General features: G+C 36.6%; 51 protein-coding genes, 1 tRNA gene and 1 pseudogene (2 of these 53 running past the window's edge). 27 read left to right on the top strand and 26 right to left on the bottom strand.

The features are described 5' to 3' along the window. From ACY2RT_RS12625 to ACY2RT_RS12610, 4 genes are all read left to right on the top strand, one after another. Positions 1-221, top strand: the final stretch of a protein-coding gene (locus ACY2RT_RS12625) for a helix-turn-helix domain-containing protein (protein WP_490156282.1). Its footprint begins 853 nt before the window's first position; the window shows 221 of its 1,074 coding nt (coding positions 854-1,074); the start codon falls outside the window, past its left edge; it ends in the stop codon at positions 219-221. Between the two features lie 64 nt (positions 222-285). After that, the gene (locus tag ACY2RT_RS12620; RefSeq protein WP_490156281.1) at positions 286-750 is read left to right on the top strand and encodes a PIN domain-containing protein; all 465 of its coding nucleotides are present in this window, start codon (positions 286-288) and stop codon (positions 748-750) included. Next, positions 713-2,095, top strand: a complete 1,383-nt coding sequence (locus tag ACY2RT_RS12615) for a B12-binding domain-containing radical SAM protein (protein WP_490156280.1) — start codon at positions 713-715, stop codon at positions 2,093-2,095. Before ACY2RT_RS12620 ends, ACY2RT_RS12615 begins: the two co-directional genes overlap by 38 nt. Then, positions 2,070-2,681, top strand: coding sequence for a uracil-DNA glycosylase family protein (locus ACY2RT_RS12610; RefSeq protein WP_490156279.1), 612 nt, complete (start codon positions 2,070-2,072; stop codon positions 2,679-2,681). The genes ACY2RT_RS12615 and ACY2RT_RS12610 overlap by 26 nt, the downstream gene beginning before the upstream one ends. A gap of 382 nt (positions 2,682-3,063) precedes the next feature. On the opposite strand, the gene ACY2RT_RS12605 is transcribed toward ACY2RT_RS12610, so the two are convergent. From ACY2RT_RS12605 to ACY2RT_RS12565, 9 genes are all read right to left on the bottom strand, one after another. Beyond that, positions 3,064-4,179: a hypothetical protein gene (locus ACY2RT_RS12605; RefSeq protein WP_490156278.1), complete on the bottom strand. Its 1,116-nt coding sequence runs from the start codon at positions 4,177-4,179 to the stop codon at positions 3,064-3,066. A gap of 2 nt (positions 4,180-4,181) precedes the next feature. Next, the gene (locus tag ACY2RT_RS12600) at positions 4,182-4,838 is read right to left on the bottom strand and encodes an ATPase (RefSeq protein ID WP_490156277.1); all 657 of its coding nucleotides are present in this window, start codon (positions 4,836-4,838) and stop codon (positions 4,182-4,184) included. After that, a complete protein-coding gene (locus ACY2RT_RS12595; RefSeq protein WP_490156276.1) occupies positions 4,822-5,469 on the bottom strand; it encodes a hypothetical protein in 648 nt (215 codons plus the stop codon). Before ACY2RT_RS12595 ends, ACY2RT_RS12600 begins: the two co-directional genes overlap by 17 nt. A 6-nt stretch (positions 5,470-5,475) precedes the next feature. Then, the gene (locus ACY2RT_RS12590; protein ID WP_490156275.1) at positions 5,476-5,757 is read right to left on the bottom strand and encodes a helix-turn-helix domain-containing protein; all 282 of its coding nucleotides are present in this window, start codon (positions 5,755-5,757) and stop codon (positions 5,476-5,478) included. Between the two features lie 259 nt (positions 5,758-6,016). Next, a complete protein-coding gene (locus ACY2RT_RS12585; protein ID WP_490156274.1) occupies positions 6,017-6,886 on the bottom strand; it encodes an RteC domain-containing protein in 870 nt (289 codons plus the stop codon). A 194-nt stretch (positions 6,887-7,080) separates the two neighbouring features. Continuing rightward, the gene (locus ACY2RT_RS12580) at positions 7,081-7,992 is read right to left on the bottom strand and encodes a response regulator transcription factor (RefSeq protein ID WP_490156273.1); all 912 of its coding nucleotides are present in this window, start codon (positions 7,990-7,992) and stop codon (positions 7,081-7,083) included. Positions 7,993-7,997: 5 nt separating this feature from the next. Continuing rightward, positions 7,998-8,486 carry an asparaginase domain-containing protein gene (locus tag ACY2RT_RS12575; RefSeq protein WP_490156272.1) on the bottom strand — a complete coding sequence of 163 codons (489 nt, stop codon included), beginning with the start codon at positions 8,484-8,486 and terminating at the stop codon, positions 7,998-8,000. A gap of 47 nt (positions 8,487-8,533) precedes the next feature. Then, the gene (locus ACY2RT_RS12570; protein ID WP_490156271.1) at positions 8,534-9,772 is read right to left on the bottom strand and encodes a site-specific integrase; all 1,239 of its coding nucleotides are present in this window, start codon (positions 9,770-9,772) and stop codon (positions 8,534-8,536) included. Positions 9,773-10,010: 238 nt separating this feature from the next. Further along, a tRNA-Ser gene (locus ACY2RT_RS12565) sits at positions 10,011-10,095 on the bottom strand. 123 nt (positions 10,096-10,218) lie between these two features. Here ACY2RT_RS12565 and ACY2RT_RS12560 point away from each other — a divergent pair. After that, positions 10,219-10,971 (top strand): sulfite exporter TauE/SafE family protein, encoded by a 753-nt coding sequence (locus ACY2RT_RS12560; protein ID WP_490156270.1) that lies wholly within the window; start codon positions 10,219-10,221, stop codon positions 10,969-10,971. Here the strand turns inward: ACY2RT_RS12560 and ACY2RT_RS12555 are convergent. Then, positions 10,968-11,354, bottom strand: coding sequence for an acyl-CoA thioesterase (locus ACY2RT_RS12555; protein WP_490156269.1), 387 nt, complete (start codon positions 11,352-11,354; stop codon positions 10,968-10,970). The two genes, ACY2RT_RS12560 and ACY2RT_RS12555, sit on opposite strands and share 4 nt — an antisense overlap. Before the next feature lie 92 nt (positions 11,355-11,446). Between ACY2RT_RS12555 and ACY2RT_RS12550 the strand changes: the two genes are divergently transcribed. Both ACY2RT_RS12550 and ACY2RT_RS12545 read left to right on the top strand, forming a co-directional pair. Continuing rightward, a complete protein-coding gene (locus tag ACY2RT_RS12550; RefSeq protein WP_490156268.1) occupies positions 11,447-12,085 on the top strand; it encodes an NAD(P)H-dependent oxidoreductase in 639 nt (212 codons plus the stop codon). Positions 12,086-12,153: 68 nt separating this feature from the next. Next, positions 12,154-13,353 carry a DegT/DnrJ/EryC1/StrS family aminotransferase gene (locus ACY2RT_RS12545; RefSeq protein WP_490156267.1) on the top strand — a complete coding sequence of 400 codons (1,200 nt, stop codon included), beginning with the start codon at positions 12,154-12,156 and terminating at the stop codon, positions 13,351-13,353. On the opposite strand, the gene ribB is transcribed toward ACY2RT_RS12545, so the two are convergent. The 8 genes from ribB to tpx form a co-directional block, all read right to left on the bottom strand. Further along, a complete protein-coding gene (ribB, locus tag ACY2RT_RS12540) occupies positions 13,343-14,470 on the bottom strand; it encodes a 3,4-dihydroxy-2-butanone-4-phosphate synthase (RefSeq protein WP_490156266.1) in 1,128 nt (375 codons plus the stop codon). The genes ACY2RT_RS12545 and ribB overlap by 11 nt on opposite strands. A gap of 52 nt (positions 14,471-14,522) precedes the next feature. Then, a complete protein-coding gene (locus tag ACY2RT_RS12535) occupies positions 14,523-15,974 on the bottom strand; it encodes an LptF/LptG family permease (RefSeq protein WP_490156265.1) in 1,452 nt (483 codons plus the stop codon). A gap of 8 nt (positions 15,975-15,982) precedes the next feature. Then, complete coding sequence (gene lolA1 / locus ACY2RT_RS12530; RefSeq protein ID WP_490156264.1) at positions 15,983-16,624, bottom strand: outer membrane lipoprotein periplasmic chaperone LolA1; 642 nt, start codon at positions 16,622-16,624, stop codon at positions 15,983-15,985. A 1-nt stretch (position 16,625) separates the two neighbouring features. Further along, entirely contained in the window at positions 16,626-19,001 is a 2,376-nt protein-coding gene (locus tag ACY2RT_RS12525; protein WP_490156263.1) for an FtsK/SpoIIIE family DNA translocase, read from the bottom strand. Positions 19,002-19,086: 85 nt separating this feature from the next. Beyond that, positions 19,087-20,070, bottom strand: coding sequence for a hypothetical protein (locus ACY2RT_RS12520; protein ID WP_490156262.1), 984 nt, complete (start codon positions 20,068-20,070; stop codon positions 19,087-19,089). A 2-nt stretch (positions 20,071-20,072) separates the two neighbouring features. Further along, positions 20,073-21,464: a vWA domain-containing protein gene (locus ACY2RT_RS12515; RefSeq protein ID WP_490156261.1), complete on the bottom strand. Its 1,392-nt coding sequence runs from the start codon at positions 21,462-21,464 to the stop codon at positions 20,073-20,075. A gap of 104 nt (positions 21,465-21,568) precedes the next feature. After that, positions 21,569-21,928: a diacylglycerol kinase family protein gene (locus ACY2RT_RS12510; RefSeq protein WP_490156260.1), complete on the bottom strand. Its 360-nt coding sequence runs from the start codon at positions 21,926-21,928 to the stop codon at positions 21,569-21,571. Further along, positions 21,929-22,429 carry a thiol peroxidase gene (gene tpx, locus ACY2RT_RS12505; RefSeq protein ID WP_490156259.1) on the bottom strand — a complete coding sequence of 167 codons (501 nt, stop codon included), beginning with the start codon at positions 22,427-22,429 and terminating at the stop codon, positions 21,929-21,931. Between the two features lie 172 nt (positions 22,430-22,601). On the opposite strand from tpx, the gene ACY2RT_RS12500 reads away from it, so the two are divergent. Next, positions 22,602-24,908: a hypothetical protein gene (locus ACY2RT_RS12500; RefSeq protein WP_490156258.1), complete on the top strand. Its 2,307-nt coding sequence runs from the start codon at positions 22,602-22,604 to the stop codon at positions 24,906-24,908. A 14-nt stretch (positions 24,909-24,922) separates the two neighbouring features. Here ACY2RT_RS12500 and ACY2RT_RS12495 read toward each other — a convergent pair whose 3' ends face one another. The 4 genes from ACY2RT_RS12495 to ACY2RT_RS12480 form a co-directional block, all read right to left on the bottom strand. After that, entirely contained in the window at positions 24,923-25,555 is a 633-nt protein-coding gene (locus ACY2RT_RS12495) for a response regulator (RefSeq protein WP_490156257.1), read from the bottom strand. A 33-nt stretch (positions 25,556-25,588) separates the two neighbouring features. Then, the gene (locus tag ACY2RT_RS12490) at positions 25,589-28,789 is read right to left on the bottom strand and encodes a ligand-binding sensor domain-containing protein (RefSeq protein ID WP_490156256.1); all 3,201 of its coding nucleotides are present in this window, start codon (positions 28,787-28,789) and stop codon (positions 25,589-25,591) included. Between the two features lie 233 nt (positions 28,790-29,022). Beyond that, positions 29,023-29,667, bottom strand: a complete 645-nt coding sequence (locus ACY2RT_RS12485) for a peroxiredoxin (protein ID WP_490156255.1) — start codon at positions 29,665-29,667, stop codon at positions 29,023-29,025. A gap of 110 nt (positions 29,668-29,777) precedes the next feature. Continuing rightward, the gene (locus tag ACY2RT_RS12480) at positions 29,778-31,253 is read right to left on the bottom strand and encodes a Na+/H+ antiporter NhaC family protein (RefSeq protein ID WP_490156254.1); all 1,476 of its coding nucleotides are present in this window, start codon (positions 31,251-31,253) and stop codon (positions 29,778-29,780) included. A gap of 243 nt (positions 31,254-31,496) precedes the next feature. On the opposite strand from ACY2RT_RS12480, the gene ACY2RT_RS12475 reads away from it, so the two are divergent. Beyond that, the gene (locus ACY2RT_RS12475; RefSeq protein WP_490156253.1) at positions 31,497-33,155 is read left to right on the top strand and encodes a phage tail-like protein; all 1,659 of its coding nucleotides are present in this window, start codon (positions 31,497-31,499) and stop codon (positions 33,153-33,155) included. 274 nt (positions 33,156-33,429) lie between these two features. Next, a complete protein-coding gene (locus tag ACY2RT_RS12470; protein WP_490156252.1) occupies positions 33,430-35,217 on the top strand; it encodes a phage tail-like protein in 1,788 nt (595 codons plus the stop codon). Positions 35,218-35,291: 74 nt separating this feature from the next. Here the strand turns inward: ACY2RT_RS12470 and ACY2RT_RS12465 are convergent, their stop codons facing one another. Continuing rightward, the gene (locus ACY2RT_RS12465) at positions 35,292-36,512 is read right to left on the bottom strand and encodes an aminotransferase class I/II-fold pyridoxal phosphate-dependent enzyme (protein ID WP_490156251.1); all 1,221 of its coding nucleotides are present in this window, start codon (positions 36,510-36,512) and stop codon (positions 35,292-35,294) included. Positions 36,513-36,676: 164 nt separating this feature from the next. On the opposite strand from ACY2RT_RS12465, the gene ACY2RT_RS12460 reads away from it, so the two are divergent. Further along, positions 36,677-37,138 (top strand): Lrp/AsnC family transcriptional regulator, encoded by a 462-nt coding sequence (locus tag ACY2RT_RS12460; RefSeq protein ID WP_490156250.1) that lies wholly within the window; start codon positions 36,677-36,679, stop codon positions 37,136-37,138. 112 nt (positions 37,139-37,250) lie between these two features. After that, a complete protein-coding gene (lpdA, locus tag ACY2RT_RS12455; RefSeq protein ID WP_490156249.1) occupies positions 37,251-38,651 on the top strand; it encodes a dihydrolipoyl dehydrogenase in 1,401 nt (466 codons plus the stop codon). Positions 38,652-38,783: 132 nt separating this feature from the next. On the opposite strand, the gene ACY2RT_RS12450 is transcribed toward lpdA, so the two are convergent. Both ACY2RT_RS12450 and ACY2RT_RS12445 read right to left on the bottom strand, forming a co-directional pair. Beyond that, the gene (locus ACY2RT_RS12450; RefSeq protein WP_490156248.1) at positions 38,784-39,437 is read right to left on the bottom strand and encodes a tetratricopeptide repeat protein; all 654 of its coding nucleotides are present in this window, start codon (positions 39,435-39,437) and stop codon (positions 38,784-38,786) included. A 19-nt stretch (positions 39,438-39,456) separates the two neighbouring features. Beyond that, positions 39,457-39,693 (bottom strand): hypothetical protein, encoded by a 237-nt coding sequence (locus ACY2RT_RS12445; RefSeq protein WP_490156247.1) that lies wholly within the window; start codon positions 39,691-39,693, stop codon positions 39,457-39,459. 117 nt (positions 39,694-39,810) lie between these two features. Between ACY2RT_RS12445 and ACY2RT_RS12440 the strand changes: the two genes are divergently transcribed. From ACY2RT_RS12440 to ACY2RT_RS12370, 15 genes and pseudogenes are all read left to right on the top strand, one after another. Beyond that, on the top strand, positions 39,811-41,112 hold the full coding sequence (locus ACY2RT_RS12440) for an anthranilate synthase component I family protein (RefSeq protein WP_490156246.1): 1,302 nt from the start codon (positions 39,811-39,813) through the stop codon (positions 41,110-41,112). A gap of 25 nt (positions 41,113-41,137) precedes the next feature. After that, a complete protein-coding gene (gene tilS, locus ACY2RT_RS12435) occupies positions 41,138-42,448 on the top strand; it encodes a tRNA lysidine(34) synthetase TilS (protein WP_490156245.1) in 1,311 nt (436 codons plus the stop codon). A gap of 7 nt (positions 42,449-42,455) precedes the next feature. Continuing rightward, entirely contained in the window at positions 42,456-44,447 is a 1,992-nt protein-coding gene (locus ACY2RT_RS12430) for a protein-disulfide reductase DsbD family protein (RefSeq protein ID WP_490156244.1), read from the top strand. A gap of 6 nt (positions 44,448-44,453) precedes the next feature. After that, positions 44,454-46,292, top strand: coding sequence for a CocE/NonD family hydrolase (locus ACY2RT_RS12425; RefSeq protein ID WP_490156243.1), 1,839 nt, complete (start codon positions 44,454-44,456; stop codon positions 46,290-46,292). 299 nt (positions 46,293-46,591) lie between these two features. Then, positions 46,592-47,578, top strand: coding sequence for a 6-phosphofructokinase (gene pfkA, locus ACY2RT_RS12420; RefSeq protein WP_490156242.1), 987 nt, complete (start codon positions 46,592-46,594; stop codon positions 47,576-47,578). A gap of 17 nt (positions 47,579-47,595) precedes the next feature. Then, positions 47,596-48,594, top strand: a complete 999-nt coding sequence (gap, locus tag ACY2RT_RS12415) for a type I glyceraldehyde-3-phosphate dehydrogenase (protein ID WP_490156241.1) — start codon at positions 47,596-47,598, stop codon at positions 48,592-48,594. A gap of 2 nt (positions 48,595-48,596) precedes the next feature. Then, on the top strand, positions 48,597-49,457 hold the full coding sequence (locus tag ACY2RT_RS12410; protein ID WP_490156240.1) for an N-acetylglucosamine kinase: 861 nt from the start codon (positions 48,597-48,599) through the stop codon (positions 49,455-49,457). Next, positions 49,454-51,022, top strand: coding sequence for a glucose-6-phosphate isomerase (pgi, locus tag ACY2RT_RS12405; RefSeq protein WP_490156239.1), 1,569 nt, complete (start codon positions 49,454-49,456; stop codon positions 51,020-51,022). Before ACY2RT_RS12410 ends, pgi begins: the two co-directional genes overlap by 4 nt. Before the next feature lie 146 nt (positions 51,023-51,168). Further along, the gene (locus ACY2RT_RS12400) at positions 51,169-53,577 is read left to right on the top strand and encodes a S8 family serine peptidase (RefSeq protein ID WP_490156238.1); all 2,409 of its coding nucleotides are present in this window, start codon (positions 51,169-51,171) and stop codon (positions 53,575-53,577) included. An 87-nt stretch (positions 53,578-53,664) separates the two neighbouring features. After that, positions 53,665-54,084: a hypothetical protein gene (locus ACY2RT_RS12395; protein WP_490156237.1), complete on the top strand. Its 420-nt coding sequence runs from the start codon at positions 53,665-53,667 to the stop codon at positions 54,082-54,084. 1 nt (position 54,085) lies between these two features. Further along, positions 54,086-54,715, top strand: a complete 630-nt coding sequence (locus ACY2RT_RS12390) for a hypothetical protein (protein ID WP_490156236.1) — start codon at positions 54,086-54,088, stop codon at positions 54,713-54,715. After that, positions 54,676-55,476 carry a sensor histidine kinase gene (locus tag ACY2RT_RS12385; RefSeq protein WP_490156235.1) on the top strand — a complete coding sequence of 267 codons (801 nt, stop codon included), beginning with the start codon at positions 54,676-54,678 and terminating at the stop codon, positions 55,474-55,476. Before ACY2RT_RS12390 ends, ACY2RT_RS12385 begins: the two co-directional genes overlap by 40 nt. Continuing rightward, complete coding sequence (locus ACY2RT_RS12380) at positions 55,473-56,150, top strand: response regulator transcription factor (RefSeq protein WP_490156234.1); 678 nt, start codon at positions 55,473-55,475, stop codon at positions 56,148-56,150. Before ACY2RT_RS12385 ends, ACY2RT_RS12380 begins: the two co-directional genes overlap by 4 nt. 81 nt (positions 56,151-56,231) lie before the next feature. Then, positions 56,232-56,945: pseudogene (locus tag ACY2RT_RS12375) on the top strand (magnesium chelatase domain-containing protein); the annotation flags it as partial. 145 nt (positions 56,946-57,090) lie between these two features. Continuing rightward, positions 57,091-57,417, top strand: coding sequence for a hypothetical protein (locus ACY2RT_RS12370; protein WP_490156233.1), 327 nt, complete (start codon positions 57,091-57,093; stop codon positions 57,415-57,417). Positions 57,418-57,575: 158 nt separating this feature from the next. On the opposite strand, the gene ACY2RT_RS12365 is transcribed toward ACY2RT_RS12370, so the two are convergent. Continuing rightward, positions 57,576-57,671 carry the final stretch of a hypothetical protein gene (locus ACY2RT_RS12365; protein ID WP_490156232.1) on the bottom strand. The gene runs 276 nt beyond the window's last position, so the window shows 96 of its 372 coding nt (coding positions 277-372); the start codon falls outside the window, past its right edge; the stop codon is at positions 57,576-57,578.

Raw genomic sequence — 57,671 nt, 5'->3', positions numbered from 1 at the left:
GGATAATCACAGAGAATTATCATAAAAGATGGTCTATATGGCTCAATAAAACTTACGGTGTTAAAAACGAGCCAGGAAATTACATTGGCGTCGAAAAGTCATATCGATTTATGCAATTAATAAACAGAGCGTTATCTGAAGAACAGATTTCAGTAAGTAAAGCCGCAGTATTAACTGGTGAGAATATCCAAGATATAAAAAGAATAGAGCCAGTTGCATAAAAGTAGTAATCAAATATTAGTGAAAGATGCCTGCATCTTAATTGACTTGATGGAATTGAATCTGTTGACACCCTTTCTAACACTCCATTATGATGTTATTACAACGAGTGCTGTTATATCAGAAATTACAGATAAGCACCAAAAGGAAGAATTAGAAAAATGTGTTTATCAAGGTTCAATCACTATAGAAGATAAAGGCACTTTACTTGATGTTATGGCGTTACAGGCTAAGTATAATGGTATTAGTTATGCCGATGCAAGTGTTCTAGAAGTAGCTCTGAGAAAAGAGGTAATGCTGGTGACGGCAGATAAATTATTAAGAAAAGCCGCGATAATTGAGGGGAGTTCGGTGCACGGAACTTTATGGGCAGTAGAAGCGCTTCATTATAATCGAGCAATAACAATAGAAACCGCCGTCAAAAAAATTAAGGAGCTAATGCAAATTAACAGACGTATTTCTTCAGAAATATGTTTTACTACCATTAAAAGAATTGAAGAAGAAGAGACCACATATCATATTAATAAATAGTCCCCTATTTAAAGATTTGAATCTACGTTATGATGAAGATTCATTGCCTCCATTAGGACTTGGTTACATCGCTACGCATTTGAAGGAGAACGATGTTAAAGTCTCTTTGATAGATACTATAGCAAATAGGACACCACTTCAGGAACTTATTGATAATGTTAATAGGTTAGAACCGGATTTTATTGGAGTCAATATTTTTACTACAAATTATGAGCTTGTCAAGGAACTGATAGAGTCGTTATCCATCAGAACGCATATAATCATAGGTGGCTTGTCAACCAAGGAACTATACAAGAATATTTTTAATTGGCAGTCTGATAATGAAATCGATATTGTTACTGGAGATGGTGAATATATAGTATTGGATATAATTAGAAATTGCGTTAACCAATTACCTAAAGATTCAACTAGCAATCGGAGATTTTACCAAGTAGATACTGGTTCGGAGTATTATGTAAAGAGCATTAACAGCTTGAGCCTTGATAGAACTTTCTTTTTCAATGAACCTATCAGACATCCTTTAGGGTTTAACGAAGCTAATATTGTAACCAGCCGAGGATGCATATTTAATTGCGCTTTTTGTGCAGCTGCTTTTTCACAAAACAAGGAGTTTGGAATTAGAGAGCGTTCCGTAGAATCTGTTCAAAAAGAATTAGAAGAAATAAAAAATACCTTCCCAGCTGTAAATTCGATAAGAGTATTGGATGACTTGTTTTTAAAGACCAAGCGGCATATCGATTATGCAATAGACGTTTTTGAACCTTTTGATTTCACTTGGCGTTCTATGGCTCACGTACAAACTTTTAAAAAAGTTCCGCTGGAAGAAATTGTAAGGTTAAAAGAGAGTGGTTGTAAAGAACTTTTCATAGGTATTGAATCAGGTTCTCCAAAAATTTTAAAGTCAATCAATAAAACAAGTAATGTTGATATTATATTAAACAACCTTTCTAATGTATTAAAGGCTGGCATAGCTATAAAAGCATATTTTATATACGGATTTCCTGATGAAACTGAAATAGATATGGAAAAAACCTATGACCTAGCATTTAAATTATCCGAGGTCGCCAAGAAAAATAATACTCACTTTAGAACCTCGGTTTTTCAGTATCGCCCTTATCACGGAACAAATTTATTCGATGCTCTTGTACACGAGGGACATAGGCCTCAAGAAATTACTAACATAGTCCCAGATGATAAATTATCTGGACTAGTTCAAAGGCTGCAATACAATTTTCATAGCGGTAATTACTCAAAAGTTGGTTTGGAAATTTTACATTCCTATATTTGTAAAACAACCAATCTTAACTCTACCGAACTATTTGAAAGTCTGCAAAACATTAATTAACCCTAAAAAGTCAAGCCAGTGTAGGTCTTGCGGACTTTACATCAATCAATTCCCGATAAGTGATAATAAAAACCAAGCAGATGTTTTCTGGGTAGGATTATCTGCTGTTCAAATCGATGATAATGAAGAGCATAAAATTCCGCTATCACCTTCAACAAAATCCGGAAAATTAATCCAGGACGTGGAATTGGCATCAAATGAGAATATCTCTTTTTTTAAAACGAATTTAGTGAAATGCCTACCTCTTAATCAAAAAAAGATTAGGTATCCCGAGCGTATTGAAATGAATAAATGTTATCCAAATTTGGAAACCGAAATCAATACCTACCAACCTAAGATTGTTTTCTTACTTGGAAGATTGGTGGCTGAATTTACTTTAAAAAAGTACGGCATTAAATTAGGAGGATTAGGCTCTGATTTTTCGTATAGAGAATACAAGGTAGGAGAAACAACATTTGTTCCTATTCATCACCCATCTTATATGTTAGTCTATAAAAGAAAATCTATCGATAAATACATCGATGGAATACAGGCTGTAATATCTGCTAATTTGGTTTGCGAGACTGTTTTGGATAAAGTAATCTAAAAAAGAAAACCGCAATTTCTTGCGGTTTTAGTGACAGACCAAGGAGTCGAACCTAGCCACCCTATTGACTTCATATTTTAGAGAAAAACAAACAATCACTTATTGCACAGAATCTGTCGGTATTGATGGTCTGCCATCCAATGAGTGGTAAGAAGTTCTCTAGTGCAGTTAATAAAAACGAAATCACAAGATGAACACTTACTTTGTAAATTAATTCTTTCATACTCTTAATTTTAAACGTGTTAATAAAAATTTCTGACAGAACAACAACAATAATTGTATGAATCTGCAATGAATCCAAAGATTCTATGAAGCCTAGCTTGTTATACAAATTGCAGTAATACGGAAATAAATGTAATACAATTTTAGTCAGTTACATAATCTAAATATCCATCTTCCCCCAAACCACGGGATGCTCGCTAGCTGCCAGAGTTTTGTTAGTAATGCTTTTATAAATAGTCCATTGCGGTCGTTTTACTGGCCAAACCGCTTTGCGGTTAAGACCACTGTCCTTCATTTTTTTGTAAAGTGCCGGTGATAGCAGCATATAGTCTTTTTGCTTTATGTTTACGCCTAAGCGATACGCCCCCAATCTAAAGTAGGTAGCATCATCTCCTTTGTCTATATCCACCTCAAAAGAGAGGTGCTTCGTAATGTCTTTTACATCTGTTTGTTGGATTAATGGTGACAACGAATCGCAATAAGATGGGGCATTGAATGTTCCGGTGATGATGATATTTTTCTTGCCTTCCGTAATCAACTTTTCATAAATACTAGCAATGTTCTTGACTTGACTTTTTCTAATAACATCTGCAGTTTTGACATCAACATCTTGCTTGGCTAAATAAATGCCTAATACCCAAATTTTTTGGGCGCTGGGTGTAGTGATTTCAAATTCTAAAAGATGTTGAAAGGCATCGCTATAACCGCCTATCAGATGCGTTTTTACACTTTGCAGGTGATAGCCATCTCGCAGTAGAATTGCCGTTTCAAATCCTTTCATATCATTGCTTTGTATGACGAAAGACTGGACATAAGGCTTGCATTTCAATTCTGGTAGCACTATCTGATTAAACTCTTCAAGAGAAGAGCGGTCTTCCACTTCGTGTAATAACAAAATATCTGCATTTACATCGGCAATAACCTGGGCTTTATGTTTGGTTGCTAATGGTTTTATCGGTAGTGTCTGTAATGCTATCCAACCGTTCCAGTTGGTGAGGTCACTGGCTTTGGTTTCAACGGAGTGGTGTATGCCTTTCATATATAGCAATCCTGCTTTTCTTCGCATTACGGCATATGGTCTTTGACTTGTTTTTTCAAACCCAATCAAGAATGATAATTCTCGTATACGGTCTTGTTCTGGTACGTTAGTAGTTGGTTTTCGCATAAGCGTATCAAGTTCGGTTATCCAATCGCTCATTGATTTGCTTATGGATTGTTTCACAAGGCTCTTATCTCTATGGAAAAGGTTCTGAATATTGTACGTGGCTATTTTCATAATTACTTTCTTTTATCATTCGCATTTTTGTGGAATGCGATGAGATTGAACAATTGGCGCATACGGCTTCGCACTCGATTTCCATAGAGGTCTTCCAGTTCCTGCGCATTAAGGTTTGTGGTGGCGTGGGTTTTTATGTTGGTTGAGATGAACAGCTCGTAGCGAGAGAGAATGACTTCGCCCATCACATTGCAATCTTTACCGTAATGTCTGCCTATGGGCTCTACACCCAAATCATCAAAACAGAAAAATGAGCCATTACCGTAATCTTCAATGGTTTTATAACCAAGATGGTTGAAGGCAAAGACAATGTTTCGGGATGGAATAAGGCTATACGGTCGCTGGTGCGGAACAAGATGCTTTAATAGTTGCATAAGGCTCGTTTTACCGCAACCCACAGGACCAGAAAGTAAAATACCTTTGTCCAGGTCTATTTCGTTGGCCTCACAGGCTCTTTTATCCTTTACAAAGTAGTTACAGAGCTTCAGAATGATATCACGGTCGTCATCATAAATTTTAAAGTGCTTGCCGAAAAGTAGCTTGCCTTTAGCATCGAGATAGACGAGGATTTTTTGGAAATCGTACTCTACGCTTTTCCCATCAAATGTGCCTATCGAATATTCAATACCACCTTCGGTTATTTTAGAGGGGTTGACCATAATCTTTCACTTTAGTAGTTCTTAAGTTGTCCTTATTTTGAGACAGTTCTTTTTCGTTTTCAATGGCATCTGCTTTTAGTACCCAATTGCCTGCTGACGCTCGCCAATCCACAATTTTTATTTTGCCACGAATTTTCCAGCCTATGGCTTGGTAGTGGTTGTAAAACTTCAAGGCTTCTGTAGCGGACCATTCTTTCGATTTAAAAAAGTCAATGACTTCCATTTCATTTTTTGGTAGCTTAGTTTGTTTACTGTTTTCTATAGTTTGATTATTGTTTGTATTAGATACCTGTGCTTGTTCATCACTTGTTTCATAGTGGTGCACAGCTAGTTTAGAGGTTGTATCAAAAATGAGCATCTTGACCTGGCTGCCTTTAAATGGGTTGTGCGAGGGCAAGTATTTTATGTACTCCCAAGTGTCTAATTGCTGTAAGCAGCGATGGTATGTAGCCTTTGAGCCAATTTTTGAAAGCTGCATTACTTCCTGACGATTGATGTAGAAACAGTCTGCAAAACGGCTGATATTCCAGAATTGAAATAGCGCAACATATAGACTGATGTGCGTAGGGTTGAGCCTTGAATCCTGTATGAATTTCTGGAAAGCGGCGTTGAGATGCTTTATGTAATTCATACATCTTTAATCGATTTTATGTTGAACACGATTTGCAGTCATTACCTTTTGGATTTCATCGGCTTCGTAGTAGATGATGCCACCCATTTTAGTGTAAGGAAGTGTACCATTGATGCGAAGATTTTGAAGTGTGCCCGGACTAATCTGGAGCAAGTCCATCACTTCAGAGGATTTTAGATATTTCTTGAGTCCACTACTGGAATGTTTCTGAAGTAGTTTCTTTATTTCATTGAGTAAATCCAGTTTAAAATCAATGAGGTCGTCTGTGGTAATTATACTTGTTGGCATAATCGAACGTGTTTATTATTAAGCAAATAGCACTTATGGCTAGTTGATGCGTTTTGCATATCGTTCGACAAAATTGGCAGGATTTGACAAGATTTGTTCACCAGTAGCACCCGACTACGGTGAAAATTTAACATCTTGAAATTTGGTGCGATTTGATAGGATTTGCGAGGAATGAGTACGCTTTCGCGAAGGCGGAATCCTAAAAACTGATAGAAAAGCTAAAAAGCAGGAGGTGAACCGGAGTCGGGTTAAAATTTGGCTATTCTTCGGAGTTGTTCATCTGCGTGATAAGACCAGCGGAAAGGTCATCCAAGAATTTTGTACGGCTGATTTTGCGGGACTTAATTTCTGAGTAGATTTTGTAGAAGTCACCTAAATCGAATTGAATTACTTTTTGAAGGGAGGCTACGATTTCTTTAATCTCAACATTGCCATTATTAAGCACGCGATTACTATGAAGTGCATAGATTAATTCTGTCAATCCTGTTTTAGAAGCCGTCCACTTCAAGGGCTTGTGTGTGCTATATCCATTTAAGTTATTTTGTTCTGGTCGAGCTAGTCTTTTCTGAAGATATACAATAAGCTTCTTGTTGGCGCTTACTTTTCCAAGTAGCATATCGCGAGAAGTCGAAAATTCGGGGTCTTGAAAATAAAAATCTGAAGAAGTAATATGATAGAAGTCTAGAAAATTTCTCGTGTAAAATTGTAGGTCAAAATGAGTTAGGCTGTTATCTGCATATTGAACAAAATCAAGATTGTGGGAGAAGAAACGATTCAACTTTTCCATTTTCGCACCGACAAATTTCTCTTGAGTTTTGCGATTCACTTTAGGAAATTGAAGCTCAAAAGAGCGGATTTCTGAATAGTAAATTAAAGGAATTAAGGGTATTTGTTTGGTATGCTTAAAGAAATGGATTTCGTCATCTATTTCCTTGAAGTCATTTTTTTGAATATACTTCTTGAATGCGTTGAGAATATTCCTGGAGAGTATGATGATTTTATTGGCACAATCCAGAATACTAGTACTACTTTGCTCTATGTTAGAAACGTCAGTTTTAAAGCTGTTTATTATTTGTTCGAAATCCAAAACCATCCTATCATCAGTATAGCCAACTGGACTGGAGGTCAATTTAGAAGTTCGTTAAAAGTCGTGTCAATTCAAATCCAAAATCACAGTAGGTTAGGAAAATCTAATTTCCCTTTTTTAGCAAATCAATATACAGTATGGATATTGATACATAAATGTAACTTATTGAGCATAAATTAACAGGAAAACACAGCGTATTTATGTACGGATTAAGTGTTAATGGGGCTTTGGAGGTTCTATTTAGACCCAAAACGCTTTGTGAATTCTGTTCTATTCTTTGTTCCAGTCTTTTTAAAGATGTTAGAAGCGTGTTTTGATACGGTACTTTCAGCTATATATAGGTCCTCGGCGATGCGCCTATAACTGAGCTTACTTAGTATTGAAATAGCGATTTCTATCTCACGTCTCGTTAAATTTCCATTAATGACTTGAGATGCATTAATGCTTTCGGTTTTTCCTTTGTTGAAAAGAAAAACTTCGTACAATTTATTTTTATTTTCTAGAAAGAATAAATGTCTATCTGTCTCAATTATAGTTATTGCATAAAAAGCAATATTCATAACTGTAAACGTTATCCATTGATAATCTCCTATTACAGTGCAAATAGGAAGTAAAGCAATAGCGGTGACACTTATAATGGATAGCTTATTTCTCCTGACTATGAATGGGTTTGGGTTTTTAGGGTGAGATATTCGTTTGTAAAATATACCAAGGAATATGAAAGCAACAGCGGATATTGGAACAGTGTATAATAACCTAGCGGTGTTCAATGATGTTGTGAAGATATATGGAATAAGATATAGGACGAAAAAACCGCCAAACGCAATAATGGTAAGATTTCTAATGGATGAGCGATATGCTAGAACTACAAAATCGTATTCTTTGTATAAATAGTAAACGATATAAACGCATAAGCTTATAGCGACACTATAAGTAATGATGTATTGAATGATTAATGGTCCAGGAAACCTCTCTGTTGGTAAAAATCCCCCAGAGGCATTATAAACAATGAATAGCAGACCAAGGTACAGGAATCTTTTTAAGCTATTTCGATTTAGCTTTCGTGATTGGTAAAAAGTAAACAATACAATGACCGTATCTATTAAAAGATAGAAGAACGTTGTCCAATGTATTTCTGTGCCAAACATTACTATTATTCATCTTTCTGCTCAAATGTGTTGGTTTCTAAATTCTTTGTAACGTTACTCCAATGAAAAATTTTACCATTCATTGCAATATATACGTCCGGCTCTAGAAATTGTAATGAGCTTATTGCATAACCTAGGTTGAATGGGGCATCGGTATTTTTCTCAGAACCTAAAATGAAGGAACCTACCAGTACGATAGTCTTTTTTAGTTTTAGTTTTCCAATATATTTTGCGGTATCTTCCATTGTAAAAGTACCGTGAGTAATCAAAACTTTGGTCGCCTTTGTTTCAGTAATCTTACTAACAAGTAACTCTCTGTCCACTTCAGTAATAGCACGACTATCTTTTTTGAATACGCTTTCAAGAGTATAATCAAAATCTACTTTCGCATCATCAAGAAAGTCATCAAGAGATACCTCAGAAGTTGTAATACCATTGCCATCAACATAATCTAAACCTTCTATGGTACCTCCAGTAGTTAGTATGTATATCATAAATAAACTAAAATTGTGATTAGCTCAATAAAGATAAAGGATATAAGTTATACAGATTTTTGACTATCGATAGACAATTCCAATTTAGCTTTCAGTGCTTTCATATCATCACTTACTTTTCTATCCAGAATCTTCGCATAGTGCTGAGTAGTTCTGAGCGATTTATGACCAAGCATTTTACTTACTGACTCAATAGGGACGCCATTGGATAATGTTACTGTGGTTGCGAAAGTATGTCTGGCCAAATGGAAAGTGAGGTTCTTATTTATTCTACACAGGATAGCAATCTCCTTCAGATAAGCATTCATTTTTTGATTACTCAAAACAGGAAGAATTTTTCCTTTATTATAAACTTCTGGATGTTCTTTATATTTATCTATAATCGCAATTGCAGTAGGAAGTAATGGAATACTACTTCTTGTATTTGTCTTAGACCTTTTCACTTTTATCCATTTTTCACCATCGATACCAATGACAATATCATTAATTGAAAGCTTTTTTACATCTGCATAAGCAAGTCCCGTAAAGCAAGAGAATAAAAAGATATCTTTTACTTGGTCTAGTCTATTTGTGTGTAGTTCCTTTTCGACCATTTTTTGTATTTCTTCTTCAGTTAGGAACTCTCGCTCCACAATTTTGAGCTTCGCTTTCCAATTGAGAAAAGGATTTTTTGTAATCCAATCATTTGCAAGAGCGATATGGATAATTTTTTTAAAGTTAGTCACATACTTAATTGCACTGTTGTGAGCACATTTACGCTCTGTTTTAAGATAGTATTCCAATCCGGTTATAAACTTATTATCGACATCTTTAACTGGAATATCTGATACATTATATTCTAATTTGATATAATTTTCAACGTGTTTTTTGGCAGTCTTATAACGTTCTAAGGTACCAGGAGCATATTCTTTTCCAACTAATCTTGCTATTTTATTATTATGGTTTTGAAAAATTTCTAGCAACATTTTATGCTTAATACCTTTCCCGAGGTAAATACTTTTAATCTTAGCTGCAGAAATAGACTCTTCGCTTTCAGCTAGTCGCTCCTGAATCTTATTCACTCTATTCTTGATAGTATCCATATATCGGTTAAGCTCACGAACATCAGAAGTCGTTCCTTTAACTTTTCCACCTTCAGAGCTCCATCGGACTAGTGGTACTTTTCGCTTAATGCTAAACTCGCTACGTTTACCATTTACAGTAATTCTTAAATAAATAGGAGCATTTCCATTTTTATCAATGTCGTTTCCTCTGGGGTAAAAAAGAGTGGAGAATGTAGATTGCATAGGTGCGTTATTTTATATCTTCTTAAAGATAAGAAAAATAGAAGGATAGTCAAAACATTAAACCCTATATATCAACACTTAACAGTTATTTAGGTGCGTAATTTTATTACCAAAATACCGCACCGAAAACCGCACTTTTTATTTGATATTATATGCTATTAATTGGATATGAAGAAAATTAGAAAAGCCTGTAAACATTATGTTTACAGGCTTTTGGTGGAATTTGATAATTCCTAAGCGGAGAAAGAGGGATTCGAACCCCCGGAGGTGTGACCCTCAACAGTTTTCAAGACTGCCGCATTCGACCACTCTGCCATTTCTCCAGTGTCTCATCAGGTATTCCCTGAATGCGGGTGCAAATATATGATGCTTTTTCAAAAAAAAGAATGTTTTAATTAATTTTATTTAGGTGAATATATAATCATTTTTGTGACTATTTTTGCGCAATGGAAGAATGGTACCATTATGCACTTTTAATTGGAGTTGGTTTTGCCGTTGGGTTTATAAATACCGTTGCAGGAGGAGGTTCATTGCTCTCCTTACCCATATTAATTTTTTTGGGACTGCCACCCAATGTAGCAAACGGAACCAACAGGGTAGCGATCGTTATCCAAACGGCAACAGCAGTCGCCGGATTTAAGAGCAAGGGAGTTTCTACCTTTCCCTTCAATGTTTATCTTGGAATTTCTGCCTTAGTTGGAGCAATCATTGGGGCGAGAATAGCCGTAGATGTTGATGGAGCTTTATTTAACCGAATCTTAGCGATTATAATGATAACAGTTATCCTTATCATTATTTTTAAGCCCAGAACAAACTTAAAACATTTCGAAGAACGGCTCACTGGAAAATATCTCTGGGTAGGGATTATTGCTTTTTTCTTTTTTGGAATCTATGGCGGTTTTATTAATGCAGGTCTAGGGTTTATTATAATCCTGTTCCTTCATTATTTTAACCATATGAGCTTAGTACGTGCCAATGCAACCAAAGTCGCAGTAGTTTTTACTTATATGTTATCTGCGCTGTTGGTCTTTGCACTTAATGATAAAGTGAACTGGAAAGTAGGGTTAGTGTTAGCCATAGGAAATGCCTCCGGAGCCTGGATATCAAGTAGGGTTTCGGTAAGGAAAGGAGATAAATTTATTAAGCTGTTCTTAATAATTATGGTCGCAGTTATGGCTGTGAAACTCTGGTTCTTTTAGAGAATTGCAATAGGCTTTTTATCTTCTCCAACAGCAACAAAAGTAAAATAGCCGGTTACCACTTTTTCACGTTTGTAACTATACATATCTTCCATAAAGATTTCAGTTTTTACCACACAGCTACTACGGCCAACTTTATCTACGCGTGCTATTAACTCCACAATGGTTCCTTGTGGAATGGGGGTGCTAAAATCAATCCTGTCGGTAGACACTGTAACTACTTTTTTTCTGCTGAAACGCGTGGCACAAATAAAGGAAGCTTCGTCCATTAAGTGTAATGTGGTACCGCCAAATAAAGTGTCGTAGTGGTTGGTAGTATTAGGAAAGACCGCTTTAAAGATTCGGGTTTCGCTTCGGTCTTTTAAAATTTCTATATCGGACATAGGTTTTGATTTTTACACAATAGGATTAACTTATCTATTAAAGCACTTTTATCTTTTAAGGATTGCTAAATTTGCAATTCAAAGATAGAGAAATGGCTTCAAAAATAATCAAACAATTACAATGGAGGTATGCAACCAAAAAGTTTGATCCTTCTAAAATACTTTCCGAAGAAAAGCTCAACATTTTAAAAGAGTGTTTTAATTTAACAGCAACTTCATATGGCTTACAACCGTTAAAGATGTTGGTAATAAGTAATTCACAAGTCAAAGAAAAGCTGGTGTCCGTTACTATGGATCAGGAACAAGTGAGGGATGCCTCTCATGTGCTGGTTTTTTGTATTGAAACTCAATTAACCGGTGATTACATTAAAAAGTATTTTGACAGAGTGGAGAAGACCAGAAATACACCTCGCGCTATTCTGGAACCTTTTGAAACATATTTAGTAGATGAGTTTTCCGAAAAACCCTCTGCTACCATAGAGATCTGGATGCAGAAACAAGCCTATCTGGCGATGGGGAATTTACTTACTGTTTGTGCATTAGAAGGAATTGATGCCTGTCCTATTGAAGGCTTTGAACCTAAAAAATATGATGAGCTATTACAACTGGACGCTATAGGCCTTAGGTCGGTATTGGTACTTCCTGTAGGTTATCGCGCCGAAGACGATATGTTTGCCTCCCTGAAAAAAGTACGTCGCGGGGTAGAAGAAGTAGTAATTGAAGTAAGTTAAGTCTTTGCGCAACCATTATCTTTGCCTGTCATCTAGTGACTATAAATAATATGAATAAATAAAATACTATGCCCGGATTTGAAGTTTTTGGCGCTGAAGAACGCAAACAAGTAAGTGATGTTTTAGAAAATGGTGTGTTGATGCGTTATGGTTTCGACGGAATGCGTAACGGTCACTGGAAAGCTAAAGAATTTGAAACTGCATTTGCCAAAAGAATGGGGTCAAAATACTGTCAGCTTGTGTCCAGCGGAACATCTGCCCTGACAGTAGCCTTGGCTGCTGCCGGAATAGGGGCAGGAGATGAAGTGATCATGCCGACATTTACTTTTGTAGCAAGTTTTGAATCTATTATGATGCTGGGGGCAGTTCCTGTTCTGGTGGATATAGATGATACTCTTACATTGGATCCAAATGCTGTAGAAGCAGCCATTACCCCTAAAACGCGCTGTGTGATGCCGGTACATATGTGCGGTTCTATGGCCAATCTACGTGCCTTGAAAACCATATGCGATAACAATGACCTTGTGTTGTTAGAAGATGCCTGTCAGGCTATTGGTGGGACCTATGAAGGTAAACCATTAGGAAGTTATGGCGATTTAGGTTGTTTCTCTTTCGATTTTGTAAAAACGATCACTTGCGGAGAAGGTGGTGGTGTTATTACAAATAATGAAGCCTATTCTGTAAATGCAGATCAGTTTCAAGATCATGGGCATGATCATATTGGGAACGACCGTGGAGCAGAAACACATCCCACATTAGGTTATAATTTCAGAATATCCGAATTGAATGCTGCAGTAGGTGTCGCACAACTGGATAAGCTTGATGGAATTTTAAAACTTCAGAAAAAAAACTATACCATTTTCCGAAAAGCGCTGGAAACTATTGATGGAGTTACGTTTAGAAGAGTCCCTGAAGGAGGTGAAGAGAATTATTCGTTTTTAAATTTCTACCTTCCTGATGAAGAATTAGCAAAAAAGGCACACAAAGCATTATCTGAAGCCGGAGTAGATGCCTGTTTTTATTGGTATACCAATAACTGGCATTATATCAATGGGTGGGAACACCTTCGGAATTTAAAGTCGTTAGGACGTTTACCAGCCGAAATTCAAAACCAGATTCAGGATTTAAATTCGGCAGACTTTTCAAAAAGTGATGCATGGTTGAGCCGTACGATTTCTTCATTGGTAAAAATTGGCTGGACCGAAGCAGAAGTAAACGAACGTGCCGAAGCTATGCGACAAGCAATTTTAGGTGTACTTAATAGTTAATATATTCAGTAATTTCCAATCCGTAACCAATCATTCCCACACGTTTGGTTTGTTCGCTGTTGGATACCAACCGTATTTTGTGAATACCCAGATTATGTAGTATTTGTGCGCCAATTCCAAAATCTTTACTGTCCATGGTAATACGCGGGGCTTTAGCAATTTCACCTTCTTTTTGAGAATCACGCAGTTTTCCCAGGCGCTTCAGTAAATTCAATGATTGACTTTGTTGATTGATAAATACGATTGCTCCTTTTCCTTCTTTGTTGATCACGTTAAACATATCGTCTAACTTTTGCTCAGCATAACTGGTGAGAGTACCTAAAATATCATTATTCACCAGTGTAGCATTTATACGAACCATCACGGGCTCGTCAACAGACCACTCTCCTTTAGTAAGTGCTATATGAATTTGATCGTTGGTGGTTTGTTTGTAGGCACGCAGTCTATAAGTACCAAACTTGGTATTGATAGAAAAGTCCTCTTCTTTTTCAATTAGGGAATCGTGTTCCATACGATAAGCCACAAGGTCTTCAATGGAGATTAATTTTAAATCAAATTTTTTCGCAACTTCTATCAATTGGGGTAAACGCGCCATTGTTCCGTCTTCATTTAAGATCTCAACTAAAATCCCTGCGGGTTGTAGTCCGGCAAGCCTCGCAAGGTCGATAGCTGCTTCTGTATGGCCTGTACGGCGTAATACACCGCCCTCTTTGGCGCGTAATGGAAATATGTGGCCGGGGCGTCCCAGATCGTTTGGTTTGGTATCTTCATTTACCAACGCCTGGATGGTTTTGGCACGATCGTGTACCGAAATTCCTGTGGTACAACCATGACCAATTAGATCTACAGAAACAGTAAATTGTGTATGGTGCAATACCGTATTGTTCTCGACCATCATATTTAGGTCGAGCTCCTTACAACGTTCTTCAGTAAGAGGAGCACAAATAAGTCCGCGACCATTCGAAGCCATGAAGTTGATCATTTCAGGTGTTACCCTTTCGGCAGCAGCTATAAAATCTCCTTCATTTTCACGATTTTCATCGTCTACAACAATAATAATTTTACCATTCTTGATATCTTCTATGGCTTCGGAAATCGTATTGAGTTGTATTGACATATTTTTTTCAGTAGTGATCATAGCAAAAATTGTGTTGCAAAGATATTGAAATCTATAATTCTTTTTCTGAGGCCTCTTCTTTCTTTTTAAATAACCTTGTAATTTTCTGTAAAAAAGAATCAATATCAAAAATGCCCTGATCTGTTGTAGCCCGGTAGGTAAGCCAAATACTCAGCGGAAGCATAATTACCGTACTTAGCCAACTTGCAATGAAAGGGTGCATCGTACCATCTTCTGCACTGTTCTTTGCAAAAATGCCAATAAAATGATAGGTTAAAAATAGTAATACAGCAACCACCATAGGCAGTCCCATTCCTCCTTTTCTAATAATAGCTCCTAATGGAGCTCCTACAAAAAACAGGATAATACACGCAATTGCGAGTACATATTTTTCGTGTAAGGCGATCTCGTGTTTGTTGAGTTGTTTGGTCTTGATCTGGTATTCTCTTTTTTTAGCTTTTATAGATTGCATTGTACCCCTTACATTGGTTAATGCCAGAGAAAGAATCTCACTTTTTTGCTCTGGCTGGTAGACCTCAAAAATATCATCTACTGTGATGATAGTGTCGGGTTTGGTTTTTGCCGGGATATTGAATTTTGAGATTCCGGTACGGAAAAACATTGTTTCAGAGAATTTATTGATACTCTTAGAGTAACTAATTGATAACGAGTCAATTTCCACAAAAAGCTCACTTATTTTATACATATTGTGGTTGTTTAACTGGTTCTCTTTTTCGATATCGGTATTGTTAAATTCTGTTAGATCTATATTAATGGTATAGGTTTCAAAGCTACTTTTGGCAAAGGGTTTGCGTTTTTGTTTTTTTACATTCTTAACTTGAATTTCATCATAATAATACCCGTCATTCAAAATCAATGAAAGTGTGTTACTGCCTTCTTCACTGGCAAGCTCTCCATTGTCTGCAATTATGACGGTATAATTTCCATTGGGTTTTTCAGGATTTTTTTTGTGAATGACCACATTTTTTAAATATTGATCGCGGTCACCACTTTTTTCTTCCACTTTAATATTAAAGTCATCACCTACCTGGCTAAATTGTCCTTCGGCAATAACCATAGAAGGGCTTACCTGTGCAATGTTACGACGAAGATTTTGCCATTTATATTCGGAATAAGGAATTACATTATTGGCAAAAAGAAAGGCTACACCGGCAAGTCCAATTATAAAAACCGTCAGGCTACGCATAGCACGTTGCAATGAAATTCCTGTGGATTTCATGGCAGCGAATTCATATTTTTCAGCAAAATTTCCAAAAACCATCAAAGAAGTCACCAGAATGGTAAGCGGTAACACCAAAGGAATGAGGCGTGGAGATACATACCACAAGAACTTGAGCACTATCCATACATCCAGATCTTTTCCTGCAAGTTCACTGATATACAGCCAGATGGTCTGTAATACGAATATGAACATTAAAATAATGAAGACGCTAAAGAACGTCTTCAAATATGTAATTAATATGTATCGGTCCAGTATTTTCACGGAGTACCTTAATCCAACTTGTTGATGTAGTAGCCGCCCTGTTTATATTTGGCTTCATCAAAGGTAAACAAGGTTTTGGAAAGAGGCTGGTTGGTTTTAAAAGAATTTACAGTAACAGTATATTTTGTTCCCTTCGCGTCAGTCTGAATTAATTTATAAATGTGCTTGGTTTGTACATCGATACCTAATAAGATATCTTTCATTTCGGCTTTAGAATCAATAGGAATCAATTTAATAAACTGAATTTTTCTTCCTTTTACATTCTGAACGATATCCATTTTATATGTATATCCTTTCTCATAAAAACTCAATAATTTAGAGATGGAGATCTCTTTATCTTCTTTGGGATCATATTTTGAAATAGTGACTTCTTCATCTTCAGGAACAATGGTATAGATATTTTTTCCATCAAACAAACGGGTAGTTCCCAGCATATTCAATACATACTTTTCTCCCGAAAGTGTTACATCACCTCGTGTATCCTGATTTACATTCTCCTTTGAATTGTTAAGATTGTATTTGAAATCTATATGGATGTTGTCATAACTTTTTGCCTTAGCTGATACTTCATTCAGCAAGGATTTAGCATCCTGAGCGCTTGCAATTGTTACAGTAAAAATTGCTATTGATAATAAGGCTAACTTTTTCATGTTAAATGTTATTACTTTCGTTGTCTAATAGTTGGTTTAATGCGTCGATGGTTGGGACGAGTACTTGTCTGGCTTTACTTCCTTCAAAAGGTCCTACAATTCCTGCAGCTTCCAGTTGATCAATAATTCTTCCGGCACGGTTGTAGCCTAATTTCAACTTTCGTTGTAATAATGATGCTGAACCTTGTTGCGCTATTACTAAAACTTCTGCTGCTTCCCTAAACATTTTATCACGTTCCTCGATACTAATATCAAGATTTGTGCCACCTTCTTCACCTACATATTCAGGCAACAAATGTGCATCTGGATAAGCCTTTTGAGAACCAATAAAGTCTGTAATATCGGCTACTTCCGGAGTATCCACAAAAGCACATTGCAGGCGGGTAAGGTCATTACCTTGTGTGTATAACATATCTCCACGCCCAATTAACTGGTCGGCTCCAGAATTATCCAAAATAGTACGAGAATCAATTTTACTGGTTACCCTAAAAGCTACTCGTGCAGGGAAGTTGGCCTTGATAATTCCGGTAATCACATTTACAGACGGTCTTTGTGTTGCAACAATCAAATGAATCCCGATGGCACGTGCTAATTGTGCTAACCTGGCAATAGGTGTTTCCACTTCTTTACCGGCAGTCATAATCAGGTCTGCGAACTCGTCGATTACCAATACAATATATGGAAGGAAGCGATGCCCTTCATTAGGATTCAGCTTACGAGCCTTGAACTTGGTGTTGTATTCTTTTATGTTTCTAACCATTGCATCCTTAAGCAGATCGTAACGTGCGTCCATTTCTATACATAAGGAATTGAGCGTATAGATCACTTTATTGGTATCTGTGATGATGGCTTCTTCGGTATCCGGTAGCTTTGCGAGGTAATGACGTTCAATTTTATTGAAAAGTGTAAGCTCCACTTTTTTAGGATCTACCAAGACAAATTTTACTTCAGCAGGATGTTTTTTATAGAGTAAGGAGGTTAGTATAGCATTTAACCCAACAGATTTACCTTGCCCGGTTGCTCCAGCCATTAATAAATGGGGCATTTTAGCAAGGTCAACTACAAAAGTTTCGTTACTAATGGTTTTTCCCAAAGCCAAGGGAAGTTCCATTTCAGCTTTCTGAAACTTAGGAGATGCAATTACCGATCGCATCGATACAATCTTTGGGTTTTTATTAGGAACTTCAATACCAATGGTTCCTCGGCCCGGAATAGGAGCAATGATACGGATACCCAGTGCAGAAAGTGAGAGCGCAATATCATCTTCCAGGTTTTTAATTTTTGAAATCCGAATTCCGGCTTCGGGAACAATTTCGTACAGGGTCACTGTAGGGCCAACAGTTGCTTTAATATTGGCAATACCAATTTTATAATTATTGAGGGTATCTACAATACGGTTTTTGTTTTCTTCCAACTCCTCCTGATTGATCGTAATTCCTTGCCCGCCTGTATAGTCCTTAAGCAATTCAATAGTAGGAAATTTATAGTTGCTGAGTTCTAAAGTAGGGTCGAATTCTCCAAAATCTGATACTAACTTCTTGCTTAGATTGTCTTCAAGGGTTTCTTCTTCAACAGCTTGTTCTACTTCCATAGTTACCTCAATTTCATTAGAGGCATCACTCGTTTTTGGAACTACTTTTAGTGTAGGTTCTTCTATTTCTTCTTTTTGAATATCTAGGTCTACTGTTTTTTCTTCAGAAGAGGTTACCGTTTGAATGACCTCTTTTTCATAATCGGTTTGATCAACTGTCTCTTCCGGAGATGTGAAATCCTGAGCAATATCCTTCTTGGTGTTTTTTAGAGTACTGACAACTTTTTCAGGAGTTACTTTTAGACGCACTACCAAATAGATAATTGCCAGAAAGGTCATCACTAATATAGTGCCTATCAGTCCTAAATAATCTTGAGAAAGATCATTGATTTCAAAACCAATAGTACCGCTTAACAATGTAGTTTTAGAAGCAAAAAAGCCAAAGAATACGGAAATCCAGATCATAAGTAACACACCCCAGAACCAAAAACGTTTGAGTTGTTTTTTTGCGTAATCAAAAAAGAAATAAACACCGGTAAGAGCAATTAAGAAGGCAAGAATAAAGGCAGCAATTCCAAAACCATCATATATAAAGAAGTGTCCTACATTAGCTCCAAATTTATTGAGCCAGTTTTTTGCTTCCAGTTCACGTTGGTCTATAAGCCCAACATCGCTTTGGTCTGCCTGCCAGGTAAAAAAGTAAGATATAAAAGAGAACAACAACGCAATTCCTAACAAGAACAGGAAACTACCTAAAATGACCTTTTGTTGTTTAGATAACGCAAAACTAATTTTTTTACGCGTTTTTTTTGTTTTTTTAGATGTAGCGGTTTTCTTCTTCGCCATGTAAGGTTGGGTTGTCTTTTGAGCAAAAATACAAATATCAAACGTCCCAAACTACATAAAATTTTTTAAAACATAAGAATCCTTTTCAGCTTAAAAGATTATACATCACTAGTAATTTACCATCTCGTTTCCATTGAATCCAACCTTCACCTGTTTTTTTGAAACCATAATCCATTAAAACAACCTCCATCCATTCCCCTTTAACTCTAAGAGGGCGCATAAACTCATAGGGGCTATTACTGAAGCCTGCATTTTCAAAAGGCCGAGTTCGTACTTTCTCGCCGGAATCGGGGAGAAATTCTACAGAATGAACATTTAACAGAAACTCAGGCCAATAAACAACATTCCCGGCTCTTCTGTCTACATAGGAGGTTTGTCCATTTTGTGTATTGACGGTTACTTCTATAAATTCCTGTGTCACACTTTCAATTTTAAAATACAGCAGATCATAGTCTAACTTTAAATGATCCGGTACAAGCCAGGGAGGGGCAGTAGCGATGTCAAAAGAACCGTATTTATTTTTGGTAAAGGTAATACTATCATACGGCATATGCTCTCTTATTGATTTTTCCAGGTTGAGGTTTCCGTAGAAATAGAGTACTGGGTTCTCAAAATAGTTAGGTGAAAAATAGCCCATTCCCATTGAGGTTTGAGCTTGTTCAGGAATTTCTATAGCATCTTTAGCTTCCTTATAGGTGAGCATTGCCGTTGTTTCAGTCGTTGCTGGAGAGGTTACTTTTTTAGGATTTTCTTTTGCAGGTTCTTTGTCATTTTTATGACGCATCTTAAATCTGTAATGTGTAATTCCATACCCAATTAAAAGAAGAATAAATAAAATCCAATTTACCAGTATCACTTTTTTATGTGATATGTGATACGCCACAAAGAAAGAGGCAATAAAGGCTACTCCGCCAAATAGGACACCCCAGCCTAAGACAATCGCACCTCCTGCCAGCCCTTGTCCTTTCCCTGCATCTATAAGGCCGGCAAAATAGACTCCAATGACAAAAAAGACCAGTAAACAGAGCAGGTAGAATAGTATACTGGCCGGTTTTAGTAGTTTTTTCATGGTTAAAAATTAATTGTTTTTGTGATGGCTTCCCCGGTTTTTAATTGGATAGTAAAGGTTTGCGATTTTCTATCTTTAAAATTTCCAAGCGGAGCTACTTTAACTTTATAAGTACCCGGATTCAATAGAAATTCGGTACCACGGTCGTAGGTACGGCTACCTGCAACATTTTTATTTGTGGAAGCTTCATGTATGGTTACAACACTATCAATAGAATTACCTTCTGCTTTAGCATCGACAAAAAGAGTTCCTGTTTTAAAATTATGTGAAACTGGGGTAACACTTCCTGCATTAACAGTTATGTTTTCAATTTCGGCATAGGTATCAATTCCTTCCATAACCAATCCTTGAATTGCAATTTTATAGGTGCCGGGATTTACTTCCACTTCTTTTGGAACCTTATAAGTGCGTACAGTTGCAGCTACCTTTCCATCTTGTCCATAGACTTTTACAGTACAATCCCAGTTTTCGCCGTTGTTTGTAGTGGTAATACCTAGCTTTCCGCCATCAAAACTAATGGTTCGTTCGGTTATTTTATCATCGAAACTTTGTTCCCCTTTTATGGTTATTGAATTTACGTCACTGCCAAGAGGATGCGCTACAAGATCATAAGTTCCGGCAGGCAAATACATATAACGGGTTTCTTTATAAGTTCTTAAGGTACCTGCTTCTTGCTTAGTACCAGCTTTAAATGCCTTTACGTATGCATCAATGGGTTCTCCATTTTTAACAGCGTAGACTCCAAAGTTGCCTTTCGGCTTGTCAATGGTTTCTGAAGTAGCTTCATTTAGAACATCGCTTAAGCCACCCGCATCTACAGCATCGTAGTATTGCCCGTCACCTGCATTTGTCGCACATTTAAGCTGTTCTGTTTCTCCGGCCTTTAATCCGAAGCCAATGATATGGAGTCTAAAATCAATGCCTTCCTTTTTGGCAGCTTTTACCACATCACAGATATTTCCATTACAGGATTCTATTCCGTCAGTGACCAGAATGATGGTAGCTTTTGTTTTAGAGGTACGAAGCTTATTAATTACTTGTGTTGCAGAATAGGCGAGAGGAGTCATTCCCAATGGTTTGATTCCTTTTAACTCATTATTTATCTTAGATTTTGTTTCGTTGGAAACATCTACTAAAAACTCGACATCTTTACAATCCCCTTTTTTCCGATGACCATAGGCCACTAACCCGATTTTTTGATTTTCAGGAAGGTTATTTACCGAAGTAGACAAAACATTTGAAGCAATTTCCATTTTGGTTTTGCCTTGTATTTGACCCCACATAGAACCACTTGCATCGTAAATAAAAATGATTGGTGAAAGTACTTCTTTGTCTTGTGCATTCATTTGAAACACAAGACTAAACGCGCAGATAAGAACGATAGCTAGTCTCATAATTTATTAAGAGTTAGAATTAATATAATTAAATAATTTATTTAGGAATAAACTTACAAACCAGATAAGTAGCAGTCAATCACCTGTTTGGGTGATTTTAGAATTTAAAACTTCGGGATGTAAATAATGCAGGCAATAACAATTGCTGCAATTGCTGCAAAGAAGACAGCACCGGCAGCAACATCTTTTATATAGCCAATTTTGTTATGGAAATCAGGGTGGACAAAATCTGCCATCTCTTCAGCAGCTGTATTGAGTCCTTCAATACTCATGACCAAACCTATGGCGAATATTTGAAAGAGCCATTCGGTTGTTGAGATATCAAAATAAAACCCTGCAATAGTGATTAGTACGGCAATAACTGCCTGCACTTGGATACTTGGTTCGTTTTTAAGCAGCATCCAGGCACCTTTAGATGCATAGCCAAAACCTTTAAGGCGTTTACCTAAATAAGAATTCCACATTTAGTTTAACATTTTTAAAGCCGAAATGTAATCGGGCTCCTGACCAATTTCAGGTACTTGTTCTGTATAAATTACCTTGTTGTTTTCATCCAAAATGATGACCGCTCTTGAGTGCAAACTTTTAAAGGCACCATTAATAATTTCTAATCCGTATACTTTTCCAAAACTACCATCTTCAAAATCGGAAAGCATTTCCACATTTTCAATTCCTTCGGCAGCGCAAAAGCTATTCTGAGCAAATGGAAGGTCTCTTGAAATGCATAAAATTTTCGTGTTCTTTAATTTTGAAGCTTCTTCATTAAATTTTCTTACGGAAGCCGAACAAACCCCTGTATTAATACTGGGAAAAATATTTAAAATTTTTCTGAAACCCTTATAATCTGATAAAGATTTTGAAGATAGGTCTGTTGCTCTCAATGTAAAATCTGAAGCAGTAGAACCTATTAGTGGAAGCGTTCCAATGGTTTCCGAAGGATTTCCGTCAAGTGTGATAGATGCCATTTTTTTAGATGATTTTGAAGGATAAAAATACACAATCCACCTCATTAAATTATAAAAGCATTGGAATATTATTAAAATGCTATGAAAATCACCCAAACAGGTAATTGACAGGAGCTTACCTATTGATTAGGTTTGAAATAATGTAACCTCTTTCAATATTAAACCACTTCTTATGAAACAATTACTTCTATTAATGTTTGCCCTTTCGATACTAGTTGTGAATGCTCAAGACCCCGGAGATATACCGTCTGGTATGCAAGAGTTGTTTAAGCAAAACAATTCAGGATATCAAGAGTTTAAGGTACTTAGGTCTAAAAGCACTATAGGTGCAGGTATTATGAACATTGCTGCACAGAAAATTCCACTGCCTTTTATTGAATCATTTAAAAGTGAAGGAGGCACTGTACTTGTTATAGAAGAAGATTTCATAGACCGTTGTCCCGATGACTCTAAAATGACATCCGGATTAAATATGTGGGTTATGTATCTTGATGAGGCAAATCCATATAATTCATTTACCACTTCTGTAAAAAATAAAAAAGCTTCTTTACAGATCCGGGGAATGATGGATAAATATGTTCCGGGTCCCAATTTTTGTGAGGATATGGAAATGATTAAAACAGAATCGGGATTAGGAGCTTTAACTGCAAGTTTTAGTACTTACCTCCATACTACACCACGATCGTTTCAGGTGATGGAGCAAAGCAATATGGATACCGATGCTATGAAGCAACTAAAAACTGTACAACAATTTTGGCAGGCAAACATTGTTGGGTATCTAAAATATATGAAAGAATATAATGCAAAACCTCATATTAAGAGAATAGGAGGGAACGGTTCAGAAAAGCCATTACCTTCCCAAAAGAAGAAAGTAAAAGCAGGTACCGAAGATGGCGATGAAGAAGAAGGTTGGTTTTCGGAACGAGATGGTTTTGCTATCGCTAAACACGCTTTGGATGCGCTGTCAACAAGTTTAGATGTTATGGATGTAGCAGATAATGGTGCAAAGTTATTTGGAGCTGCTCTGAAATATGGAGGCAGTGTTAAAAAAGCAGCACTCGACCTTGTAGCTTCAGCAGCAAATCTGGCAGGTCTTGATGTTAGTTCTATGAGTGAAGAACATATGTATAAAACCGTTGATATGATGGTGGCTGCTTTTGCCAAAGCAAACGCAAACTATGCTGCTAAAGGCGATCCAACGGCTCAGCAGCTTAAGCGAAAAGCAAAAATACCAGTAGAAGATGGTGCATTTTATAATGAAGCTATTGATACGGGACGAATGTTGTATCAATTGAATGACCTTTTCAATTCTTTGGACAACATCGAAGATGAATTGGATAAACTCGATTTTCCCGAAGGTGCTGTAAGTGGAAAAATATATGGCCCGGGTCTATATCAAAACATTACAAGCTTAAAGGTTGAAGGGCAGCCTATTGTAAACATCGCTACTTCTACTGCATTGGAAGAAAACAAAAAAATGGCCAACCCTCAGATGCTAAATGAATTAAAGAATATGGGTTATGATATTCCGGATGAGGTAATGAATATGGATATCGATAAAATGATCAAAGAGGCACAGTCAAAAGCAGACGGGAAAATAGATATTGATCTAAACGAACCCGTTTTTAATGGGATCTTATCTACTACAAATACCATTACGATCCAAGGCACCAAAATACAAAACTTTCAGATCCTCTTTGCAGTAAGTAGCCCTAATGAGCCTGTAGATAATGATTGGTTAAATGATGCTACCATTTTTGACGATATTCCTGCGAATAATGATGATGATGAAAAACCAAAACCAAAAACACTCTATATAGCCATAAATGGGAGTGATGCAAATCCTGGGACCAAAACAGCCCCTTTTGCAACATTACAGAAGGCATTGGATGAGGCACATATTCACCGTCAAAATGAAAGACCGGTAACCATTATAGTGAAAGATGGCATCTATAAGCAGGCAGCTGAAGTAAATTGGGCAACTGTTGTAGGGCTTTCTCCACTTATAATACAAGCTGAAAATAGGCATAAAGCTGTTTTTACCGGATCGGAGCCGGTTTCTGATGACAAAAAGTGGTTGCAGAATAAGGCAAATGGCTATTATAGTACTTCTACGCCTTTACATGAAAAACAATGGCCATATATACCGGGAGGAAACCCTATGGATAATCCTGCACCGGTTGTCTCTGTAAATGGAAAAAAATTAACTCATCTGCCAACTAATTTACCTTCTGGTTTAAAAGGTATTTACAATTTTGGTACTGCAAAAGTTATTGTTGCACTTCCGGAAGGAGTTACCAACATGAATAATACTGCTGTCGAAGTTTCTACGCGTAAATATGCAATGAAGATTATGGGAGGAGAAAATGTGATGGTCACAGGACTACGCTTATTAAATTACCCTTATCCTGCACCCAACAATACTCCAGGTGTAAGTCATAATGGAAATGTTCAGGTTATGGGCTGTAAATTCGATTAGTTTTTGAACAGGATTTAGATCAACTTTTTTTTATAAGCTTTTGAAACTGCTTCAGCACGGGAATTTACGTGTAGCTTTTTGTAGATATTTTTTATGTGTGCTTTTACTGTGTTTGTTGACACAAACAAATCTTCGGCAATTTTTTTATTATTAGATCCGCTGCAAAGTTTTTGTAATACTTCAGTTTCTCTTTCTGAAAGCTGGTCGTTCGTTTCAGGTTTAAATGAAGCTATAATTTGCCTTGCTATAGAAGGAGTCATTGGAGCACCTCCATTGTAAACTTCGTTGATGCCTTCCAGAATTGAATTTGGATTGTTACTTTTTAATAAGTAACCTACAGCTCCTTTTTCTAATGAAGAAAACACAGTCTGCGATTCTTCATGTACTGTTAACATTACAATATTTAGTTCCGGCTGTAGTTTTGTGAGCAGGGGTATAGCTTCAATACCCGAAATGCCGGGGAGATCAATGTCTAACAAAAGTACATCCGGCTCATTTTCTTTTAGCGCTTCAATCGCTTCTTCGGCAGTTGTAAAGCTACCTGTAACTGAAAATCCTTCCGAAGAATTAATAATCTGTTGTAAGGAAGAACGAATAAGAGCATCGTCTTCAACAATAAATACATGTATATTGGTTTTGGAAAACATTTCAGAATAAAGGTATCAAAAAACAACTTGAAATCAATCACCCATACGGGTAGTCTGCAATTCAATAATTATTTCTGTTCCTTTCTCTTCTTCAGAGTTGATCATTAAATTAGCCTTCAGGGCGTCTGCCCTTTCTTTTATGTTCTTTAATCCATGTCCATAGGATATTTTATTGCTGTTAAACCCTATTCCGTTATCCCTAAGTGACAACGCCAATTTATTTTGAACCCACGATATAGTAAAGGTGACCAAAGTAGGTTGGCCGTGTTTTATACTATTATTGAGTGATTCTTTTAAAATAAGTAAAATATGACGACGTTCTGCCATATTGAGCTGGTGTTGTTTCAGGTTTTCAGAAATTGTATTGGAATTGAATTGAATTCCTGCTACTTCACAAAAAGATCCGGCAAAATCAGTAAAACGTGTTAAGGTATCATACACATTGTCTTTTGTGGGGTCCAATGCCCAGATGAAGTCACGCATCCCAATGTTAAGCTCTTGTAAATTTTCATCTATCTGCTTTAAATGTCCCTGTATTTTGGGCTTGTCTTTGGTGCTTAGTTTCACTAATTCGGTAATAAGAGCAATCCTTGTGATCTTGGTTCCGGCTTCATCATGAAAATCGCGAGAACTTCTTTTTCTGAAAGCCTCCCGTTCCTGCATTCTGGCTTTTTCAATTTGTGTTTGTATCTTGATTTTTTGTGTAGCTTGTTTAATACGGTAACGAACAAATAAATAGAACATTCCGGAGAATAATAAAAAATACACTGTATACGCATACCAGGTTGACCATGGGGGGTTACTGATATTTATTTTTAGAGAGGTTCCGGTTTCATTCCATATATCACTACTGTTACTGGCTTTAACTTTGAATACATAATCACCCGGATCAAGATTTGTGTAAGTTGCCATACGGGTATTTCCTGCTTGTACCCAATCTTCATTAAAGCCTTCCAGCATATAACTGTAGGTATTTTTTTCGGGGCTTATAAAACTCAATGCTACAAAATCGAAAGTGATTACATCATGTTTCCATGATAAAGAAATTTCATCTAAGCTGTAAAGAGGTTTCTGTAGTGTGAATTCTTCAGAATGGTTTGATGCACTTACTTTAACAGGTTCATTAAGCAAATATAAATTAGTAAGGACTACCGGAGGGATGTATGTATTCCCGGCGATACTATCCGGGTGAAATATATTGAAGCCGTCTACGCCACCAAAATAAAAAAGGCCTTCTTTTCCTTTATGATAACCGTTTTGATTAAATTCATTGCTTTGTATGCCATGACTTACATCAAAAGTTCTAATAACCTGTTCTTCATTCATGCTAAATGTTACCAATCCTTTATTAGTGGACATCCACAAGTTATTGTGTTCGTCTTCAAGCATACCGTAGATAACATCATTGGGAAAGCCTTGTTCTTGCCCGAAGTTCACAAATAAGGAATCATTTTTAACCTGTCTGGAACTCAAACGGCTAAACATATTTTTTTCAAGCTTAGGAACAAGTTTGTTAAGCCCCCCGTTAGACCCGATCCATAAATTATTTTGGTGATCTTCATAGAGGGATAGAATAATATCATTACTGATACTGTATTTATTTTCCGGATCATTTTGAAAATATAGAAATCTTTCTGTCTTCGGATCAAAAAGGTTTAGACCTCCCGTAGGCGTTCCTAACCAGATGTTATCAAAACTATCGTGTAAAATTGCAAAGATATAAGGATGATTAGGGCCTGTTCCATCTTTAGCTGTTTCATACTTTTTTATAGTGTTTTTAACGGGATCATATTTCCATAATCCGCCACCACCGGTCCCTAGCCATAGAGTTCCTTCCTTGTCTTCTGAAATAAAGTGGACAGATCTTGAGGCCGCTTCACTATTAAGTGGCTTTATATGCTTAAATTTATTTTCTGAGATCATTTTATAGAAACCATTACCTCTGGTGCCTATCCATTTGTTTCCTTTAGAGTCTTTGAAAAGACACAAAATATAATTTGAATTCAGTCCGTGATTTTTCCCATCATCTTTTCTAAAAATTTCAAATGTGTTGTTGTCTTTATTATATCTGTTCAATCCGTCGGTAGTCCCTACCCAGAGCAAACTATCATTTTCTTCAATGAAAGAGTTTACATTCTTACTGCTCAGTCCTTTTTTACCAATCATATTTCTAATATGAATAAAATCCGGTCTTTCACTTTCAATTTTATTCAAGCCATTGCGGGTTCCAATCCAAAGGATGCCATCATTTGATCTATATAGAGAAGTAATATTACTATGTGAAAGGCTTTTTTCATCTGCGGCATCACTTTGATAAATAATGCTTTTTTTGGTTTTTACATCAAAGAGTATAAGGCCAAGATTGGTGCCAATAGCATAACGATGATTTGCTAATGGTAAAATTTTACTGAAGAGGGGTGTACGACCTCCAATTTGAACGGTAGAAGCAGATAGTAGTAATGAATCAGTCTTCAATTTTGGGTTTATTTCGACCAGGCCGGCAGTACAAATAACTTTTAAAACACCGTCTATACTTTTTATATCTAAAATGTTCCCGAGATCAAAACTGTCCGAAAAGGGTCCTCGCTGAAAATATTCTACAGTATGTGTCGTAGTATTGAAACGGGTAAGCCCCAAATCACTTCGCAACCATAGAAAGCCACTTTCATCTACTGTTACAATACCAATATAATTATCCTCTAGGGTATTATCTTCTGTTTTTTGTGAAAGAAATAATGTTGATTGAGTTGTGGCCTTGTCAAACCTAATCAGCCCTTCATTGCTGCCAATCCACAAAATTCCTTTGGGATATTCAGTAATGGAAAACAACCTGTTACTTGGAAAAGAATTTTTTTCTGCCGGATTTAATTTAAAGTGGTCAATTTCCCCTGTTAAAAGATTGATGCTATTTAGCCCTCCACCAAAAGTTGCAACCCATAAAACGTTCTCGTCATCTTCATACACATCCCATATATAATTATCGCTAATACTATTCGTGTTGCTCCTTTCATTTCTATACAGGCTATAATTATGTCCATCAAACCGATTTAACCCGTCTTGTGTTCCAAACCACATAAACCCATTTTTGTCCTGATATATACAATTGACAGAATTTTGCGAAAGGCCGTCGTCAATAGTGATATGCTTAAAATCTGAAATACCGTATTGTGCAATTGCTGAAAATAAAGGGCAGCATACTAATACAATACAGATTTGATGTATTCTTTTCCCCATAAAAGAAATGTATTTGGTCTTCTAAAATTACAAAATCCAGCCGTATACCAACCTCTTTTATAAAAGTATACAGATAAAAGTTCAATTAAAGTACTGAAGCTTTTTCTATGAAACCGTCACCTGTTTGGGTAGTATTTTAATGAATACAAATTTTTGCAATAAAAAAGCCCTCTCTTTTGAATTTTAAAAGAGAGGGCCTTAAAACAACTTAACTTAATCTATAAACTATTATCTTAATTTAAATGCTGACTCAAATATTCTGCAACACCGTTACGATCTGCATTCATTGCAGAGGCTCCTTCCTGCCAGTTTGCAGGACACACCTCTCCGTTTACCTGAACATGAGTATATGCATCGATCAATCGAATGAATTCTGAAACATTTCTACCTACCGGCATGTGGTTAATACTCTCATGAAAGACCGTTCCTTTTTCATCGATCAAGTAGGTGGCCCGATACGTAACATTATCACCATCTACGAGTACATTTCCGGTCTCTTCATCGTAACGCTCATTTGTAATATCCAGGATATCTAATTGTGATGAAAGATTACGGTTTGTATCTGCAAGTATAGGATAAGATACACCTTCAATTCCACCATTGTTTTTTGGAGTATTCAACCAGGCAAAATGAACCTCCGGGGTATCACATGAAGCCCCTATAACTAAAGTGTTTCTTTTTTCAAACTCATCAAGTGCAGCTTGGAAAGCATGCAACTCGGTCGGGCAAACAAAAGTGAAGTCTTTCGGATACCAGAAAAGAATTATTTTTTTTCCTTCAGTTTGTGCTGTTGAGAGAATATTTATTTTTTGAGTTACGCCATTTTTATCTATTGCGTCAACAAATAAATCAGGGAATTTTTTTCCTACAAATGCCATAGTTTTTACTTTTGAATTTTAGTACTTATTTAAGGGTGCAAAAGTACGAATTCAAAAACTGAATTAAAAGCTAAAAGCACTTAAATTTTGAGAATTCTGTCAATAAAATACTAAGCGGTTTTGGCTCCGGCCAATTGACGGATCTTTATGTTGAAAGCTGCAAAAAGGAGTGTCATAAACGGACTCAACCAATTGAAGATCGCATAGACAAAGTATTCGCCAACACCTACTCCCAAAACACCGCTTTGGTATGCACCACAGGTATTCCAGGGGATCAACACAGAAGTAACCGTTCCACTGTCTTCAAGGGTTCTGGATAGGTTTTCCGGGGCCAGGCCACGATCGTCAAATGCTTTTTTGAACATTTTTCCGGGGATCACAATCGCCAGATATTGGTCTGACGCTATCGCATTCAATCCTAAACAACTTATCACAGTACTTGCAAAGAGCCCAAAAACCGTAGTAGCAAGTTTTAGAAGTTCTCTTGTAATTCTGGCCAAGGCTCCAATCGCATCCATGATGCCACCAAATACCATGGCACAGATAATCAAAAAGATGGTCCACAACATTCCTTTCATTCCGCCTGATGAAAACAAGTCATTGAGTTTTGCATTTTCAGTAACAATAGCGGTATCTGTAAAGATTGCATTAATAATAGAGGAAGTATTAGACGATGATATTCCTCCTAGAATTTCCGGCTGAAAAATAAATGCAAAAACAGCAGCAGATAACACTCCTGCTGCCAACGCGATAAGTGGTTTTGTTTTTAGTAAAATCAAAGCGATCACGATCAGCGGAACTATAAATAACCATGGAGTAATTACAAAGGTACTGTCGATGGTAGCTAATAGGCCACTAATATCAGCACTTCCTGTAGTATCGATCATTGTACTTATAATTGAAAACACAATAAGTGCAACAATTATAGTAGGCACTGTTGTAAACGCCATATATCTGATGTGCGTAAAGAGATCGGTTCCAGCCATAGCGGGAGCCAGATTAGTAGTATCACTTAAAGGAGACATTTTATCACCAAAATAAGCTCCGGAGATCACCGCACCGGCGATCATCCCTCCTGAAATTCCCAAAGCTGTTCCAATACCTATAAGGGCAATACCTACTGTTGCCGAAGTTGTCCAGGAACTTCCTGTCGCTATTGAAATAATGGCAGCGATCACTACTGAGGCTGGGAGAAAAATTTCCGGGCTTAACACTTGTAGCCCATAATAGACCATTGCAGGAATAACACCACTAACCAACCAGGTACCTGCAAGGGCACCCACCAGAAGTAATATCATGATAGGAATAAAAATACTTTTTAAATTTTCCAAGATTTCTACAAGCATTCTACCTAGAGAGACTTTATTAAAGAAACCAACTATTGCAGCAACTCCACCTCCCATAAGGAGTATATATTGATTGGAATAATCCCCTAACCAGGCTCCGTCCGCTAAAAAAATATTATAGGCGAGTAGCCCCATTAAAATAACTACCGGAATAAGAGCTTCCCATATGTTCAACTCTTTATTTTCCATAATCTTTTGATCTTCAATATTAATTTTTGAAAGGTTTTCCTGGTCTTGCATTCGTATATATTTTTTTGATATGTAATGTTACGATTTTGTAAAGAGCTTTGCAAGTATTGTTAAAAACAGGATTTCTCCTTTTTTTATCCTTTTTTCAATTTCTGAAAGCATGTTTGAGCGGTAAAAAACACACGATATTTTTACAAATGTTTGAAAAAGGGAGGGTGCCTCTACTTGTTTAAAAATGAATGCTTTATATTTAAAGCCCTTTTACCAAAGCTTGCCTGCTTCAAAAAAACAATTATGAAAAGAAAATTGCTTATTTCAACATTTATTATGTTTTCAACATTCTCAATAGCTCAAGTGGGTATTGGGACAACACTACCGGATGCCTCTACGATTTTAGACATATCTGCTACAGATAAGGGAATTCTAATACCAAAAGTATCCTTGGGAGATGTTACAGATACCATGCTTGATGGTGTTAACACTGCCGCTACAGGATTATTGATCTACAATACCAATCCAGCAACTACGGGTGGTAGTGGAACAGGATATTATTATTTTAATAGTACTACATGGGAACGATTGGATTCATCTGCGGGAAGCAGTTTTTGGGCCTTAAATGGAAACGCAGGGACTACATCCGGTACTAACTTCATTGGAACGACAGACAATCAAGACCTTGTATTTAAGCGAAATTCTGTTTCTGCAGGTAGTTTAAATACGTCAAATACAGCCTTTGGAGTAAGTGCTTTAGTCACTAATAGCTCAGGAACCGGTAACACAGCTACAGGAGTAAATGCTCTTTATTTTAGCGACACCGGGAATGACAATACTGCTAATGGATATAATGCACTTTTAAGCAATGATACAGGAAGTGATAATACTGCCAATGGGTATGGTGCTCTTACAAGTAACGATTCAGGTGGTAACAATACAGCAAATGGGAAATTTGCCCTGTCAAATAACCTAACGGGGGATAGCAATACTGCTTTTGGGAGCAGTTCATTGTTTCACATAAGTGTTGGATCTTCTAATACAGGCATTGGACGTAATGCAGGTTATAATGCAACGGGTTCCTCTAATCTTTTTTTAGGTTTTCAAGCTGGTTATAATGCAGCTACCAGAAGCCTTTCGGGGAGTGTGTTCATAGGAAACCAGGCAGGAGAAGGAGCAACGGTTAGTAATCGATTGTACATTGATAACTCAAATACCACATCACCTCTTATCTATGGTGAGTTTGACACTAACTTTGCAAGAATAAACGGAACTTTTGAAGCTACGGGCTATTCAGCATTTACAGCATCTATAGATGCTTCCGGAACTGCCGGCAGTGGAGTAATAGAAGTTGACGGTAATTTAAGACTGGATGGTAATGAGATAATTACGAATACCGGAACAACATTACATTTTCAACATGACAATAATGGTGATTTACGAATAGATAATACTACCTTTATGGTAGACGCCAGTGCTAATAGAGTAGGTATTGGTGATCTTACTCCAGATTATAAACTGGATGTTGCAGGAGCAATTATGCTTGAGGATATGACTGCTCCTACTGCAACAGCAGGGCATAGTGGAATTTACAGTAGTGGAGGTGAGCTTAATGCATTGGATGCCGCCGGAAATAGTTCAGTAATTTCTCCACATCATTTTAGTTTAACAGAACCTAGTGAAGATATGGCCTGGAGTTTTTATTCAAAAAACGAAAATATCGGGAAACAAGTGAATGTGGATATGATGAAAGCTATGCGATTGATTGAAAAAGTAACAGGTGAAAAACTGGTGTATCAGGCAGACCTGCAAGGAAATCCACTAAATACCAAAGAAAATGGGATTTCTCTTATTTCTGAAATAAAAACACTTTCAGAAGAAAATAAAATACTAAAGGAGCGACTTGAAAAACAACAAAAAGAAATTGAAATGATAAAAGAGATTATCAAGAAAAATAATTGATCAATTATTTAGTCAATTACCAATAAAAAGAAAGCCGTCTATTTTCACTTAGACGGTTTTCTTTTTATATACTTTTTTGATCTTCAATTTTAATTTCTGTATGCATGTTTGATTTGTATTTTTTATTTAAGAATACAATAGTATGTTTTTGCAAAGACCACATGAGATTTTACAAATATGTGAAATAGGGGGAAATCCCCCTATTTATTTAATAATGAATGCTATATATTTATAGCCCTTTTGCCAAAACAAGCCTACTTCAAAAAAAATGATTATGAAAAGAGTATTATTTATTTCGACATTTATTATGTTTTCAACATTCTCAATAGCTCAAGTAGGCATTGGGACAACACTACCGGATGCATCTACAATTTTAGATATATCTGCTTCGGATAAGGGAGTTTTAATTCCTAAAGTATCTTTGGGAGATGTTACGGATACCATGCTTGATGGTGTTAACACTGCCGCTACAGGATTATTGATCTATAATACCAACCCGGCAACTACGGGTGGTACTGGAACAGGATATTATTATTTTAACAGTAGTATATGGGAACGATTGGATTCATCGGCCGGAAGTAGTTTCTGGACCTTAAATGGAAACGCAGGGACTACATCCGGTACTAACTTTATGGGAACTACTGATGCTCAAGGGGTATCAATTAGGACCAACAATACAGAGAAGGTCAGGATAACAACAAATGGCCAAATTGAAATCTTTAATACCGGAAATTCAATTTTTATTGGCGAAAATGCGGGGAATTCTGATGACCTCTCAACAAATAATAATGTCTTTATTGGTAAAGATGCAGCAATGAATAATAGTGCTGAGAATAATATCGCGATAGGTACAGCGGCTTTAAGAGATGCTAATTCCGGAGCAGATTATAATATTGGAATTGGGGAACAAACATTGCTTGGCAATCTTAGTGGAACCTATAATATTGCTTTAGGGTATCAGTCATCTGCTGCAATTACCGGAGGGGATTATAATGTAGCGCTTGGCTATCAAGCTTTATGGCAAACTGCAAGTGGACAAAGGAACGTTGGTATAGGTAATCAAGCTGGTTGGAATATTACCGGAACTGATAATATTGCTATTGGAGATCAGGCCATAAGAAATGCTACAAGTAATAATGATATTGGAATAGGGGCAGGAGCCGGATTTTTTAATCAGATAGGAGGTAACAATACATTTATTGGTCATCAGGCCGGTTATGGCACTGCTCTTCATAACAAAAGCGGGAGTGTATTTTTAGGTTATCAGGCAGGGTACAATGAACAAAATAGTAACAGATTGTACATTGATAATTCAAATACCACATCACCTCTTATCTATGGTGAGTTTGATACTAATTTTGCAAGAATAAACGGAACTTTTGAAGCTACGGGCTATTCAGCATTTACAGCATCTATAGATGCTTCGGGAACTGCGGGCAGCGGAGTTATAGAAGTTGATGGTAATTTAAGGTTGGATGGTAATGAGGTAATCACGAATACGGGAAACACCTTGTATCTTCAGCATGACAACGACGGTGATTTACGAATAGATAATACTACCTTTATAGTAGACGCCAGTGCTAATAGAGTGGGTATTGGTGATCTTACCCCTGATTATAAACTGGATGTTGCAGGCGCCATTATGCTCGAAGATATGACTGCTCCTACTGCAACAGCAGGGCATAGTGGAATTTACAGCAATGGAGGTGAGCTTAATGCATTGGATGCCACCGGAAATAGTACCGTGATTTCTCCACATCATTTTAGTTTAATGAAGCCCAGTGAAGATATGGCCTGGAGTTTTTATTCAAAAAACGAAAATATCGGGAAACAAGTGAATGTGGATATGATGAAAGCTATGCGATTGATTGAAAAAGTAACCGGAGAAAAACTGGTGTATCAGGCAGATCTGCAAGGAAATCCAATAAATACCGAAGAAAATAGGATTTCTCTTATTTCTGAAATAGAACTGCTTTCAGAAGAAAATAAAGAACTAAAATCGCAACTTGAAAAACAACAAAAAGAAATTGAAACTATAAAAGAAATTCTCAAAAAAAATTAGTAACCGGGTAGTAACCAATTACAAATGAAAAGAAAACCGTCTACGTAACAATAGACGGTTTTCTCTTTGTATCTTTAGTTTAATGTATATGTATGTTTTAAGATACCTATATCCAACATACATTGACGCATCATTTGGTAGGTGCGTTCAATATCGTTATCCAGTCCGATAGAGAAACGGATCAAACCTTCAGAGAGTCCCATCTGTGTTTGTTCTTCTTCCGGGATTTCACTGGATGTAGAGGTTCCTGGAGCACTAAATAAGGTTTTATAAAAGCCAAGGCTAACAGCTAAATATCCTAAGTTGCGCTCCTGCATCAATTCCATTAGATCGTTTGCTTTATCAAGACTTCCTACATCAATGGTCAACATCCCTCCATAACCATATTCTTCATTCATCATAGATGTAAATAACTCATGGCCTTGATGCGATGCCAAACCAGGGTATACTGTTTTTAATCCGTCAGCTTCAAATTTTTCAGCTAAAAATAAAGCATTGTGACTGTGTTGTTTCATTCTAATATGAAGTGTTCTCATGTTCTTCAAAATAGAAGCTGCCCTTAAACTATCCATAGACGCTCCTAAAAGCATAGACGCTCCATCATTTACATTTCGAAGCGTGTCTATCAATTCCTGACTTCCACATACCACACCTCCCATAGTATCACTGCTTCCATTAATAAATTTCGTTAAGCTGTGCAATACAACATCTGCACTTAATTTCGCAGGCGAGATGGTTAGCGGCGAAAAAGTATTATCTACCAATAATTGTAAGCCGTGTTTTTTTGCAATTTTTGCCAATCCTGCAATGTCAGCAATTTCCAATAGGGGGTTGCTAACAGATTCACAATAAATAATTTTTGTATTTGGAGTAATAGCAGCTTCCACCATTTTTAATTTGGTGATATCAACAAACGATGTGTCAATGCCCATACGAGGAGTAAAATTCTTTAAGAAAGCATATGTGCCTCCATAAATAGTACGGCTGGAAATAATATGATCACCGGTTTTACAAAGCTGAAGTATCGTTGGAGTAATTGCTCCCATGCCGCTTGCAGTAACATTTGCAGTTTCGGTACCTTCCATGGCAGCTAAAGCTTCACCTAAATATAGATTGGAAGGTGTTGTATGCCTGGAATACAAATAACAACCGTCTGCATTTCCTTCGAAGGTATCAAACATGGTCTTAGCCGAAAGAAAGGTATAGGTAGATGAGTCAGAAATTGAAGGATTTACACCTCCGAATTCTCCAAAGTATTGTAAGTCCTGAATTTTATTTGCGGGTTTAAATGCCATTTTAAAGGGAGTTAAAAGTTAAACTCAAAACTAAATATTTGCTGAATATTTATCAATGATAATTGTCATATACAGAAAATAAAACTATAAAGTGTTATTCGTGTAAATTATTAGTTTTTAATTACTGATCTTTTTTAGTACTTTTCAGAAAATTTTTCAGAATTATGCAACTAGACATTATTGATAAATCATTACTGAAATACCTTCAGCAAGATTGCAAGCAAACCAATAAAGAGTTATCCAATAAATTAAATCTTTCGGTAACGGCCGTATATGAGCGCATAAAAAAATTGGAACGAGGCGGTGTTATAAAGAACTATGTAACTTTGCTGGATAAAGAAAAAGTGAATCTGGGATTCTCGGTATTCTGCCAGATAAAGCTATTACAACATTCCAAAGAATATCTAACCAAGTTTGAAAATGAAGTTATACAGCTTGAAGAGGTGTTAGAATGCTTTCATGTAAGTGGGGAATATGATTATTTATTGAAGGTTCTGGTAAAGGATATGAAGCATTTCAGGTCATTTATGGTAACCAAACTTACTACGCTTCAGCATATTGGCAGCACCCAAAGTTCGTTTACGATCAATGAGGTTAAGAATACGACCGCTGTTACATTAAATTAGCTAAATTTTATGAAAATGTCACCATTGTGCAACGGCAAAACATTTGTACTTTTGCATCTGCAAACACCAAAGCTTTAGCAAAAGTGTTGCAGTTAAATTTAAACTATACTTTATGAGTACCTATGATGTTGCAATTATTGGTTCCGGCCCCGGAGGCTATGTAGCGGCGATCCGTTGTGCCCAATTGGGAATGAAAACTGCTATTATCGAAAAATATAATACTTTGGGAGGCACTTGCCTCAATGTAGGATGTATCCCGAGTAAAGCTTTGCTGGATTCTTCACACCATTACGAAGAAGCTATCAAACATTTTGAAGCTCATGGTATTGAGATCCCTGGTGAAGTAAAGCTCAATTTTAAAAAAATGATCGAGCGTAAAGCAGATGTGGTAGATCAAAATACCAAGGGTATCGAATTTTTAATGAATAAAAATAAAGTAGATGTTTTTACAGGTGTAGGAGCTTTTAGAGATGCTACACACATTGAGATCACAGGAGAAAAAACTCAAACTATAGAAGCAAAAAATATTATAATTGCTACGGGTAGTAAACCCGCTACGCTTCCTTTTATTAAAATTGATAAAGAACGGATTATCACTTCTACCGAAGCGTTGACCCTTACAGAAGTGCCAAAACATATGATTGTGATAGGTGGTGGGGTTATAGGTCTGGAGCTTGGGCAGGTGTATCGCCGTTTGGGAGCTGAGGTTTCTGTAGTAGAATTTATGGACCGCATCATCCCTACCATGGATAGTGCACAAAGCAGAGAGCTTACGAAGGTGATGAAAAAGCAAGGTGTAAAGTTCTATGTTTCACATAAGGTTTCTGCCGTAGAGCGAAAGAAAAATGAAGTTACGGTTACAGCGACCAATAAAAAAGATGAAGAAGTAACCTTCACCGGGGATTATTGCTTGGTTTCGGTAGGGCGACGGCCTTTTACCGATGGATTGAAGGCTGAAAACGCCAGAGTAAAGATCACCGAAAGAGGAATGATTGATGTGAACGAGCACTTGCAGACCAATGTTCCTAACATCTATGCGATTGGAGATGTAGTTCGTGGAGCAATGTTAGCACATAAAGCTGAAGAAGAAGGTGTTTTTGTTGCTGAAACCATTGCCGGACAAAAACCACATATAGACTATAATTTAATTCCGGGAGTTGTATATACCTGGCCGGAAGTTGCATCTGTAGGTAAAACAGAAGAGCAATTAAAAGAAGATGGAGTTGCCTATAAAACCGGGCAGTTTCCAATGCGTGCTTTAGGACGTTCCCGCGCGAGTGGAGATATGGATGGATTTGTAAAGATCTTATCCGATGCTACAACAGATGAGGTCCTAGGTGTGCATATGGTAGGTGCCCGTGTTGCCGATCTGATTTCGGAAGCAGTAGTTGCAATGGAATTTAGAGCCAGTGCAGAAGATATCGCGAGAATAAGTCATGCACACCCTACCTATGCTGAGGCTGTTAAGGAAGCCGCACTTGCTGCCACAGCCGACAGGGCATTGCATATTTAATAGGAAAAGCATACATCCTTTTTTATACAGAATCCGAAATTTTTAACATCGGTGATTCTACCCAAAGACTTTTTATAAATCTGTTGATTCTTGTAATATTTTCCTGATCATTAAGTTTCTGGTAGATTCTGTTTATTCTCTGCACTTAATGTTGTATTGAGACATATTTCCCTGATAGCCCAACTCAATCGCTTTTTTCCAGTTTTTGCAGGCTTTTTGTGTTTGGCGCATCATATCAAAAATATTCCCTCTATTTGAATAGGCTTTAGCATAATTTTTGTCCAATTGCAAAGCTATATTGATATACTGTAAAGCTTCTTGAGGATTCCCTAACCGGGCTTTGCAAACGGCCAGACTATTATAAACTTCCGGCTGATTTTCATTGATGGACACAGATGTTAAATAATCATTAATAGCCTGTTCTAAGAATCCCATTTCACTATGGGCGCCGCCACGATAAAAAAAAGCTTCAGCATTTGTATTATCTAATGCAATCACTTTTGAGTAATCTGCTATAGCAGATTTGTAGTTTTGATAATCTTCCATAGCATTTTGTTTTGATATTAAAGCCGTATAAAAACCCGCACGATAAAAATAAGCCAGCTTTAAAGTATCATTTTGCTGAATAGCCTGATTACAAAACTGTATGGCGGACCGATAATCACCTTTATTGGATTCAACCAAAGCAGAATCTAAAAATACCCTAGAGTTTTGTGCAATTAAATTTGCACTTGCATAAAATAGTAGTACGAATAGGACTATGGTAGTATGACATACTTTTTTCATAGTTTATAATATTATATTTTCATCTTGTAAAAAGCAATAATGAAACAACAGCACTTAAAATACCTAACATCAAAATGATAATCACTACCGTATAACGCTTAGATTTATTCACTTTTGACTTTCGTAAAAAATACCAACTTAGAAATGCAAAAGGAAAAGAAATTAATACATTTAACCAGTATGCCCAAAAAAAGCTTGTGAGCATAAACCAAATGGCAAATAATAATGCAAGATAATATGTGGTTACACGCTTCATTAGTAATATACTTTTTTAAAACTACAATGTAATGTAGATATGAGCAATAGGGCGTTTGCCGTATATTTCAATATCTTTGAAAAATGAAAAAAATCTTTTTCACCAAAAGGGGCAAAAATGCGGGTAGTTAAAAAATTCTCTTTTGAGCTAACAAAGGAATTTGAAACCCGATTACTACTTTGGGCACAACAATTTGATGAGGTAGTTTGGCTGGATTCTAACAATTATCAAGAAGAATATTCCAGTTACAAGGCTATTCTTGCGGTTGATGCCTTAACTTCTATAAAAACAGACACTCATAACGCTTTTCGTGCATTTGAAGAATACCAATCCATTACCAAAGATTGGTTGTTTGGATATCTTACCTACGACCTTAAAAATGATATTGAAAATCTTGATTCACAAAATTTTGACGGATTGGGTTTTCCGGACCTCTTTTTTTTTCAACCTAAAAAAGTGTTTCTTTTTTCTGAAAATGAAGTAGAACTGCACTATTTAAATATGGTGGGCGATGAGTTGGAAAGTGACTGGTCTGCTATTTTAAAGATGAATATCACGGAAGATATTTCTGCAAATACGAATTTTGAAACCATTAAAATAAAGCTTCGTACTTCTAAGGATTCTTATTTTGAAAAAGTAAACCAAATGCTTCGACATATCGAAAGGGGAGATATTTATGAAGCAAATTTTTGTCAGGAATTCTTTTCGGAAAACGCTTTGATCGACCCTGTAAAAAGTTACTTTCATCTTAATGATATATCAAAACCTCCATTTGCTACTTTCCTAAAACTAAATGCCCATTATTTACTTTCAGCTTCCCCTGAACGGTATTTGAAAAGGACAGGAAACACGTTAATTTCTCAGCCTATCAAGGGAACTGCAAAAAGACTCCCTGATCTGGCAGATGATAAAGAAATGGTACAGAAGTTACTAGCAGACCCAAAGGAGCGTAGCGAAAATATTATGATCACAGACCTGGTCCGTAATGACCTTTCACGAGTAGCAAAGAAGGGAAGCGTTGCTGTAGATGAGCTATGCGGAGTATACACTTTTAAGCAGGTACATCAATTAATATCAACGATTTCCTGTGGTGTAGCAACAGATACAGGAAATGTCGAAATTATAAGAAAAACGTTTCCAATGGGAAGTATGACAGGTGCTCCTAAGATTTCAGCAATGAAAATCATTGAAAAATTGGAAGATACTAAACGTGGTTTGTATAGTGGGACTGTGGGCTATTTTACACCAAATGGAGATTTTGATTTTAATGTGATCATTAGAAGCATTCTGTACAATGCAGAAGATAAATATGTAAGCTTTTCTGTAGGTGGCGCCATTACAGCCAAATCTGTTCCCGAAAATGAGTATGAAGAATGTCTGCTTAAGGCAAAGGCAATGCGAGAGGTTTTGGAGCGTTGAAAGTGTAATAATGTATATTTGAAAAATGGTAGCCACATTAGAGAATCACATTGATAAAAACTTACCCTTTCTAAAAGCAAAGAAACTCTTGATAGCTTGTAGCGGAGGTGTAGATAGCGTTGTACTAGCATATTTACTAAAGAGATTGAAGTTTGATATTTCACTGGCCCATTGTAATTTTTCATTAAGAGGAACCGAAAGTGATAAGGATGAAGCATTTGTAATAAATCTTGCCGATAAATTGTCGGTACCTGTTTTTACGGAAACATTCGATACAAAAAAATATGCTTCAAATCATAAGCTATCTACTCAAATGGCCGCCCGAGAGCTTCGATACCAATGGTTTGAGGAAATTTTAAAGGATTTTAAATTCGATTATCTGCTTACAGGCCATCATGCAGATGATGACCTGGAAACTTTTTTTATCAACTTATCACGAGGGACCGGTTTACGAGGGCTTACAGGAATTCCCATTATGAATGTTACCATTGTTCGCCCTTTATTGATTTTTTCCCGCAATGAGATTTTTAATTATGCCAGAGAAAATAATTTAAATTGGCGCGAAGACAGCAGCAATTCCAAAACAGATTATTTACGAAACAAATTGCGATTAGAGGTTATACCAAAATATAAAGAGATTGCTGAAGGAGCACTTCAAAACTTTCAAAAAACACAACAACATCTACAGGCGAGTCAAAGTTTGATAGACGATTATATGGCATTAATTTATAATCTGGTGATCACTGAAGCTCCCGAGGCCTATGCAATAAATATTAAGAAATTGCAAGAATTGCCTAATACCGATGCATTGTTATATGAGCTTTTATTTCCGTTTGGGTTTAGTGCCTGGAAGGATATTTCAGATCTGTTAGATGCGCAAAGCGGAAAACAGGTATTTTCGAAAACGCACCGACTTTTAAAGGACAGAAATGTGCTTATTTTGACTAAAATTTCTTCAGAAGATGTCATTGAAGAAATTTTTATTTCAGAAAATGAAAAAAATATTAACAATCCTATTAAGCTTGAATTTAAACCTACTAAAAAGATAGGAAATATTACCAGTAGTGAGGTATACGTCGATAATGATAAACTTGAGTACCCTTTGCAACTTCGAAAATGGCGTGAAGGTGATGTTTTTCAACCCTTTGGGATGAAAGGAAATAAGAAATTGAGTAAGTTTTTTAAAGATGAAAAGCTATCTTTGGTCGCTAAAGAAAAGATTTGGGTGTTATGTAGCAATGATCAAATCATCTGGATAGTTGGAATGCGTTTAGACGAAAGGTTCAAAATAACACCGGAAACAAAACAAATATTAAAAATTACAAGAATCTCCTAAATTAGTTATGAAAAAAATTATAGTACTTTTTGTTTTATTGGGTTGGTTTTGCTCCCCTGTAATTGCGCAAGAATTTTTGGATCCTGTATCATGGGATGTAAAGATTGAGAATGAAGCTGATGATCTATATAATATTATCATTACGGCAGAGATAGACCCCGGATGGCATATATACAGCCAGGAGGAAGCAGATGTCGAACTAGCACCTATTCCCACTGAATTTGCATATAATAATACACCGGAAACCTTTGAGCTTGTAGGTAAGACACAGGAACCAGATGTAAAACCGTTTTGGGACCCTGTTTTTGAGGCGGATATTGTCTATTTTGGAGACAAAGCTGTTTTTATTCAGCCTATTAAAGTGATCAATGCGGAAAACCTGAAAATAAGTGTAGAAGTATACTACTCGGTTTGTGATGATGAAAAATGCCTTCCACCGGATACTAAAACCTTTGAGTTAGGACTTACCGATGGAAGTGCTACTGCAACCACCGAAGAACTTACCGAGGCCGACCTTGAAAAAACAGCAGCATTGACTGTAGATATTAAGGGGAAAGAAAATTTTGAACCGGACGACGAAGAATCCGAAAAAGGCTTTTTAACAATCTTTCTTTTAGGATTTGTTGGAGGATTAATAGCATTATTAACTCCATGTGTATTTCCTATGATCCCGTTGACGGTGTCTTTTTTCACTAAAAGTGCAAAAAACCGTCAAAATGGTTTGGCAAATGCAGTTTTATACGGACTATTTATATTTTTGATCTATGTATTATTAAGTGTGCCTTTCCATTTATTGGACTCTGTAGATCCGGAAATTCTCAATAATATATCTACTAATGTGACTTTGAATATCATATTCTTTGTCATATTCATTGTTTTTGCTTTTTCATTTTTTGGCTATTATGAGATCACATTACCAAGTTCCTGGAGCTCGAGAATGGATAACAAAGCAACCAGTATTGGTGGCTTCATAGGGATCTTTTTTATGGCACTTACACTTGCTATTGTTTCCTTTTCATGTACGGGCCCTATCTTAGGTTCTTTGTTAGGCGGATCGCTTTCCAGTGATGGAGGCGCTATGCAGTTGAGTTTTGGTATGGGAGGATTTGGACTAGCTTTAGCCTTACCTTTTGCTTTATTTGCAATGTTCCCTAATTGGTTGAATAACTTACCTAAAAGTGGCGGATGGCTAAATACGGTCAAAGTGGTTTTAGGATTTATTGAATTGGGGCTTGCTTTTAAATTTCTTTCCAATGCAGATCTGGTAGAGCATTGGGGTTTATTGAAACGTGAAATATTTATTGGAATCTGGATTCTTTGTGCTTTGGGAATGGCATTGTATCTATTTGGATTCATCCGGTTTCCTCATGACGGGCCAAAAAAGAAGAGACCTCCAATTGGTAATTTAATTGTGGGTATCGCGAGCTTTGCTTTTATGCTGTATTTAATCCCGGGCTTAACAAATTCAAGTTATGCAAACTTGAAAATGTTAAGTGGTTTCCCACCACCATTATTCTATAGTTTGTATGATAAAGATACAGATGCACCTCTGGGATTAGAAGCTTACAAAGACTTTGACGAAGGGGTTGCAGTTGCAAAGGCTACAGGAAAACCAATTATGATCGATTTTACCGGTTGGGCCTGTGTCAACTGTCGTAAAATGGAAGAACAGGTCTGGAGCCGGGAAGAAATATTTAAGATAATTAATGAGGAATATGTATTGATTTCTCTATATGTTGATGATAGAAAAGAACTTCAGGAAGAAGATAAATTTAGTTTTTTAAAACCTACAGGAGGAGTTAAAAAAATAAAGACAATAGGAGATAAATGGGCGACCTTCCAAACAGTGAACTTTCAGAATAATTCACAACCGTACTATGTGTTAATAGACGCTGATTTTAATCTGCTAAACAAACCAACAGCCTATACTCCGGATTCTGATGAATATTTGTCATGGTTGAAAGAGGGATTAAAAAGTTTCTCTGAATCAAAAAAGTAAAAGAACATGAACCGCAACCTCTTTTTATTAGTATTATTTGTAACATCCATTGTATTTGGACAAGATGAAAACTATGTAAAAGAGAATTACAATAAAACAGAAACCTACATCACCATGCGTGATGGAATAAAGTTGTTTACTGCAATTTATTCACCTAAAGATACTTCGAAACAATACCCTATTTTGTTTCAGCGCACACCCTATAGCTGTCTTCCTTATGGGGAAGACCAATTTCGTTCTAAGATTGGACCTAATGAATTTTTAATGAAAGAAGGGAACATTGTTGTGTACCAGGATGTTAGGGGGCGCTGGAATAGTGAAGGTGTGTATGATAATATGCGAGCCTATATTCCGAATAAAAAAGGAAAGCAAGTTGATGAAGCAAGTGACACTTATGACAGTATCGATTGGTTGGTGAAAAATGTACCTAATAACAATGGAAAAGTTGGCACCTGGGGAATTTCATACCCCGGTTTTTATGCAACCTATTCTTTATTAGATGCACATCCGGCTTTAAAGGCATCGTCACCCCAGGCGTGTATTGGTGATTTCTTTTTTGATGATTTTCACCATAATGGTGCTTACCTGTTAAGTTACTGGAGAGTAACCGCTTTGTTTGGCTATGAAAAAACAAAGCCCGTAAAAGAAGCCTGGTATTCATTCCCCGATCTGGGAACTGAAGATCAATATCAATTTTTTCTCGATATTGGCCCACTATCAAATTTAGATAAGTACTACGGTAAGGACAATGTTTTTTGGCAGCAGTTGAAAGAACATCCTAATTATGATGAATTTTGGCGCTCCCGGGGTATTATTCAGCATTTAAAGGACATTAAACCTGCAGTAATGGTTGTAGGTGGTTTATTTGACGCAGAAGACCTCTATGGACCTTTTGAAACCTACGAGAAAATAGAAAACCGAAGTAATAATTATAATACAATGGTTTTTGGGCCATGGAGCCATGGAGATTGGGCACGTACCAAAAAACGCCAGGCAATAGGAAATGTGTATTTTGGAGATAATTTATCACGTGACTTTCAAAGAGATATCGAAACAAAGTTCTTTAACCATTTTTTGAAAGGGAATGGAGACCATAACTCGGGACTACCTGAAGCGTATATGTTTGATTCGGGAACTCGTGAATGGAAAAGTTATACGGAATGGCCACCAAAAGAAGCTGTTAAAAAAAGATATTGGTTACAAAGCAGACAACGACTTAATGAGTTTGCTGAAAAAAGTTACACTTTCGAAGAATTTATAAGTGACCCTAAAAAACCGGTTCCATATACCGAAGACATTAAAGTAGTCTTTACACCCAGAAAATATATGACAGACGATCAACGTTTTGCTGCACGCAGGCCGGATGTATTGGTGTTTGAAACCCCGGTGCTTAGCGAAGATATTACTATGGCCGGAGATATTCTTGCAAAATTAAATGTTGCTACTACCGGTACCGATGCAGATTGGGTCGTGAAAGTAATCGATGTATATCCTCCGGATGCCGAAGATTATGAAGAAACGCAAGATTACCTGAAAATGAGTAATTACCATCTAATGGTGAGAAGTGAAGTTATGAGGGGACGCTTTAGAAATGATTTCAATAAACCCGAACCTTTTGAACCTAATAAGAAAACGGTTGTACATATAAAACTTCAGGATGTACATCATACATTCAAAAAGGGGCATAAAATTCAGGTGCAAATACAAAGTACCTGGTTTCCATTGATTGATCTTAACCCACAAACATTTGTACCAAATATTTTTGAAGCAAAAGCTTCAGATTTTACAAAACAGAAGCACAAAATATTCAATGATTCTTCTATTGAGTTTACCGTCATTAAGTAATTTTCAACAAATCTTCATATAAAAAAAGCGTCCCTGCAAATGCCTGAACGCTATAACAAACCTAACTTAGTAAATTTTAAAAATTGTGTAAGCAATTTTTAAAAGTCGTATCAAAAAGATTTTCTATCCCCACAAAAAATATTCTGATACATATTCACTAATTCATCCTCAAAGATAATTTTCAATTGTACATAAGTCCATACGTACTAACACGTATTTTTTTTAAAATTTAAAGACAAAAACGTTATAGTATTGAAAAGAAATTGCGCAATACATTATTATGATATAGTTTTACAGTAATGAGCAAAAAAATAAAAAAAATAGCTGTATTGACCAGTGGTGGAGATTCTCCGGGAATGAATGCCGCAATTCGTGCCGTAGTGCGCTCCTGTGCATATAAGAAGTTAGAATGTGTTGGTGTTTTTAGAGGATATGAAGGGCTCATTGAAGGAGATTTCAAAGACCTGAATGCACGTTCGGTAAAAAACATTATTAATAGAGGCGGGACATTTTTAAAATCTGCACGCTCTAAAGGTTTTTTTACAAAAGAGGGTAGACAGAAGGCTTTTGAAAATTTAACGAGTAGCAATATAGATGCATTGGTAGTAATAGGAGGAGATGGGACCTTTGCAGGTGCTTCGGTTTTTATGAAGGAGTTTGGGTTTCCTATTGTGGGATTACCAGGGACTATTGATAACGATATCAATGGTACAGATTATTCCATAGGGTATGATACGGCTTTAAACACAGTAGTTGAGGCCATAGACAAGATCAGAGATACGGCAAACTCACATAACAGGCTTTTTTTAGTCGAAGTTATGGGGAGGGATGCCGGTGACATTGCATTGAATGCCGGGATTGGAGCCGGAGCCGAAGAGATCTTGATCCCCGAAGAAGATATGGGGAAAGAACGGTTAATCGAGTCACTTGAACGTAGCAAAAAATCCGGAAAGACCTCAAGTATTATTGTAGTTGCTGAAGGAGATCAAATTGGAAAGAATATTTTCAATCTTGCAAAATATATAGAAGAGAATTTAATGGGATATGAAGTTCGCGTTACGGTTTTAGGCCATATACAACGTGGAGGTGCTCCAAGTTGTTATGATCGTGTTCTGGCAAGTAGGCTGGGAGTAGGAGCCGTAGATGCATTACTACGGGGAGAGCAGAATGTTATGATAGGTATTGTACATAACAAAGTGAGGTCGGTGCCATTTTCAGATACCATAAAAGGAAAAAATGAATTGGATTTAGAATTAATACGAGTAGCAGATATCACATCTGTTTAATTTTCAGAAATATATATATGAGTTTAAAAATTGGAATCAACGGTTTTGGCCGTGTAGGAAGAATTACTTTTAGAATTGCAGCACAACAGGATCATATAGAAATAGTTGCGGTAAATGATTTGTTGGATGTTGATCATTTAGCCTATTTACTGAAATACGATTCGGTGCATGGAAAATACCCCGGAACGGTTGAAGTAAAAGATGGTAATTTGATTGTAGATAATAAAGTGATTCGCGTTACTGCAGAAAGAAACCCGGAAAATTTAAAATGGGATGAAGTTTCAGCCGAAATAATTATCGATTGCACAGGTGTCTTTAAAGAAATAGATAATGCTTCGACTCACTTAAAAGCCGGGGCAAAAAAAGTAGTAATATCTGCACCATCTAAAACAGCCCCAATGTTTGTTATGGGCGTAAATCATCAGGATGTAAAACCTGAAGATACTATTGTTTCCAATGCTTCATGTACAACTAATTGTCTGGCTCCAATGGCAAAAATAATTCATGATCATTTAGGGATTGTAGAAGGTTTAATGACCACGATTCATGCTACCACATCATCGCAGTATACAGTAGACAGTCCATCCCGCAAAAATTACCGATTAGGGCGTACCGCTTTAAGTAATATCATTCCTACTACAACAGGAGCCGCTAAAGCAGTTTCCAAAGTGATTCCGGAGCTAAAAGGAAAATTAACCGGAATGGCATTTAGAGTTCCAACAGCCAATGTATCTGTTGTAGATTTAACTATACGTACCGAAAAACCGGCAACATACGAGGAGATAAAAGCAATTTTTAAAAAAGCTGCCAATGGAGAATACAAAGGGATTGTGGATTATACAGACGAAGCAGTCGTATCACAGGATTTTGTGAGTGATCCGAACATCTGCAATTTTGATTCTGAAGCAAGTATTGCCCTTAACGATAATTTCTTTAAGTTAGTGGCATGGTATGATAATGAGTATGCTTATTCTGCAAAGCTAATAGATTTGGCAGCTCATGTGGCAACAGTGTAACTATGATTTTAATAACCGATGGAGGTTCTACTAAATGCGACTGGATTCTATTAGATGACAGAGGAGAAGTGTTGTTAAAAACCCGTTCTGAAGGCTTAAATCCGGCTGTGATTTCTCCACAGGAATTATCTACTCGCATACAGTCCAATAAAGAACTTCAACCTCTTTTTGAAAAGGTAATCGCAGTTGATTTCTATGGGGCAGGCTGTGGCACTGAGGTTCCTGCAAAAACCCTCCGTGGAGTCCTGGAAACAATTTTTTCCAAGGCAACCATTTCTGTCAACGAAGATATGGTAGCTGCTGTGTATGCCGCTACTACAGAACCGGGAATCATTTGTATTTTAGGAACAGGCTCCAATAGTTGTTATTTTGATGGCGAAGAAATTCATACAATAATACCTTCGTTGGGCTATTCATTAATGGATGAAGCTAGTGGCAGCTATTTTGGGAAACGATTGATAAGAGATTATTTCTATAAAAAAATGCCGGGACAACTGGCTTCAAAATTTGAGAAACATTTCGATCTGGATACGGATGAGATCAAACTCAATTTGTATAAAAAACCAAATCCTAATGCGTATTTGGCATCTTTTGCCGAATTTATTTTTACGACGGAAGAGGATAACAATTATTTTAATGAGTTAATCACCGAAGGAATCACTAAATTTATTGAGTACCATGTACTTTGTTTTAAAGAGGCTCAAAAAGTTCCTATACATTTTATAGGGTCTATCGCATATCTATCTGAAAGTATTATCCGTGAAAGAATGAACCAATACCGGTTAGAATTGGGTAACATAATCCAAAGGCCTATTGATGGATTGATCGAGTATTATAAAAAACACAAATTAAATTATAAATGAATTTACCTGCAGTAAATCCTACAGCTACCAAAGCCTGGAAAAAACTTGTGCAGCATTTTGCTGAAATAAAAGCAGTAAAGATGCAAGAAATGTTCGAGGAAGATCCCTTACGCGCTCAACGAATGGTTATTGAGTGGCAGGACTTTTATGTAGATTTCTCAAAAAACAGGGTTACAGATAAAACACTCTCATTATTACTTGAATTAGCAGAAGAAGTCCATTTAAAAGATGCGATCGAAGCACAATTCAAGGGAGTAAAGATCAATCAAACCGAAGAAAGGAAAGTACTGCATGCAGCACTGAGGGATTTTAAAAGTATGAAACCTGAAATTTCTGAAACACTTCAGCAAATGAAACGGTTTTCCGAAGAGATTATTAATGGAAATTGGAAAGGTTATACAGGTAAAGCTATTACCGATATTGTAAGTATTGGAATTGGTGGAAGTGCGTTAGGACCGGATATGGTGACTGAAGCACTTAAGTATTACAAAAACCATATCAGGACTCATTACATATCTAATGTAGATGGGGACCATGTAATGGAGACTGTAAAAAGACTGGATAGAGAGACCACTCTTTTCATTATTGTTTCAAAAACCTTTACAACACAAGAAACCTTAACAAATTCGAATACGGTTCGTAATTGGTTTTTGGAAGTAGCTCCGGAAACAGAGATTAATAAACATTTTGTAGCAGTTTCTGCCAATGTGGAAGCCGTAAATAAATTTGGAATTATCCCAGAGAATATATTTACTATCTGGAATTGGGTAGGAGGCCGGTTTTCCCTTTGGAGTGCCGTAGGCTTATCTATTTGTTGCGCTATAGGATACCCTAATTTTGAAGCCTTGTTAAAAGGGGCTCATGAAATGGATGATCATTTCAAACAAAAAGATTTTTCAGAAAACATCCCTGTGATCTTAGCAATGCTTTCTATATGGTACAATAATTTTTTTGAAGCCGAAACCGAAGCAGTTATTACCTATTCACAATACTTAACTAAGTTTATTCCCTATTTACAACAAACTGTTATGGAAAGTAATGGTAAAAATGTAGATAGAAACGGAGATAACATAGATTACCAAACCGGAACTATTGTCTGGGGGGGAACAGGAACAAATGCACAACATGCTTTTTTTCAATTGATACATCAAGGAACAAAATTGATTCCAGTTGATTTTATAATTTTTGCAGAATCTCTTCACGGAAAAACAGAACATCAGGAAAAGCTATTGGCAAATTGCTTTGCTCAAACCGAAGCGTTGCTGCAAGGAACCTATAAAAATGAAGTTGAGAACTCTTTTAGGTCTTTTTCTGGAAATAAACCTACAAATACGGTCTTAATTGAAAAATTAACTCCCCGAACATTGGGAAGCCTTATCGCAATGTATGAGCACAAATTATTTGTTCAGGGAATTGTATGGAATATTTTTAGTTATGACCAATGGGGAGTTGAGTTGGGTAAAAAACTAACGAAAAAAATGTTAGATTCGATTAAGAAAAAGGATTTGGTAAGTAGTGAAAATTCATCCACAAAACGCTTAATAGGTTTAGTACGAAGAAAATAAATTTCCCGATTAAGCACTTAAATATTTTAAACCTCAATTTTTTTTGATATTTTCGGACGTTAAAGACGAAATCAATTAATCAAAACTTAACTATGAAAAAAAGAATATTACTCTGCTTATTTTTTATGTTTAGTACAACTATAGTTATGCAAGCGCAAACTTTAGCCGAAAGACAAGAGATTACAAGCAGTTATGACTTAGAAAAATTAGCAGAAATGGAAGCGTATTATGCTTCTGAGTTTGCACGTGAAAAACAAAAAGCATTAGAATTAGCTGCTATTAATGGTTGGGAAGAAATCATTGAACTTCCAAATGGCGGTGTTGCCATGTTGGTTGGTGTTTTTGAGAATGGAAAGCCCAAATATTATATGACACATAATAGAGAAGGTGCGATTACAACCCGTACCAATCGTGTTCATACAGGAGGGGGTGCAGGATTAGACTTAAATGGCGAGAATATGGTCATGGGAGTTTGGGACGGTGGCCGTGTACGTAGTACACACCCATTATTGGGAAACCGGGTAACTCAAATAGATAACCCTGGTTCTTTTAGTGATCATTCCACACATGTTTCCGGAACTATGATAGGTACCGGATCTGTACAAGGTGGGGCAACTAAAGGGATGGCACCGCTTGCCGAATTAGATGCTTACGATTTCAATAATGATATTTCGGAAATGGTTGGGGCGGCCGCCGGCGGAATGTTAGTGTCAAACCACTCTTACGGATATAATATAAATAGTGTGGATCTATGGCAGTTAGGATACTATGATTCTAATTCAAAAAGTGTTGATAATATCACTTATAATACACCTTATTACTTACCTGTTTTTTCTGCAGGAAATGATCGCCAGTCCGGAGTAAATTCCGGAGATGGTGGATATGACTACTTAACAGGTACATCGGTTGCTAAAAATAACTTAGTTAGTGCAGCAACATTTGAGGTGTTAAATTATACAGGACCCAATAGTGTGAATATGTCTTCTTTTAGTTGTTGGGGACCAACAGACGACGGTCGAATTAAACCGGATATTGCCGCAAAGGGAGTCGCTATGTTTTCTTCGGTTGGAGCAGCTTCATATGCTAATTATAATGGAACATCCATGTCTGCGCCAAATACATCCGGAAGTTTAATATTGTTACAACAACACTATAATAATATAAATGGTGAATACATGTTGAACTCTACTCTTAGAGGATTAGTGCTTCATACTGCCGATGAAGCAGGAACTACCCCCGGACCGGACTACAGATTTGGATGGGGATTAATGAATACTGAAAGAGCTGCTGAGGTTATTTCAGACAATGGAACTTCTTCTATTATGGTAGAAGAAGAACTATTTCCCGGAGATGTATATACTTTTTCGGTACAATCAGATGGAGCTAATGACTTAGTGGTTTCTCTCACCTGGACAGATCCTTCCGGAACTGTATTACCAAGTGGAGTAAATGATCTGGCAACACCTATGCTGGTCAATGACCTTGATCTTAGAGTATCTGAAGATGGTGGTACTACTTTTCTCCCTTGGAAATTGGACCCGTCAAACTTTTCAGCTGCTGCTACCAACGGAGATAATATCGTTGATAATATAGAAAAGATCGAAATTACAGGAGCATCCGGAGAGTACATCATTCAGGTTTCTCATAAGACAAATGCTATAACTAATGACAGTCAGGTTTTTTCATTGATCGTTAGTGGAATAGACAAAGAAGAATTTACAGCTTCAAGTCGTGAAGGAATTAAAGAAGCCTGTGTTGCAGATGGCAGTGCTACATTTGATATTGATCTTGGGTTTAGTGATGGTTTTTCTGATACAGTTAACTTTACTGTTTCAGACCTACCTGCAGGAACTACAGGAAGTATATCCCCAACTTCATTGAATGCTGAAGGTACAGTAGAGCTTACTGTAAATGGTATAGGAAGTTTAACCCCGGGTGATTACCAAATTAAAGTAACTGCGGCAGGAACTTCAGAAACAGTTAATGTTTATGTTGTTTTACGCATATTAAGTACTAATGTCCCAACAATAGGACTAACATATCCTGCGGACGAGGCAATAGATCTTCCTGTTGTAATAGACTTCACTTGGGAGTTAGGAGATAGTACTGTTGACAATTATGATTTTGAATTAGCTCGTGATGTAGCTTTTACAAATATTGAGTTCTCGGAGAATGTAACAGTACCAAATGTTCTAATTCTTGGTGTAACAGAGGGAGCAGAATATTTTTGGAGAGTTAAGCCAAATACTATTTGTGCAGATGGAACTTTTTCGGAAATATACAGCTTTACTGTTGCTGGTGTCCTTGGAATAAATGAACAAACCATTGAGGGATTAGAAGTATATCCTAATCCTACTACAGGTGTTTTGAATGTTAAAGCTGCCTCTGATATTTCTTCGATTGAAGTAATGAATATTTTAGGGCAAACTATGCTTTCTGAAACTACTGAATCTACTACTACACAAATAGATATGTCCAGTTTAAGTGCAGGAACCTATTTTGTACGTATTAATGTAGAAAATAATTATACAGTAGTGCAAATAGTCAAGGAATAAGAGATTTTACAAATTCTTGTTAAAAACCTTCGTCTTATGGCGAAGGTTTTTATATTTTTAAGTATTATAAACTAAACCAATTAAGATATGAGCAAAGAAGAGAACACAATTCCATTGGAAACAGCAATAGCTTGGGCACAGGAATGGCGTCAAGACGAAAGTGATTATAACAAGTATAATAGCTGTAAGGCTTTTTTAATACCAGCCGTAGACCTAGAAGAAGCTTTAGCAGAAATTAAGAGGCAACTAGGTGACGATTATGCAAAGATAAGAGCCTATATAGGTGTTGAGAACAATCCTTCTGATCCGGATCATCAATTCACAGAAAAGTTAATGCTTGTAGGCACCAAACCGGAAACTCAGCCAGATGGCCGTATTATTTATAGAGATATTCTTCCGGAATCAACCGATAAATATGGTAATAAATTAGGTGCTGCTGAAGCCAGTGTTTGGGACTTTACAAACCCATGCCCTCCGGACTGTGATGACAAAAGCCCTTTGAATTAAAATGGACTTTTTTCTTGTCCTGAGTTACTTTACAACCCTTTTTGGGCTTGTAAATGCTATTTTATACATAAGAAGCTCTGCTAGAAATAACAGAGCTTTTATATTATTTTCAATTTACATTGCTACAGTTGCTATTATTCAACTGGCAACAATTTTTATTGCTAAAGCATTACATAAACCCAATTTATTTTTATCCCATTTTTATTTTATACTTCAATTTGTTTTACTTTCATTTTTTTATTTTGAACTTTTAAGAAAGAAATGGATTTTAATTTTGTTGGCACTGGTAGTGCTTTTTTTGGCGTATCAATACAGTGCACAACCAGATATTTTCTTTAAGTACAATCCTATAGGGATGAGCATAACACACACTCTTATTGTACTTTATGCCGTTTTGTATTTTTATAAATTACTTACCGGAAAGGGCGAGTTTGTTATTGTAAATATTGGTGTTTTTTTATACCTGCTTTCCAGCACATTGATCTTTGCTTCGGGAAATTTGGTATTTAATTTTTCTAAAGAAATGAATTACATTCTTATTAACACCAATAGAATTTTATATCTCGTTTTTCAAATCCTTATATTCGTAGAATGGTGGAAGAATTATTCACAGATGAGGATCAAATCATAAGTATCATTCTAATGGCCATTGGGTTGTTTGTGATTATGTCTTTAGCCATTATTGCATTTTTCTATTTTTCCCGAAAGCGCATTATTAAAGCCGAATTGGAAAAAGCCAATATGGAGATAGAACACCAAAAGGAGGTTCTCCAGTCTACACTTATCACTCAAGAGGAAGAACGCAAACGTATTGCTCAAGACCTACACGATGCCATTAGTTCAAAACTCAATGTGGTATCTCTCAATGCAAACTTTTTAACTGAGGACTCCATATCTCCAAAAGAAACCAATACTATTGGAAAGCACATTTTAAGTATCACTTCGACCATATTGGAAAGTTCCCGAAAAATAGCACACGACCTTTTACCACCTACCTTGCAGAAATTTGGGTTGGAGGCATCATTGGAAGAACTGTGTGAAGAGGTTGGAGAAACCAAAAAGTTTGAAGTACATCATGATCTAAATTATGAAAGCGGGTTTTTAAGTAATGATAAGGAGTTGCACCTTTTCAGGATTGTACAGGAATTAATGAACAATTCTATAAAGCATTCAGAGGCAACGCGAATAGACCTCATTGTGAAAATAAAGGAAAACCTCCTATATTTACAATATAGTGACAATGGGAACGGCTTTGACCTAAACGATATTCAAAAAGCAAAAGGTTTGGGAATGAGTGGTATTAATAACAGGGCTGACATACTAAATGGAAAAGTGATAGTTGATTCCAGTATTGGTAATGGTATAAAGTTCGAGATCGAAATTCAAAAATGAATACAAAGATCAATGTAATTTTAGCAGATGACGAAGAGCTATTTCGAGTAGGGATGTCCTATATTCTTTCCCGTGAAGAAGGAATCAATATCATCTATGAAGCTGAGAATGGGAGAGATCTTTTAGACTTTCTCGCCAGTACGGATACCTTGCCGGATATTATTATCATGGATATTAAAATGCCCGAACTAAATGGGGTAGAGGCTACAAAACTCATTCATAAAGAGCACCCGGATATTAGTATTGTTGCATTGACAACCTACAATACAAAGCCTTTTATACGTAATATGATAGATGTTGGAGCAAGTGCTTATTTGGTTAAAAATTCTCCTCCTTCAAAGGTAATTCATACCATCAAGCAAGTGTATTATAAAGGCTTTTATTATGATCAATTTGTTATGAAGATCGTAAATGAAAGATTTGCTTCAGTAAACAAAGCATCGGAAAGATCTGTCTTTGATGCAAGCTTTATTTCTCCCCGTGAAAAGGAGGTGTTGGAATTGATCTGCAGGCAGCATACCACACACGAGATCGCAGATAAGTTATTTATAAGTCCCAGGACCGTGGAGGTCCATAGAAAAAACCTTCTGGAAAAGACCGGTGTTAAAAATATTGCCGGATTGGTCATCTTTGCTATCAACAATAGTTTAATACCACCTATTATTGTTGAATAAACCCTACTGAAAATTTTATACAACCTAATTTTTAATTAAATTAGTTCCCTTACAATGTAACTCCCTGATTAATGATAAACTATGCTCACAAAAGTTTATGGGAGTGCCGTCTTTGGTGTAGATGCAACCACTATTACAGTTGAAGTTAATGTAGATAAAGGAATAGGATATCATCTGGTAGGTTTACCTGACAATGCAATTCGTGAAAGTAATTTCAGGATTGCAGCTTCGCTTCAAAACAATGGCTATAAGATCCCCGGAAAGAAACTTATTTTGAACATGTCGCCGGCAGATATGCGCAAGGAAGGATCTGCGTATGACCTTACATTGGCAATGGGGATCTTGATCGCTACCGGACAAATTGAAGAAAAACATGCTATCAACCAGTATATTATTATGGGAGAACTTTCTCTGGACGGAAGCTTGCAACCCATTCGTGGCGCCTTACCTATTGCAATAAAAGCCAAAGAAGAGGGTTTTAAAGGATTTATTCTTCCGAAACAAAACGCAAGAGAAGCAGCCATTGTAGACGGAATTGAGGTCTATGGAATTGAAAGCATCAAAGAAGTGATCGATTTTTTCAATGAAGAAGTTCCCCTTGAAAAAACCATCGTTGATATGGAGGCCGAATTTTACGAACACCTGGAAAACCCTGAATTTGATTTCGCTGATGTTAAAGGACAGGAATCTATAAAACGTTGTATGGAGATCGCTGCAGCCGGTGGGCATAATATTATTCTTATTGGTCCGCCGGGTTCCGGAAAGACCATGCTTGCTAAAAGGTTACCGTTTGTACCCCATTACCTCCTCTGAACCTAAAACAGCCGAAACCTAAGCATTACCTATATCCAACGAAGATTATCACCGTTGGAGACGAAGTAAGAACTGAACGATTAAACAGAGGAATGACCCAATAGGAGGAGGATATTATTTATGGAGTATGTTGTCTGCTATTGGTAAAAGTCAAACTGGATTTGATTTTGCAGAAGGTTACCTTGTTACTTTGATAAAAAACCCTTCAAGATCTAACAGTTCTTGGTTAAGTAGAAGTCGAGCTAATTATCAAGATGGAGCAAAATTCTTTAGATTAGGAAATACAAATTCAATTTATAACCTATATGATGCAGGAAACTATATGTGGGGAAGAGCAATGGGTCTGTCAGGATTTAGTTATGGAGAATTACAGTCTGGTTCACAAATAAATGAAATTGGTTTTGATAGTGAAGCAGATCAAAGAGCAATTGAAAAGGGATTTAATGGAAACTAGGATAAAAAAAATAACTTATTTGTCTGTACTATTTTTTGTACTATTTTTTCTAATTTTTTTAGCACATTTCATTCTTGATAGAGATTTTTATAGAAACTTGCTAAGTACATTAGTTTGGTATATTGCTTACCCTTCATTATTTATATCACTGATTTTATCTATTTTTCGAGATTTGGTAAGTCAATCATATTCAATATTCTACTAAATAATTCTTCCAAAGATCCATCATTGTATAATGCACAATTTGAACGCCC

It is taken from the genome of Ulvibacter sp. 2210JD10-4, from assembly GCF_058148525.1.
Note: the sequence above shows the minus strand (reverse complement) of the source record. Positions and strands in the feature narration are given on the sequence as shown.

Excerpts from the sequence above, each read along its gene's own strand:
- ACY2RT_RS12605 (WP_490156278.1), bottom strand. The coding sequence starts at position 4,179 with ATGAAAATAGCCACGTACAATATTCAGAACCTTTTCCATAGAGATAAG.
- ACY2RT_RS12600 (WP_490156277.1), bottom strand. The coding sequence starts at position 4,838 with ATGGTCAACCCCTCTAAAATAACCGAAGGTGGTATTGAATATTCGATA.
- ACY2RT_RS12595 (WP_490156276.1), bottom strand. The coding sequence starts at position 5,469 with ATGAATTACATAAAGCATCTCAACGCCGCTTTCCAGAAATTCATACAG.
- ACY2RT_RS12590 (WP_490156275.1), bottom strand. The coding sequence starts at position 5,757 with ATGCCAACAAGTATAATTACCACAGACGACCTCATTGATTTTAAACTG.
- ACY2RT_RS12580 (WP_490156273.1), bottom strand. The coding sequence starts at position 7,992 with ATGTTTGGCACAGAAATACATTGGACAACGTTCTTCTATCTTTTAATA.
- ACY2RT_RS12575 (WP_490156272.1), bottom strand. The coding sequence starts at position 8,486 with ATGATATACATACTAACTACTGGAGGTACCATAGAAGGTTTAGATTAT.
- ACY2RT_RS12570 (WP_490156271.1), bottom strand. The coding sequence starts at position 9,772 with ATGCAATCTACATTCTCCACTCTTTTTTACCCCAGAGGAAACGACATT.
- ACY2RT_RS12560 (WP_490156270.1), top strand. The coding sequence starts at position 10,219 with ATGGAAGAATGGTACCATTATGCACTTTTAATTGGAGTTGGTTTTGCC.
- ACY2RT_RS12555 (WP_490156269.1), bottom strand. The coding sequence starts at position 11,354 with ATGTCCGATATAGAAATTTTAAAAGACCGAAGCGAAACCCGAATCTTT.
- ACY2RT_RS12550 (WP_490156268.1), top strand. The coding sequence starts at position 11,447 with ATGGCTTCAAAAATAATCAAACAATTACAATGGAGGTATGCAACCAAA.
- ACY2RT_RS12545 (WP_490156267.1), top strand. The coding sequence starts at position 12,154 with ATGCCCGGATTTGAAGTTTTTGGCGCTGAAGAACGCAAACAAGTAAGT.
- ribB (WP_490156266.1), bottom strand. The coding sequence starts at position 14,470 with ATGTCAATACAACTCAATACGATTTCCGAAGCCATAGAAGATATCAAG.
- lolA1 (WP_490156264.1), bottom strand. The coding sequence starts at position 16,624 with ATGAAAAAGTTAGCCTTATTATCAATAGCAATTTTTACTGTAACAATT.
- ACY2RT_RS12525 (WP_490156263.1), bottom strand. The coding sequence starts at position 19,001 with ATGGCGAAGAAGAAAACCGCTACATCTAAAAAAACAAAAAAAACGCGT.
- ACY2RT_RS12520 (WP_490156262.1), bottom strand. The coding sequence starts at position 20,070 with ATGAAAAAACTACTAAAACCGGCCAGTATACTATTCTACCTGCTCTGT.
- ACY2RT_RS12515 (WP_490156261.1), bottom strand. The coding sequence starts at position 21,464 with ATGAGACTAGCTATCGTTCTTATCTGCGCGTTTAGTCTTGTGTTTCAA.
- ACY2RT_RS12510 (WP_490156260.1), bottom strand. The coding sequence starts at position 21,928 with ATGTGGAATTCTTATTTAGGTAAACGCCTTAAAGGTTTTGGCTATGCA.
- tpx (WP_490156259.1), bottom strand. The coding sequence starts at position 22,429 with ATGGCATCTATCACACTTGACGGAAATCCTTCGGAAACCATTGGAACG.
- ACY2RT_RS12500 (WP_490156258.1), top strand. The coding sequence starts at position 22,602 with ATGAAACAATTACTTCTATTAATGTTTGCCCTTTCGATACTAGTTGTG.
- ACY2RT_RS12495 (WP_490156257.1), bottom strand. The coding sequence starts at position 25,555 with ATGTTTTCCAAAACCAATATACATGTATTTATTGTTGAAGACGATGCT.
- ACY2RT_RS12490 (WP_490156256.1), bottom strand. The coding sequence starts at position 28,789 with ATGGGGAAAAGAATACATCAAATCTGTATTGTATTAGTATGCTGCCCT.
- ACY2RT_RS12485 (WP_490156255.1), bottom strand. The coding sequence starts at position 29,667 with ATGGCATTTGTAGGAAAAAAATTCCCTGATTTATTTGTTGACGCAATA.
- ACY2RT_RS12480 (WP_490156254.1), bottom strand. The coding sequence starts at position 31,253 with ATGCAAGACCAGGAAAACCTTTCAAAAATTAATATTGAAGATCAAAAG.
- ACY2RT_RS12475 (WP_490156253.1), top strand. The coding sequence starts at position 31,497 with ATGAAAAGAAAATTGCTTATTTCAACATTTATTATGTTTTCAACATTC.
- ACY2RT_RS12470 (WP_490156252.1), top strand. The coding sequence starts at position 33,430 with ATGAAAAGAGTATTATTTATTTCGACATTTATTATGTTTTCAACATTC.
- ACY2RT_RS12465 (WP_490156251.1), bottom strand. The coding sequence starts at position 36,512 with ATGGCATTTAAACCCGCAAATAAAATTCAGGACTTACAATACTTTGGA.
- ACY2RT_RS12460 (WP_490156250.1), top strand. The coding sequence starts at position 36,677 with ATGCAACTAGACATTATTGATAAATCATTACTGAAATACCTTCAGCAA.
- lpdA (WP_490156249.1), top strand. The coding sequence starts at position 37,251 with ATGAGTACCTATGATGTTGCAATTATTGGTTCCGGCCCCGGAGGCTAT.
- ACY2RT_RS12450 (WP_490156248.1), bottom strand. The coding sequence starts at position 39,437 with ATGAAAAAAGTATGTCATACTACCATAGTCCTATTCGTACTACTATTT.
- ACY2RT_RS12445 (WP_490156247.1), bottom strand. The coding sequence starts at position 39,693 with ATGAAGCGTGTAACCACATATTATCTTGCATTATTATTTGCCATTTGG.
- ACY2RT_RS12440 (WP_490156246.1), top strand. The coding sequence starts at position 39,811 with ATGCGGGTAGTTAAAAAATTCTCTTTTGAGCTAACAAAGGAATTTGAA.
- tilS (WP_490156245.1), top strand. The coding sequence starts at position 41,138 with ATGGTAGCCACATTAGAGAATCACATTGATAAAAACTTACCCTTTCTA.
- ACY2RT_RS12430 (WP_490156244.1), top strand. The coding sequence starts at position 42,456 with ATGAAAAAAATTATAGTACTTTTTGTTTTATTGGGTTGGTTTTGCTCC.
- ACY2RT_RS12425 (WP_490156243.1), top strand. The coding sequence starts at position 44,454 with ATGAACCGCAACCTCTTTTTATTAGTATTATTTGTAACATCCATTGTA.
- pfkA (WP_490156242.1), top strand. The coding sequence starts at position 46,592 with ATGAGCAAAAAAATAAAAAAAATAGCTGTATTGACCAGTGGTGGAGAT.
- gap (WP_490156241.1), top strand. The coding sequence starts at position 47,596 with ATGAGTTTAAAAATTGGAATCAACGGTTTTGGCCGTGTAGGAAGAATT.
- ACY2RT_RS12410 (WP_490156240.1), top strand. The coding sequence starts at position 48,597 with ATGATTTTAATAACCGATGGAGGTTCTACTAAATGCGACTGGATTCTA.
- pgi (WP_490156239.1), top strand. The coding sequence starts at position 49,454 with ATGAATTTACCTGCAGTAAATCCTACAGCTACCAAAGCCTGGAAAAAA.
- ACY2RT_RS12400 (WP_490156238.1), top strand. The coding sequence starts at position 51,169 with ATGCAAGCGCAAACTTTAGCCGAAAGACAAGAGATTACAAGCAGTTAT.
- ACY2RT_RS12395 (WP_490156237.1), top strand. The coding sequence starts at position 53,665 with ATGAGCAAAGAAGAGAACACAATTCCATTGGAAACAGCAATAGCTTGG.
- ACY2RT_RS12390 (WP_490156236.1), top strand. The coding sequence starts at position 54,086 with ATGGACTTTTTTCTTGTCCTGAGTTACTTTACAACCCTTTTTGGGCTT.
- ACY2RT_RS12385 (WP_490156235.1), top strand. The coding sequence starts at position 54,676 with ATGGTGGAAGAATTATTCACAGATGAGGATCAAATCATAAGTATCATT.
- ACY2RT_RS12380 (WP_490156234.1), top strand. The coding sequence starts at position 55,473 with ATGAATACAAAGATCAATGTAATTTTAGCAGATGACGAAGAGCTATTT.
- ACY2RT_RS12370 (WP_490156233.1), top strand. The coding sequence starts at position 57,091 with ATGTTGTCTGCTATTGGTAAAAGTCAAACTGGATTTGATTTTGCAGAA.